We start from the raw sequence: 57,671 nt of genomic DNA, 5'->3' as shown, positions 1-57,671 counted from the left end.
GACGTGCGCAACTACGGTGCCCCGCTCGGCCTGCGCGAACTGCGCGAGATCTTCAGCCCGTTCCTGCGCGTCCCCGTCGACCAGCTGCTCGCCGTCGGCAACTCCAGCCTGGAGCTCATGCACGACACCGTCGTCCACGCCTACCTCGGCACGACCGTCCCGCTGCCCGGCTCCCCGCGTCGCTGGGCCGACGAGGAGCGCGTCGCGTTCCTGTGCCCCGTGCCCGGGTACGACCGCCACTTCGGCGTCTGCGAGCGCTTCGGCATCGAGATGATCCCCGTCCCGCTCACCCCCGACGGCCCAGACATGGACGTCGTCGAGGAGCTGGTGCGCACGGACGCGGGCATCAAGGGCATGTGGTGCGTCCCCAAGTACAGCAACCCCGACGGCACCACCTACAGCGACGAGACCGTCCGCCGCCTCGCCGCCATGCCCACCGCCGCCCCCGACTTCCGCCTCTTCTGGGACGACGCGTACTCCGTGCACCACCTCACCGACGAGGAGGTACAGGTCGCCGACGTCCTCACAGCGTGCGCCGAGGCCGGCCACCCGGACCGGGCCTTCGTCTTCGGCTCCACCTCGAAGATCACCCACGCGGGCGCGGGCGTCGCCTTCTTCGGCGGCTCGCCCGCCAACGTCGCCTGGCTGCGCCACTACAGCGGCAAGCGCTCCATCGGCCCGGACAAGGTCAACCAGCTCCGGCACGTGCTGTTCCTGGAGGACGCCGACGGCCTGCGCGCGCACATGCGCGCCCACCGGGACATCCTGCGCCCGAAGTTCGACGCGGTGCGCCGCGTCTTCGACGACCAGCTCGGCGGTACGGGCCTGGCCGCGTGGACGGACCCCAAGGGCGGCTACTTCATCTCCCTCGACGTCCTGGAGGGCTGCGCCCGCGAAGTCGTACGCCTCGCGGGAGAGGCGGGCATCGCGCTCACCCCCGCCGGCGCCACGCACCCGTACGGCGACGACCCGACCGACAGCGTCATCCGCATCGCGCCGTCGTACCCGGACCTGGAGGACCTCCTGCGCACGGCCCACGGCGTCACCGTCTGTGTACGCCTCGCGGGGTACGAGAAGCTGGTGGCCGACCGGGCGGCGTGACGGCGGGGCCGTTCCGGGCCTCTGCCACTGCCCACGGCCCGGGGCCCCCGCTCACAGAACCCTTGGGTGCTTCTTACCCGCCTTTGTCATTGCCCTGCCGTTCCTCTGAAACGCACCCGCCACTGTGGTGATCGCAGCGGGGGACACCCCGCACAGCGGCAACAGCGAGGGGCCCAGCGGGCTCGGGGTGGAGGGCAGGGCGATGACGTACACGGGTGCGGGTGCGGGTGCGAGTTCGGGTTCGGGTTCGGCCGAGAGTGCGGTGGCGGGGACGGGCAGGGCGCGGCGTGCCGGGCTCGCCGTCGGTCTGATGGCGGTCCTCGCCACCGCCCTCCCCGCCGGCGCCACCGCGAACGCCGCCACCGGAGCCGCACCGCACGCGCGCACCTCCTCCGCCGCCCCCGCCTGGTGCGCGGTGGAGGGCCACCGGACCGACTGCGGCAGCGTCGACCGCCCCCTGGTGAAGGGCAGACCCGGACTCGGCACCGTCAAGGTCAGCTACCTCGTCATCCGCCACACCGCCCCAGGACCCGCCAAGGGCACCGTCCTCTTCAACCCCGGCGGCCCCGGCGAGACCCCGATCGACAAGGCGCAGCTCTGGGCCTGGGGGTACGAGGACCTGCTCAAGGACCACGACCTGCTGCTCGTCGACCCGCGCGGCACCGGCGAGTCCGGGCGCCTCACCTGCGGGGTCACCGACGCCGAGTACCGCTTCGGCACCCGCGCCCAGCAGCGCGCCGCCGTCGAGAAGTGCGGCAGGAACCTCGGCCCCAGGGCCGCCGGCCTCACCTCCGCCGCCACCGCCGACGACTTCGACGCGGTGCGGGCCAAGCTCGGCGTCGACAAGCTCAGCCTGTACGGGCTCTCGTACGGCACCTACCTCATGCCCGTGTACGCCTCCCGGCACCCGGAGCACGTCCGCGACATCGTGCTCTCCGGCGCCTACCCGCTGAAGTTCGACCCCCTGGCGCGCCCCAGCGCGCAGGCCGTGTCGCTCACCCTCAAGCGGATCTGCGCGCGCAGCGGCTCCTGCGACGGCGAGCGGACCGTGAACGACCTGGCCACCACCGCCCGCATGCTGCGAGCCGAGCCCATGAACGTCACGATCAAGACCGTGGAGGGCACCACCTACAAGAAGCGCTTCGACGAGGCCAAGCTCGCCAACCTCCTCTTCGAGGCCGCCAGCGGCGGCATCGGACTCGGCGGCGAGGACGAGGCGCTGATCCGGGAACTCCCGTACGCCCTGCACCAGTTCGTCGCGAAGGACCCCGCCCCGCTGCGGAAGCTCGTCGAGGACGAGGGCGCGTCGGGCAGCAAGGCGGACCAGGCGCCGTACATCGCGGTCGTCTGCAACGACTACCGCAGGCCCTGGTCGAAGCACGCGTCGATCGCCGAGCGCTGGAAGCAGTACGGCCGGGCGCTGGCGTCCGTACGCCCCGGCGAGCACGGCGCGTTCAGCGCGAAGGGCTTCACCGAGGGCACCACGGACGGCGGTGACGTCTGCATCGGCTGGCCGCGCGAGAACACCCCCGAGCCGCAGAAGACCGACCCGAAGCTGCCGCGCGTCCCGGTCCTCGTGGTCTCGGGCGACCTCGACTCCAACACCCCGGACTCCAGCGGGCGCAAGGCCGCCGAGCAGTTCCGCGGCGCCCGGTTCTTCTCCGTGCCGAACGTCGGCCACGTCCCCGAGCTGGAGCTCAGCCGCTGCGTGACCGGCTTCACCTCGCAGTTCGTCCGCACGGGCAAGCCGGGTGACCCGAGCTGCCTGAACCAGCTGCCGGCGGTCGCGGTGCGCCCCGTCGCGAGCTGACCACCTGGCGCGGCACCCCTCCCCCGAGGTGCCGCGCCAGGCCCTTTCCGCGTGGGCAGGGAGTCGTCGCCATCGGGAGTGCCGGGCCCGGTGCGGCCGAGTACGCGGGACAGGTCTCAGGCTGCCCGGTCGAGCCGGGGGAAGCCCACCGCCGCCATGACATCGGCGCCGGCCGTGTTCGTGGCCACCGGGATGTTGTGCAGTGTGGCGATGCGGAGCAGCGCGTGCACGTCGGCGGCGTGAGGGGCTGCCCACAACGGGTCCCAGAAGAAGACCAACGCTGACACTTCCCCGGTGGTGATCAGGGCTCCGATCTGTTGGTCCCCTCCCTCCGGACCGGAGGCCACTGCCGTCACTTGTAGGCCTAATCGCTCCCGCAAGAGGCGTGCGGTCGTCCCCGTGGCCACGACCTTTTCGCGCTTCAGAGCGAGCCGATGCTCTTCCGCCCATTCCAGCAAGGCCGTCTTCCGCTCATCATGAGCCACTAGAGCAATCATGATCATTACGCTAATGGATCACTCCAGCGCACGTCAGCGGCGCGTCGTAGCGAACAACATCCGCGCCTCTGCGGGCGAGTGAGCCTCTTTCACCCGGATTTGCGCCGGACCTCGTTGCGTGGTGATCGAACCGTGGCGATTGATCCGTGGCGGTCGATCCGTGGCGATCGTTCCGTAGTGGTCGTTCCCTAGTGGTCGTTCCCTAGTGGTCGTTCCGTAGTGGTGGTCAGACGGGATCCGGGTCCGGCTCCCGCGTCTGCGGCGGTTCGGCCGGAGCCGTGGCTGGTGGTGCGCTCGGGGGCGTGTGGGGAGGCGTGTACGGGGGAGTCTGCTGCGCCAGCGCGCGGGCGGTCGCGAACTCCTCCTGGTACGCCTCCTCGTCCGCCTCCAGATAGGCGTACGCGTCGTCCCCGACGGGGATGCGCAACGGCAGCGGGCCCTCGGTGGCGACGATGGCGAGGACGCGGGGCGCGAAGTCCTCCGCCTGGCCGCAGTCGGGGTTGTCGGCCATGCCCCGGATGCCTTCGAGGCACTCGAGGTTGGTCGCGTCGTAGGCGGGGACGCGGGCCCGGGTCCGGGTGGTGGAACTGCTGTAGCGGGTCGCGTACATGCCCGGCTGGATGACCGTGACGCGGATGTTGTGCGGCGCGGCCTCGATGGCGAGGGCCTGGCTCATGCCCTCCAGCGCGTGCTTGCCCGCCACGTAGGCGCCGAGGCCGGGGAGGGCCATGCGGCCCACGATGGACGAGACGTTGAGCACGTGCCCGTGGCCCTGCGCGCGCATCACCGGCAGGACCAGGCGGATCAGCCGCCAGGGGCCCGTGACCAGGGTGTCCAGCTGGTCGCGCAGCTCGTCGTCGGCGACCTCCTCGACCGCGCCGAAGAGCCCGACCGCCGCGTTGTTGACCAGTACGTCGATGCCGCCGAGCGTTTGGACCGCAGTGCGCACCGCCTCCTCACAGGAGTCCGGGTCGCGCAGCTCGAGCGCTACGGGAGTGATCCGGCCGGGCCACTCGGCGGCCAGGTCGGCGAGGTCGGCGGTCTTGCGCGCGGTGACCACGAGGTCGTCCCCGGCGGCTGCGGCGGCCCGGGCGAGTGCCTGCCCGAGGCCCGACGAACATCCCGTGATCAGCCAGCGTCTGCCCATGCGGTGCCCCCATATCGGTACGGCGGATGTCGGTACGGCGGTTGGCGGTACGGCGGTTGGCGGTACGTGAGGGTTTTTCCCTGCGGTCGTGCCGTGCGGGTTGATCCGTGCGGGTTGTTCCGTGCGGTGGTGGTGACGTGGACCGGGCGCCGCCGGCCTGTCGTCGATGCGGCGACGAGCTGACAACGACGCGGTGGCGCACGGCAGTTCATGGTCGGGGTGCCGACGCCCCGCGGTCATCCCCGGGGAGGGGGCGTGCGGAGGCGTGGGGGGCGCTCGAACGGCGGGCCCGGGCGCCACCCACCCCCGCTGGTGCCGGACTCAGGCCGAGGTGGCCGGGTCACCGGCGAGGGCCGCGCCCAGCAGGGCGTGCAGGTGGTTGGCCTCGGGGACCAGCACGGCCTCGATCTCGTCGTCGGTGTGCCCGGCGAGGGTGAGCTCCTGGACGCGGCGGTACACCAGGCGGTCCGCGCCGGCGATGAGGGCGGCGGCGGCCCGGGGCGCGATGGCGGGCGCGGTGTCGGGGGCGAGCGCGGCGAGGGCGTCGGCGAGGGCTTCCTCGCGCTGTTCGTGCAGTTCGCGCACGCGGGCGATGAGGGTGGGGCTGTCCGCGGCCATGCGGGCGAAGGCGGGGCCGGTGAAGCCCACGACCGGGTCGTGGGCGAGGAGCGCGGCACGGAAGGTGCGGCTGAGGGCGCTGAACGGGTCCTCGCCCGGGGCGCGTTCGGCGACGGCGCGGGCCAGGCCCCCGGTGAACGCCTCGTGGCGGTCGAGGGCCAGGTCCTCCTTGCGCGGGAAGTAGTTGGTGACCGTCTTCTTGGAGACGCGGGCGGCCGTGGCGACGTCGGCGATGGTGGTCTGCTCGAAGCCGCGCTCCAGGAAGAGCCTGGTCGCGTGGTCGGAGATGAGCTGCCGCGTCTCCATCTTCTTCGTCTCGCGCAGGCCCAGTTCGGCGATGACGGTGGCGGCCGAGGCGTCGGCGGCGTCGGCGGCGCCGGCGTAAGCGGCGGAGTCCGCTGAGCCTGCGGAGTCATGGCGGTGAACACTCATGGGTGAATCTTACCCTCGACGTAAAAATACTCTTGACCGACTCTACGGGGGATTCGTAAAGTTACCACCGTCGTAAAAATACCTCGGACCTAGACCTGGGAGTCGCTCTGAACGTCACCACCTCCACCGTGTCCCTCACGGTCGACGACCTCGAAGCCTCGCTGGACTTCTTCCGCACGTACCTCGGCTACCGCACGGTCGTGGCAGCGGACGGGTTCGTATTCCTCGAGCGGGAGGACGCGGCCGTCGACATCGTCCTTCTGCGGCGCGGCATCGAGCTGCTCCCGCCCGAGCAGCGCGACCGGACGGCCGCCGGGCTGATACTGGCGCTGACCGTCACCGGGATAGAGGCGGTGGAGAAGCGGCTGCGCGAGGCCGGGGCTCCGGTCACGATGGCGCTGCGCGAAGAGCCCTGGGGCGAGCGGCTGTTCCAGTTGACCGATCCCAACGGGATCGTCGTCCAACTCGTCGAGTGGATCGACCAGCCGGGAGCCGAGCCCGAGCCCGCTGGCACGCTGTTGGACGCACCGGGGGACGCACCGGTGGACGCACTTGCGGACGTTGCGGCCGACGGACCGGTCGGCTGGCCGGCGGACGTCCCCGCACCGCGGGTCATCACCACGTCCGACGAGCACGTCACCGAGACGCCGAACGCCCGGATGACCGGCCTCGCCGCACCCAGCCGCGGCAGTACGGAGCTGAGCACCTGGACCGTGGCCATGCGCGAGGGCCAGACCGGCCCCGAGCACGCGATCAGCCGCGAGCAGGTCTGGACGGTGACCGTCGGCGCGCTGGAGGTGACCTGCGGAGGTCGTACGGAGCTGGTCGCCGCGGGCCGGACCCTGGTCCTGCCGCCCGACCTGGTCCGCCGCATCCACGCACCGCAGGACGCCGAGGCACATGTGGCGATGCGCGCGGACGGGGTCGCCTCGGTCCCTGGTGCGGAGGGCACGCGTGTGATCCCCTGGGCCCGGTAACCGCACCACCCGGCACCTTCACACCGCGTGCAACTCCCTAGCCGAGCAACTCACTTGACGAGAACGCCCTGACGAACCTCGTAACGAGAACCCCCTTGACCGATGGAGACAGCTTGTCCGTACGCATCACAGCCCTGACCGACCCCGAGCAGAGCGCGTCCGCTCGTCGTCTGGCCTGGCTGGCCACCGCCCCCGACGGGACCACCGTCGGCCACGCCTTCTTGCGCCTCTTCGACAAGGAGGGCCAGCAGCACCTCTCCGAGCTTGACGTCCAGGTCCACCCGGCCGAGCGCCGACGAGGCGCAGGGAAGGCGCTCCTCGACGCGGCCGTGGAGGCGGCCCGCCAGGACGGTCGTACGAGCCTCATAGCCCAGGCGAGTGCCGACTCACCCGGCTCCGCGTTCCTTGAGGCGTCCGGCTTCGAGGTGGCGCTGACGCTCACGTACACCCGCCTGGCCCTGGCGGACGCGGACGTCGAGGCGCTCGCGGCGCTGGTCCGAAGCACCCACGAGGGCTATGAGTTGAGGTCGTGGGTCGGGACGGTCCCCGATGGACTCGCGGACACCTTCGTGGCCTCGCGCCGGGCGATGGACGACATGCCGATGGGGGCGGTCGACTGGGGCACGGTGGTGTGGGACCTGAACCGGGTGCGGGCGGCGGCCTCCGCGGTGGCGGCGCGGGGCGAGGTCCTGCGTACCGTCGCCGCCGTCGACCGCACCGACGGCACCATCGTGGGCTTCACCGAACTGGTGGTCCCGGGCGACGGCAAGGGCGACGCCCAGCACTACGGGACGGCGGTCCTGCCGTCCCACCGGGGCAGGGGCCTGGCGCTCTGGATGAAGGCCGCGTCGATCGTCGAGGCGCGTGAACAACACCCGGAGCTCGCCGGACTGCTCACGGACACGGCGGACAACAACCCGCACATGCGCCGGGTCAACGACGACCTCGGTTACCGGCCGACCCACACGTCGTACGAGTACCAGCGGACGCTCACGGGTCCGGAAGAACCGGGATTTAACAACGGGTCATAGGGGCGGATAGGGCGGCAAGCGGAACGGCGTCGGTCGTTTTGAGGCAGTGGCTGAACAACCTCTTCTCGATCTTGGTCATCTCCCTCCACAAGCTTCGCGCCACGCAGGTGCGGGACGGTGAAACAGGAGCAGGAGCATGGCCCCCCGACATCGCGAACGCCCCGAGAGAAACGAGCGAGAGGAGAACTCCGAGCAGGCGGAGCCGGCGGAGAAGGCGGAGAAGAGAGAAGAGACGGAGCCGGCCGAGCGCGCGGAGAAGCGTGCGGAGAAGCCCGATCAGTCCCTGCCTTCCAGGCGCCGGAGCGTGCTCCGGCCCGACTACCCGCGTCGTGGCCGGACGCGTTGGCGGCGGTGGGTGCCGTCCTGGCGGCAGGTGCTCGGGCTGCACCTGGTCGGGTTCGGTGCGCTCGCGGGGACGTTCGTCGCCGTGTACGTCTCCGTGGACATCCCCGACGCGAACGCCGACGCCCAGCGCCAGGGCACCGTCTACTACTGGGCCGACGGCACCCAGATGGTCAGCGTCGGGGCGGTGAACCGGCAGGACGTCACGCTCGACGACGTGCCCGACTCCATGGAACGCGCGGTCATCGCCGCCGAGAACGAGACCTTCTACACCGACCACGGCGTCTCGCCCAAGGGCATCGCCCGGGCGCTGGTGAGCGTGGTCAAGGGAGGGGAGACGCAGGGCGGTTCGACGATCACCCAGCAGTACGTGAAGAACACCTACCTCAGCCAGGAGCAGTCGGCCGAGCGCAAGGTGAAGGAGTTCTTCATCGCCCTGAAGCTGGACAGCCGGGCCACCAAGCAGGACATCCTCGAGGGGTACCTCAACACCAGTTGGTTCGGCCGGGGCGCGTACGGGATCCAGGCCGCTGCCCAGGCGTACTACGGCATCCCCGCCAAGGACCTCGACCCCAGTCGGGCCGCGGTGCTCGCGGCGCTGCTCAAGGGCGCGGAGCAGTACGACCCGGCGGGCGGCGGGGGCAACCACGACCGTGCCGTCGAGCGGTGGAAGTGGATCCTGGACCGGCAGGTCGAGACGGGCACGATGTCGAAGGTGGAGCGGGCGGAGTACACGAGGTTCCCCGAGCCCAGGAAGGCCGTGAAGCCGACCAGCCTGGGTGGCCAGACGGGCTATCTGGTGGACATAGCGAACAAGTACATCAAGAAGCGTTCGGGCCTCACCGACAAGGACCTGGCGCGGGGCGGGTACAAGGTCCACACCACCTTCGACAAGGCCGGGGTGCGGCGGCTGGAGCAGGCGGTACTGGCCGTGCGGAAGCGGGACCTCGACCCGAAGAAGCGGGCGGAGGACCGCTACGTGGAGGTCGGGGCGGCGTCGGTGCGCTCGGACGGCGCGGTGGTCGCGGTGTACGGCGGGGCGGACGCGATCACCCACTTCAGCAACAACGCGGACACCGCGGGCGTGCCCGTCGGCTCGGCGTTCAAGCCCTTCGTACTGGCGGCGGGGCTGCAGCACGGCGACGGGCTGATCACCCTCAACAGCGGTTACGACAGCCGGGGCAACCTGCTCGCCGACGGCAGCCGGGCGGTCGACGTGAAGCCGTCGGTCGGGGGCGGCGCCACGCCCTTCGCCGCGCCGAGCACCCTGCAATCGGCGCTGGTCAGGTCGGCCAACGCCACGTTCGTCCGGCTCGCCCAGCACGTCGGCCTGGACAAGGTGAAGGCCCTGGCGGTCGCGTCCGGACTGCACGCCGACAGCCTGGCCCGCCTGGACAAGTCGTTCCCGCTGGGCACGTCCACGCCGAGCGCGGTGCGGATGGCGGACGCGTACACCGCGTTCACCAACGAGGGGATGCGGTCGGACCCGTACTCGGTCACGAAGGTGACGAGGACGGAGGAGGGGGAGACGGAGGAGGTCGAGGGCTTCGCGAAGCCCGGGCCGGAGCGCGCGATGGACGCCCGGGTGGCGAACGACGTGAACAGCGCCCTGGGCGAGCTCGCCTGGACGGAGTTGCAACGGGACGGGAAGCTCGACGAGCTCGCCCGGTCGACGCCGCTCAAGGACCTCATGGCGGGGGCGACGGGCGAGGACGACCGGATGAGGTCGGCCTGGTACGTGGGCCACATGGACGACCTGACGACGGCCGTCACGGTGTTCCGCACCAAGCCGGGGACGCCGCAACTGCTCGGCATGCAGGGGGTCGGCGGCCGCAAGGACGACCGGGGGAACGTGTTCCCGCTGCGGATCTGGGCCGAGTACGCACGGGGGAAGTAGGTCGAGGGGGAAGTAGGCGGGGCGGGCGCGTCAGTTGGCCTGGCGCGCCCTGCGGGCCGTGCCCGCACCCTCGTCAGGGGTGGCCAGATGTCCCTGCACCAGCAGGTTCAGTACCCGCAGCAGCGCCTCGCGCTCGGCCTCGGGGAGCGAGCCGAGGGCGCTCTCGTGCACGCCGTCCACGATCTTCTGGCTCTGTCGGGCGACCTTGGCACCCTCCTCGGTGACCGCGATGATCCGGGCCCGGCGGTCGTGGGTGGCGGGCCGCCGTTCGGCGAGGCCGGCCTTCTCCAGGGCGTCGACGGTGACGACCATCGTGGTCTTGTCCATGTCCCCGATCTCGGCGAGCTGTGCCTGCGTCCGCTCCTGCTCCAGCGCGTGCACCAGGACGCAGTGCATGCGCGCGGTGAGGCCGATCCGGGCGAGGGCGGCGGCCATCTGCGTCCGCAGGACGTGGCTGGTGTGGTCGAGCAGGAAGGAGAGGTCGGGCTCGGTGCGCGCGGGGGCCATGGCTGTCATGGGACCAGGGTAGCGAATCGATCCGTAGCGGATTATCCGGAAGGGGATGGTTTTGCGTGGCGCACTCTCCGGTCGCCTTCGCGACCGGATCCGAGATAGATAGTCTGCAACAGAACTATCTGCTACGGTCTCACTCGTCGCCCGGCGCACCCCGCACCGGCAACGAGCCCCCAGGAGCGCCCAGATGTCCTCCACCACGACGTCCACAGGACCGGATTCCGGGTCCGGTTCCGGATTCCTCTCCCGGTTCCGCTCCCGCTGGACCGCGCTCGCGGTGCTCGCCACCGGCACGCTGATGGTCATCCTGGACGGCAGCATCGTGACCGTGGCGATGCCCGCGATCCAGTCCGACCTGGGGTTCACGCCGGCGGGCCTGAGCTGGGTGGTCAACGCGTACCTGATCGCCTTCGGGAGCCTGTTGCTCCTGGCGGGCCGGCTGGGGGACCTGCTGGGCCGCAAGCGGATGTTCCTGGCGGGCACCGGGATCTTCACCGCGGCCTCCCTCCTCGCGGCCGCGGCCGGCACCCCGGCGGTGCTGATCGCGGCGCGCTTCCTGCAGGGCGTGGGCAGTGCGCTGGCGGCCTCCGTCAGCCTCGGCATCCTGGTCACGCTGTTCAGGGAGCCGGGCGAACGGGCCAAGGCCATCGCGGTGTTCAGCTTCACCGGGGCGGCGGGGGCGTCACTGGGGCAGGTGCTCGGCGGCGTACTGACCGACGCGCTGGACTGGCACTGGATCTTCTTCATCAACCTGCCGATCGGCCTGGCGGCCCTGCTGCTCGCGGTTCCGGCGCTGCCGGCCGACCGGGGGCAGGGCCTGCGGGCGGGGGCGGACGCGCCGGGCGCGCTGCTGATCACGGCGGGCCTGATGCTCGGGATCTACACGGTGGTCAAGGTCGAGGAGCACGGCTGGACCTCGGCGCACACGCTGGGTCTCGGCGGGGCGGCGGCGGTGCTGATCGCGGCGTTCTTCGTGCGCCAGGGCAGGGCCCGCACCCCGCTGATGCCGCTGCGGATCCTGCGCTCGCGGACGGTGGTCGGGGCGAACGTGGTGCAGATGCTGATGGTGGCCGCGCTGTTCTCCTTCCAGGTGCTGGTGGCCCTGTACCTGCAGAAGGTCCAGGGGTACGGGGCGGCGGCCACCGGTCTTGCGATGCTCCCGGCGGCCGTGGTGATCGGCGCGGTGTCGCTGGGCGTCTCGGCCCGGCTGAACGCCCGCTTCGGCGAGCGCAACGTCCTGCTGACGGGCCTGGTCCTGCTGATCGGCGTACTGGGCCTGCTCACCCGGGTCCCGGTGCACGCGGACTACGCCGTGGACCTGCTTCCGGTGATGCTGCTCGCGGCGGGCTTCGGCCTGGCACTGCCGGCCCTGACGACGCTCGGGATGTCGGGAGCGAAGGAGGAGGACGCGGGCCTGGCGTCGGGCCTGTTCAACACGACGCAGCAGATCGGCATGGCCCTCGGGGTGGCGGTCCTGTCCACTCTGGCGGCCTCCCGCACCGACGCCCTCACCGCAGCGGGCCGCACCCGGCCGGAGGCCCTGACGGAGGGCTACCACCTGGCCTTCGCCACGGGCACGGCCCTGCTGGTGGCGGCGCTGGTGACGGCGGCCCTGCTGCTGCGCCGCACGAGCACCGGACGGGACGCCGACCGGCGCGAGTCGCGGGGGTCGCAGGAGGAGTACGCGAAGACGGTGTGAGCGGGTGAACCACGGTGCACAGGAGGGCCCTTGACGAGAGGGCCCTCCTTCCGCCGATCGTGAACACCGGCCCGACCTGGCCGGACGGTCACTACGGTCGGGCTGCATGACGATCACAACACGTACGGTCGAATATCCGGCCGATGGTCTCGGGATGATCGGACACCTCGCGCTCCCCGCGGGCGATGAGCGTCGGCCCGCGGTCCTGGTCGGGCCCGAGGGGACGGGGCTCAGCGACGTCGAACGCCGCCGGGCGGACGCCCTGGCCGAGCTGGGGTACGTGGCGCTGGCCTTCGACCTGCACGGCGGTCGCTATCTGGACGACCCCGAGGAGATGCTGGCCCGTTGCATGCCGCTGCTCGCGGACCCGGACCGGATGCGGGACATCGGCCATGCCGCGCTCGGGGTGCTGCGCGCCGAACCGCGGGCCGACCTCGACCGGGTCGCCGCGATCGGCTACGGCACCGGGGGAGCGATCGCGCTGGAACTCGGCCGCGACGGGGTCGACTTGCGCGCGATCGGCACGGTCAACGCACTGACCACGGGCCGACCGGGCGAGGCGACCCGCATCCGCTGCCCCGTGTGGGCGGGTGTCGGATCGGAGGACCCGATCATGCCGCCCGCGCAACGAGAGGCGTTCGCGGCCGAGATGCGGGACGCGGGCGTCGACTGGCGGTGCGTGGTCTACGGCGGGGCCCTGCACGCCTTCCACCACCCGACGGTCGACCACACCACACGCCCGGGCGTCGGCTACCACCCACGACACGCACAGCGGGCGTGGCGCGACATCGTCGGTCTGCTCGACGAATGCCTGCCCCTACCCGTTGCCGTCCGCTCCGGTCGCCCCGCTGAGTAGGGCGGCGAGACGGGCCGCGGTCTTCTCCCCGGCCCGCTGTCTGATCAGCCCCTCCTTGGCGGCGGCACGCAGCCAGATCCGTGAGCTGTCCTCGTCGACCCGCAGCACGCGCGCGGTCACCACGACGGGGTTCAGGCCACCGGCACCACCGCCGACGACGACACGGAGCGCACTGCTCCCGCCGGTGCCGACCGGGCCGGTCCCGGCCGCCCCGGTGCCGACCGGGCGGCCGGCGTTCCTGAGCACGCCGGACACGCGTCGCACTGCGTCGTCGTACGGCAGGGGGACGAGCTGTTCGACCTCGTGGACGTTCTTCTTCATCAGCCTGGCCACCACCCGGACCAGACCGCCGCCCCCGCTCGGTGCCCCGAGGGCGGCAAGCGCGTCGGCCAGGATCTGGTCCTCGCTCCGCTGTCCGTCCTGCTCCTCTTGCTGCTCGTCCCGCTCCACCGCTCCCCGTCCTGATCGCCGACTCGCCGACTCGTCCTGCCGGGACGGCGCGTGGTGCTCCGCCCGGCAGACCATGGTGGCGCATGCCGGTCGAAGTGCCGTCACGGAGAGCCCCGTTGGCCCTGGCGCGACGCAGCGGCATGCGGAGGGAGGCTTTCCGTGCCCTCGGGGACGGCTGTCGGACGGCGCCGCTACGCTGTCCCCGGCGGCGGCCCCACCTGCTGGGCGGCCGTTCGGGGGCGGTCAGGGGGGACACGTACGTGACACTGCTGGAAGGCGATCCGCGCACCATCGGCGGCTATCGGCTGCGCGGCCGGCTCGGCGCCGGGGGCATGGGTGTGGTCTACCGCGCCCAGTCCGTCTCCGGGCGGCACGTCGCCGTCAAGGTGATCCGGCCCGACCTCGCCGACGACCCGCAGTTCCGCGACCGGTTCCGGCGCGAGGTGGCGGCGGCGCGGCGGGTGAGCGGGGCGTTCACCGCCCCGGTCGTCGACGCCGACCCCGAAGCCCCTTCCCCCTGGCTCGCCACCCTCTTCATCCCCGGCCCCTCCCTCGCCGAGCGGGTCCAGCGCCAGGGCAACCTGACGCCCCCGGAAGTGCGCCGCCTCGCCGCCGGACTCGTCGAGGCCCTCCGTGACATCCACGGCGCCGGCCTCGTGCACCGCGACCTGAAGCCCGGGAACGTGCTGCTGGCCGACGACGGCCCGCGCGTCATCGACTTCGGCATCGCCCGCGCGAGCGCGGCGACCGCGCTGACGAGCACCGGGATGGTGGTCGGTACGCCGCCGTTCATGGCGCCCGAACAGTTCCAGCGGGGTGAGGTGGGCCCAGCCTCGGACGTCTTCGCGCTGGGGTCGGTCCTGGTGTACGCGGCGACGGGGCACGGCCCGTTCGACGGGGATTCGATGCACGCGATCGGCTTCCGCGTGGTCTACGAGGAGCCGGACCTGACGGGCCTCCCCGACTCGTTGCGCCCCCTGGTCCTGTCCTGCCTCGCCAAGGACCAGGCGGGGCGCGCGACGGTGCCGGAGCTGCTCGCGCTGCTGGGCGAGGCGGAGGAGGACGCGGGGTACGAGGAGGACGCGGGGGCGGGCTGGGGGCCCGGCACGCCAGCCCCGCAGGATCCCCGTACGCCTGCGCCGACCCCGACCACCCCCGTTCCCACACCCACACCGAGCCCCACCCCCACGCCGACCGCGGTGGACGGCGGTTCCGCGTCCGGCTCCCGCACGTCCGCCGCCCCCACCGCCCCCGCCATGCCCTCCGCGCCTCCGGCGCCCCCGGCCGCGGACGTCGGGCCGGGGCGACCGCGCCGTACGTCACGTCAGTTCGCGGTGGCGGCGGCCGCCGTTGTCGCCTTGGGCGTGGCGGCAGCCTTCACCGTTCCGGCGCTGATGGGTTCGGACGACGACAAGTTGGGTGGCAGGGGCGGTGGTTCGTCCACCGGCGGGGCGCCGGACGTCGTCTCCTGCCCCGAGGGGGGAGGCGCCGCCTCGCTCAAGTCGGCCGGGGCGCCCGCCCAGGCCGCCGCGATGCAGCGCTGGACGTCGGGCTTCACCGCGGCCTGCCCGTCCACGAGCGTCGCGTACACACCGATGGGCAGCGGGGCCGGTCTCGCGGCGTTCCGGTCCGGGCAGACGGACCTGGCCGTCGTCGACGCACCGCTGTCGGGGGACGAGGCGGGCCGGACGGCGGCGCGGTGCGGCGGTCAGACGGCGGCCCAACTCCCGCTGGACGTGGTGTCGCTGGCCGTCGTCTACAACGTCGCCGGGGTGAAGGGCCTCGCGCTCGACGCGGAGGCGCTGGCGGGGATCTTCGACGGCCGCATCACCCGGTGGAACGACGACCGGATCCGCCGCAGCAACCCCACCATGGTGCTGCCCGACCAGCCGATCACGGCCGTGGTCCCGGCCCAGCAGTCGTCCAGCACGCTGCTGCTCACCGAGTACCTGTCGGCGGCCGTGCCGAGCGCGTGGACGCACGCGCCGGCCCTGACGATGCCGAAGGGCAAGGGGACGACCGCCGCGTCGACGACGGACCTGGTGGCCCGGGTCGGGCAGACGCAGGGGGCGGTCTCCTTCGTACCGCTGGGTGCCCAGGGCTCCCTCGACCGGGCCAGTCTGGCGACGGGAGCCAAGGCGGCCGTGGAGCCGACCACCCAGGCGGCGGCCAAGGGGGTGGCGTCGGGCCGCCTGGACGGTACGGACACGACCATGTCGGTGGAGGTCGACTACACGACGAAGGCCGAGGGCGCGTACCCGATCGTGCGCGTGGACTACGCGCTGGTCTGCGCGAAGGGCAACAACAAGGACGTCCTGCCGTCGCTGCGGTCGTTCCTCGACTACGCGGTCGGCGCCACGGGCCAGCAGGCGATCACCCCCGACGGCTACGCCCCGCTCCCGAAGGACCTGGCCCAGAAGGTGAAGGCGGCGGTGAAGGGCCTGAGCTGAGGGCCCGGGACCTTCACGACACGCCCTGGGGTCCGGTCGGGCGGCCCGGAGGGCGCGGGCCCGGTGTCAGGTCAGGGAGTCGATCCACTCCACGACCGTACGGACGTAGAGCTCCGGGTCCGCGTCGTGCAGGCCGTGCGCGGCGTCGGGCAGGTCGGCGTACGTCACGGGCTGACCCGCCGCCTCCATCAGACGGCACGCGTGGCGCGCCTGGACGTCGGTGCAGGCGCCGATCAGGTGGCCGGTCTCCGGGTCCGTCGTGCGGAAGTGGTGCGTGAACAGCACCGGCACCCGGACCTGGGAGAGCAGGTCGGCGTGGTCGCAGGCGGCGTTGGCCAGGCCCGAGACGAACGAGCGGCCCCACTCGGGGTCGTACTCCCTGAGGTGTTGCGGCACCTCCTTGGCGGCGAGGCCCCCGTCGTCACCGCCGAGCGCGGCGACGAACCGGCCCAGGGCGTCCGGCAGTTCGTTCCGCAGGGCCCGTGTCAGGCCCTCCCAGTCCCCGATCGACCACTGGTCACCGAGCCACTTGGAGCGCGCCGCGAACAGCGGCCCGATCGACTGATGGATGGCGGGCCCCACCGGGGGCGCGACCTCGGCGGAGAAGACCGGCGGGTCCTCGAGGACGGCGGCCCGGACCTGCCCCGGCTTGGCGCGGGCGGCGAGCCAGGCGCTGATGAGGCCGCCGGAGGAGTTGCCCGCGACGTAGGCGGGGCGCCGCACGACCAGGTCGAGGAAGCGGACCAGGTCGTTGCCGAGGTTGTCGAGGGTGTAGCGGCCGGGGGTCCAGGTGGAGCGGCCCTGGCCGCGCAGGTCGACGGCGTACACCCGGAAGCGGTCGGTCAGCAGCGGGAGCGCCTTCTCGTACCCCCACCAGGACTCGCTCTGGGCGGGCACGAGGAGCAGGGGAGGGGCGTCGGGGTCGCCCTCGGCGACGTAGTTCATGCGGATCTCGCCCAGGTCCACGGTGCGTTCCTCGAACGCGTGCGGGACGAAGGCGTCGGTCCGCTCCGAGGCTTCGGACTGGGTCATCGGGTGCCCCTTGTCGTCGTGTCGGCGTATCGTCATCGACCTCTGTTTACACCTGTAAGCGCTGTTGTGGCGACCCTCCGGAACGAGGAAGGTGCCCGTCGAAGGTGCCTGTGGGCGGGGTCCGTCGCGGCGCCGACGGCGGTATACCTTTCCGTATGACACGCGTCCTCGCGGCCGGCTACCTCGGTGCGACGACGGTCACGCCGTGGGCCGCGCTGGTCCCGCTGATCGCGCTCGTACCGGCGGTCCTCTGCATGCTCGACGTCACCCGCCATCCGAGGACCCGGACGCTCACGCCCCAGCTGTGGCTGCTGATCTGCGCCTTCGGGAACGTGGTCGGACTGGTGGCGTACGTCAAGTACGGCCGCGGCGAGGACCGCTGACCCGCACCCACCACGGTGCATCTCAAGGGCCGCTCACCCTTCCTCCGTACGATGGGCCCATGGGCCATGCACACGACGCCGTCACCACCTCCAGCCGCTCCAGCAGCGCTGCCACGTCCGACCGCCTCGACGCCGTCGGCGTCCCCCGCGTCGACGTGCGTCCCGCCCGTGTCGGCGATCTGCCCCGGATTGTCGAACTCGCCCGCGAGCACGCCGAGTTCGAGAAGGCCCCGCCCCTCTCGTCCGGGTTGGAGGGGCGCCTGGAGAAGCTGCTCTTCGGCGCGGCGCACCCGCGGTTGCGGTGTTTCGTGGCCGATCTGGAGGGCGTCGGGCCCATCGGCTACGCCACGTGCTCCGCCGAGGTCTCCACCTGGGACGGTGCGGAGTACCTGCACATGGACTGCCTCTTCCTGCGCGACGGCCACCGGGGCCTGCGGCTCGGGCCGCGCCTGGTGGAGGCGGTGGTCGCGGAGGCGCGGGCGCTCGGGCTCGACCACGTCCAGTGGCAGACGCCGCCGTGGAACCAGGACGCCGTCCGCTTCTACGACCGGCTCGGCGCCCGCTCCAAGGAGAAGCTCCGCTTCCGGCTGGCAGTGGAGCCGGGGGACCGGTAGCTCCGGAGCCACCGGTCCCCCAGAGCCGGCCACCGCTGACCTCCCCGCCCCCGGCGTCCCCGCGGCCGGCCCCCTGCTACGCCCCCAACGCGTCCACCACCCGCATCCGCCGCACCCTGCGCGCCGGTCCCACCGACGCGGCCGCGCCCACCAGGACCGTCGCTGCGAGGATCGCCGTCAGGGCGCCCCAGGGCAGGCCCAGGAGCGTGGCGCCTTCGGTGGCCACCGAGCGGGCTGCGAGCCAGCCGTACGTGATCCCCAGCGCCGTACCCGCCACCCCGCCGGTCAGTGCGAGCAGCAGCGACTCCAGGGTGAGCAGCGAGCGCAGTTGACCGCCCGTCAGGCCGATCGCGCGCAGCATCCCGATCTCCCGGGTCCGCTCGTCCACCGACAGCATCAGCGTCGCGGCGACGCCCAGTGCGGCGATGGCCATCGAGAAGCCGAGCAGGACGGTGACCACCAGCATCATGCGGTCCATCAGGGTCCGGAGGTAGGCGGCGTCCGACGCCGAGTCCTTGACCCGCACCGTCGGGTGGTCCGCCAGCGCCCGGTCGATCGCGCGGCGCGCTTCCAGGTGGCTGACGCCTTCCGCCGGGCTGATCCACGCCGTCGGCGTGGCCGTGCGCGGCGCGAGCCGGTCCAGGGTGCCGGGGGTGACGTACGCGGTCGCCTCCGGCAGGAGGGAGGACGGGAGCGGGGAGAAGCCCCGGTCCCTCGTCAGCTTGCCGAGGCCGTCGCCCAGCGACTCCCCGTCGCGCAGCGCGCGCGCCTGGTCGACGCCCTCCGTCGTGGAGTTGAGCCGCGCCGGGTCCGTCGAGACGACGGTGACGGACTTGCCGCCGACGGACACGTTCGCCGACCGCACGGGCGTGACCTTGAGCTTGTCACTCGCCTTGAGGTCGGCCAGGGCGCGCGGGGGCAGGCCCCGCGCGTCCGCCTCCAGCGAGAACGCCGCCGGCTGCCCGCTGACCAGCGTCGACTCCAGACCGCCGCGCACGATCCCGATGGCGCTCGCGGCGGCCACGGCGACGGTGACGCCGACGAGGAGCGCGGAGGCGGCGGAGCTGGTGCGGCCCGGGTTGCTGCGCAGCTGCTGTCCGGCCAGCCGCCCCGTCGTGCCGAACAGGCGCCTCGCGGGGGCCGCGAGGGCCGCGACGACCGGCGGCAGCACCCACTGGGCCAGGCGCAGCACCCCGAAGAAGGACAGGATCGCGCCCGCCGTGATCGTCAGCAGGGACAGCGGCGGGGCGGAGGCCGCGCCGGAGATCAGCAGCAGGACGCCGAGGCCGAGGAGCGCGAGGGAGAAGACGTCGCGCACGGCGCGGTTGCCGACGGTGGGCAGGGTGGCGTTGCCGGTGCCGAGCGCGGCGACCGGGGCGACGCGGGAGGCGAGCTTGGCGGGCCCGCGCACGGCGGCCAGGGTCAGCAGGACGCCGAAGACCCCGGCGAGCAGGAAGGTGGGCCAGCCGGGCAGCAGGTCCACCCGCACCGGGCCGAGGTCCATGGCGCCCAGGAGCGCGTTCCCGGCCAGGGCGGTGGCGGCGCCCGCGGCGAGCCCGGCGGCGGAGGCGAGGACGCCGAGGAGCAGGCCCTGCAGGAGGATGACCTGCCGCACCTGGCGGCTGCTCGCGCCGACGCAGCGCATCAGCGCCAGCTGCCGGGCGCGCTGGGCGAGGACGACCGAGAAGGTGTTGGCCACCACCATGCGCGCGACGGCGAGGGCGATGAGGACGAAGGAGAGGGCGGCGGCGAGCACGATCCCGTACAGCGTGCTGGAGCTGTCACGCGCGTCCGCCACCGCGGTGGCGTGCGTCTTGACCTCGGCGCCTCCGCCGATCGCGGCCTTGACGCGGTCGGCGACGGCCCCCGCGTCCGCGCCGCTCGCGGTGCTGAGGTCGAGGCTGGTGGCGCGGGCTTCGGTGGCGTAGGCGCGCATCTGCGCCTGCGGTACGGCGATGACGGGCTGCCCGGACAGCGCGGCGGAGCTGCCGCTGTCGAGGATGCCGGTGAGCCGGGCCGTTCCGGTGGTGCCGTCGGCCTTGAGCACGCGTACGGAGTCGCCGGGGCGGACGCCCAGGAGCGAGGCGGTCCCCTGGTCGAGCGCGACCTCTCCGGCGCGCTCGGGCCAGGCCCCCGAGGCGAGCCGCTGCCAGCGGAGTTCGGGGTCGGCGGCCACCGAGGTGACCAGGGCGCGCGAGTCCAGGGGGCGGCCGGAGGCGTTGATGACGTTGCCCTGGCCGGACAGGCGCTCGGAGACGGCGGTGACGCCGGGGACCTTCGCGGCGCGGGCGGCGGCGCCGGGTGGCAGCGCGAGGGCCCGGCCGCCCGGTTCGGCCCGCAGGTCGGCCCGGCCGACGTCGGACGCGGCGCTCTGGCCGTACGCGTCGACCAGCGCGCCGCTGCCGCCGACGGACAGCACCAGGAAGGCCACGCCGACGGCCACGGCGGCTCCGGTCAGGGCCAGTTGCCGCAGCCGTCCGCGGAATTCCTTGAGGGTGTACTTGAACAGGGCCATGGGGCGGTCCTCTCTCGCTCCCCGACCACGCTAGGGCGCAGGTCAGGGGGCGGTCGCCGCCATCAGGCATGAACCGGCGTCATACCGGAGGCTGACATTCCGGGCGGTGCGCGTACCTCCCAGGTCGCTCCGGCGGCCGGTGGTGCCGCGCCCTCGCGACCCGTGGCTTTTGTTTCCAAGAGGACCGTCCGGGACTTTGGTCCCTTCTGTTAGGGACCTTCGCTTGCGTCCTTCCATGTCCGCTTGATGCATGATCATCAATGTTCATGATCGTCTTGCGTGGCGTCAGAAGTCCTGCCGGACAGTCCAGTTGACCCCGCGGAGAGCGCAGGGAGCAGCAGCCGTGCCGCAGCCGGATCCGGATCCTGAGAACGACGAGCCCCAGCGCGGGGAGGCCGAAGCCGACCTCGCGGGAGAGGACGGGCGGGCCCCGGCGACGCTCGTCGTACGCGGTGCGCCCCCGGCCCTGTCGATGGAGCACCTGTACCGCGACCAGGAGGAGACCGCCCCCTCGTACGTCAAGAGCGCTGACCTGAAGCGCGCCGACACCAAGACGCCCCCCGCCCCGCCCGCGCAGGGCCAGGAGGGCGCCGCGTCCCCCGTCCGCGGTGCCCCTCGCCCGGTCCCGCCGCCACGGGCGGAGGGAGGGCTCAACGAGCGCCCGGGCGCGGCCTGTTCGGGCTGGTGGGCGATGCTCGTCGTCCTCCTCGCCCTCGTCGGCGCGGGCGCCGTCCTGTGGACCGTGCACCGCGTCCCGCTGCACTGGCTCGGGCACCGCGCCACCACGCCCCGGCCCCTGGCCGCCTGGCACGGGGCCGCCCTGGCCGGCTGCGCCGCGCTCGCCGCCCTCGCCCTCTCCGGGCTCGCCCGGGGCCGCGCGGGCAGCGCCTGGGTGCTCTCGCTGTTCGGGCGCTACCGGGGCACCGTACGGCGCACCGGCCTGGTCTGGATGAACCCGCTCGCGCGGCGCCGACGGGTCGACGTCCGCCTCAACCACTGGCGCAGCGAACCCCTCCCCGGCGTCGACGCCGACGGCGTCTCCCTGCGCGTGGTGGTCCTGGTCGTGTGGCGGGTCAGGGACACCGCCCGGGCCGCCTTCGCGGTCGACGACTGCGCCGCGTACCTGCGCGAGCAGATCGAGGAGGTCAGCGCCCGCACCGTCTCCCGCATGCCCGCCGACCAGTTCGCCGGTCCCGGGCGCGACGGGGACCCGGACGCCCGGGAACCCGACGCCCTGCGCTCCCTGGCCGCGGTCGGCGACGAGCTCAGCCGCACCCTGGCCGCCGAGTGCGCGGCCGTGGGCGTCCAGGTCTTCTCCGCCCGCCCCGTCCGCGTCGAGTACGCCCCCGACGTGGCGGCCGCGATGCGCCGCCGCCAGATCGCCGCCCTGGACGCCCGGCACCGCGACCGGGTCCTGACCTCGGCGCTCGACACCGTCGAGGACGCCGTCACCCGGCTCGCCGCGCGCGGCCTCGTCACCCTCGACGACTACGAGCGCAAGGCGCTCGTCAAGGACCTGACCGTCGCCCTGTGCGCGGCACCGGGCGCGGCGACCACCCCGGAGCCCCGGTGAGACCCGCACCGCGCGGCCCGAACAGGACCCCCGTGAACCGACACCCGCGCACCGCGCGCGCCTTACCCCGAGGAGAGAAGTAGACGTGCACGCCCCCGAGTACGTGGAAGCGACCCCCGCCGACTGCACCTGCCCGGACTGCCGCGAGCAGCCGTCCGCCGCCGCCCCGGCGCGCCGCTGCGGAGTCCGTACGGCCGTCGCGGCGGCCCTCGGGGCCGCGGCCCTGGTCGGCACGGCCGCCGGTCCCGCCGTCGCCGAGCCGGCGCCGAAGAGGGCGGGCTGGGACGGCTCGCGCTACTGGTACAAGGACGCCACCGGCTGGTGGCGCTGGACCTCGCACCAGGACAAGTACCTGCGCCACGCCCAGGGTCCGCGACCGGCGGGGAGCGCCGCGGTGAACACCCGGGGCCGCGCCTCCGAGCCCGTCTTCCGCGGCAGCGCGGGCTGGGACCCGAAGGACCGCGTGTACTGGTACCGGAAGAACGGGCACTGGTACTGGACCAGCCACCAGAGCACGTACGCGAGCAGGACGGGCGGCTCCGGCACGGGCAAGCCGTCCAAGCCCACCGCCACCCGGCCCGGCACCTCGGCCGGGCACTCCGCCAACCCCACCTTCCGCGGCCGCGCCGGCTGGGACGCGACCGACCGCGTCTACTGGTACCAGCGGGGCGGCGGCTGGTGGTGGACCAGCCACCAGGACAAGTACGAGCGGTACGCGGGCACCGCCACCCCCACCCCGAAGCCGGGCGGCGGCTCGTCCTCGAACGGTGGCGGGGGCGGCACCGGCACCCCCGCCCGCTACGGCACCGAGCGCGCCATCCAGTTCGCCATGTCCCACCTGGGCGACCCCTACGTCTGGGGCGGCAACGGCCCGCACGGCTGGGACTGCTCCGGCCTGGTCAAGGCCGCCTACCAGCGGGCGGGCATCACCCTGCCCCGGGTCGCCGACGACCAGTACCGGGCCACCACCCCGATCACCCGCGACCGGCTCCGGCGCGGCGACCTGGTGTTCTGGAGCAGCAACGGCCGGGCGAGCGGGGTGCACCACGTGGCGGTCTACCTCGGCGGGGGCCAGTACCTGGAGGCCCCGAGGCCGGGCAGGAACGTGCGCGTCTCCTCGTTCAGCGCGTACGACCCGAACTTGTACGGGCGCGTGCGCTGATTCAACAGCCGGGTGCTGAAAGATGGTCGACGGTACGTGTCACGGCGACGGCAGGACGACTGCCGGTGACCCGAGCGCCGCGACCACTGTCTGGACGTCCGACCGCTGGGGCACCGCGAGGCGCAGCCCCTCGCCCGGGTACACGCGCGCCCGCACCCGGGCGGCGGCCAGACGGCGGTGGGCGTCCTCGGCGGCCTCCGGGTGGTCCAGCCAGAGGAAGTTGGCGTGGCTGCGCGGGACCCGCCAGCCCGCCGCCACCAGCTCGGCGGCCAGCTCGTCGCGGGTGCGGGTGAGCGTGCGGATCCGGGTGCGCAGCTCGGGCTCGGCCCGCAGGCTGGCGTGCACGGCCGCGGTCGCCTGCTCCGAGATGCCGTACGGGAGCTGGTGGACGCGGGCGCCCGCCACGAGGCCGGAGCTCCCGACGCCGTACCCCACCCGCATCCCCGCCAGGCCGTACGCCTTGGAGAAGGTGCGCAGGACCACCACGTTGGGGTGGCGGTCGACGAGGGCGAACGGGTCGGCGCGGCCGGGACGGTCCGCGAACTCCGCGTACGCCTCGTCAAGCAGCACCAGCGTGCTCGCGGGCACCCGCTCCAGGAAGTCCGCGACCGCCGCGTCCTCGACCAGGGTGCCCGTCGGGTTGTGCGGGTTGCACAGGACGAGCGCGCCCGCCCCGGCGACGGCGGCGTCCGCGAGCGCGTCGAGGTCCTGGTGGCCGCCGGGCAGCAGCGGCACCGGCACGGCCTCGGCGCCGACCATGTGCGCGACCATCGGGTACGCGTCGAAGTTGCGCCACCCGTAGGCGAGCCGGCCGCCGGGCGGCATCGCGGCGCGCAGGAACTGCAGGGCCACGCCCACCGCGCCGTTCCCCACCACCATGCGGTCGGCGGGGACGCCGCACCAGTGCGCGAGCACGGCGGCCAGGGAATCCGGGTGGAAGTCCGGGTACCGGTGGGCCCGGGCCCCGGCCTCCGCGATGGCACGGGCCACGGAGGGCAGCGGGGGCAGCGGGAACTCGTTGAGGTGCAGCGGGACCGGGCCGGGATCGGCCGTGCCGGTCAGGCGGGCCGAAGGGAGTGCCTGAAGGGTCATGGGGTTACCTCGTCCGTCAGGGGTGGGCGGGTGTGGTGCGGCGGGTGCGGGTGCGGGTGCGGTTGTCGAGTGCGGTGCGTGCACCGGATGTGGGCGGGTGTCGTGTGCGGTGCGGGCCTCGGGTGCGGGTGTCGAGGCCGCGCGGCGACGTGGACGCGGAGGGCGGGTGCGGACCGCGGGTGCGGACCGCGCGTGCGGAGGGACGCGCGTAGTGTGCCCGCGTCCCGCCGCTGTCCGCCGGTGCACGCGGCCGAGCCCGGATTAGGTCTCGTGTTCTCCGGTACGGGGCTGCCAGCGGGTTCGTAGCACCGCTTGAGCAAGGGTGTGATCACGGTTCTGAGCAGCGCGGACGACGGGCCCGTCACCAGGGGTGACGGATACGGCACGGCGCCGCCGCGCGATCGCGGGGAAGTCGCACGGCGGCCGTTACACGATCGACGGCCCGCCTCGCGGCGGGCTCCCTATGGTGGGCCGCACCCCACCGGCTCCGGCCCTCCGCCGGACCGAGGAGCAGGAGGTCACGATGGAGCAGTACTCCGTACGCCGCGCCCTCGCCGTCAGCGCCGCGGCCGCCGCCCTCCTGACCACCCCCCTGGCCGCCGCGAGTCCCGCCTCCGCCGTCACCCGGGCTCCCGTGTCCGTCACCGCCCCGGGGCACCTCCAGCCGGAGCGCGGGGCGCCGGAGCGGGCCGCCGGGCAGGAAGCGCTGTCGCCCGCCGAGGAGAACCACACTTGCTGGTACGTCGCCGGAGGCATCGCCCTCGCCCTGGCGGCCGCCGGGTGGGTCGCCCGGGAGCTGGTGCGCCGCAACCGGTGACGGGGGACGGGGACCCCGGGCGTGCCCGCGCGGGACGGGGCGCGCTCGCGCGGGATGGGAACTGGCGCCCGAGCGTCAACCGCACCCCCGGGACTTCACCCCCAGGAGATCCACATCTGGTCTCCCGTGCCGCCGGGACGCTGCGAGGATCTTGCCTCGCCCCCCTCTGCTGAATCGGTCCTGCACTGCGCGGACCGGTCAGTACGCGGCGCCCTCGCGCCCCGGGGTCGCCCCTCGCCCGGTCCCCGCAAGGAGCACCCTTGAGCCTCGACACGACAGCCCCGCACGCCCCTCCCGTCCCGGTCCAGCCCGCCGCGCGCCCGTACCCCCACACCGGCGTCACGCCGAGCGGACCCGGCGGGCTGCGGCGGTCGGTGGTGGCCGACCCCGGGATGTGCGGGCCGCTCGCCTCGTTCGTCGCCCGGGTCGGCGACTGGACCTGGGACGCGGTCGGCCGCGCCGCCGACCTCGACGTCTGCGGGGCGCGGGGCGCCGACGGGGACCCCTGCTACCTCTCGTTCCACCACCTGCGGCTGCGCACGGGAGGGGTCGGCCGGGACCGCGCCGAACCCCGCCGCGTCACCTTCGGCGACCGCCTCGACCTGCGCTCGCGGTGCTACGACGCGGGACGGCTCTCCGTCCTCACCAGCCACCGCCTCGCCTTCGCGACCGGAGCGGACGGGGCGGACGGAACGGACGGAGCGGACAGGGCGGACGGGGCGGACGGGGCAGTGGGGGACCCGGACGACGAGACCCGCGCGCCCCACCCCGGCTCCCTCCGGGTCGACGTCCTCAACACCTGGGTCACGCGCGGCGAGCACGGCGGCAACGCCGGACTGCTGCGCCGCCCGCCCGTCGGCTACGACCGCACCCTGCTGCCGTCCCGTCCCGACGCCCTCGACCCCACCCTCGACTGCCGCGCCGCCCGTACCGCGCTGGCCTTCCCCGACCCGGCCCGCGCGCACTGGCCCGTCGCGCCCGGCCCCGCCGCGGCCGTCGACCACGAGATCGACCCGGTCTCGGACGTCAACGGCGCGGGCCTGCTCTACTTCGCCACGTACGTCACCCTCGCCGAGCGCGCGCTCTACCGCCAGTGGCGCGAACGCGGCGGCTCCCGCGGTGACTTCGCGGCCCGCGCGCTCTGCGAGGCGCGGATCTCCTACTTCGGCAATGCCGACCCGGACACCGTGCTGCGGCTGGTACCGGTCACCCGCACCGACCCCGCCGAGCCCGGCTACGAGAAGACGGACGTCACGATCCGCGACGTCACCGACGGCCGCCTCCTGGCGGTGGCCCTGTTCCGCCACCGCTTCCCGCCGGCGTGACCGCCGCGCCACCACCCCACCCCCACCGCCACCCCCACAGAACCGTTTCGCCGCACCGCACCCCGGCCTCATTCCTCACCGCCCTTCCCCTCCCCGCCGAAAGGACGCCTCCGTGCGTACGTACATCAACTCCCTCCTCACCGGCCCGTACCAGGTCCCCCCGCCCGTCGCCGAGGACGCCTCGCTGACCCAGCTCGGACTGGACTCGCTCGCGCTGGCCGAGCTGGCCGCCGAGCTCCAGGACGTGCTGCGCGTCCCGGTCACCGGGGACGACGTCACCCCCCACACCACCGTCACCGAACTGGCCACCTCCCTGGAGGCCAAGGGCGCGACGGTGCCCCGGTGAGCGAAGGCCCCTCGCGGGGCGGCCGTGCGGCGCGGGTGACCGGCATCGGCCTGGTCACCCCCGCCGGGGCGGACGCCCCCACCTCCTGGAAGACCGTGCTCAGCGGCGCGACGGCCGCCGCGCCGCTGCCGGCCGGCTTCGAGGGGACGGACGTACGGGTCGGCTGCCCGGTCCCCGAGGGCGCCGACCCGGCACTCCGCCTCGGGCCCCGGGCCCGCCGCCTCGACCGCTTCACGCAGTTCGCGCTGGCCGCCGCCCTGGAGGCGGTCGCCGACAGCGGCCTGGACCCGGCGGCCCTGGACGGCGACCGCGTCGCGGTGGTGCTGGGCACGGCGCTTGCGGGCGTACGGACCTGGGAGGAGCAGCACGGTCGCTTCACCGCCGACGGGCCGGCCTACGTCTCCCCGCTGACCGTGCCGCGTGCCATCCCGAACATGGCCGCCGCGGTGCTTTCGATGGAGTTCGGCGCGCACGGCCCGAGCCTGGCGGTCTCCACCGCGTGCGCCGCGGGCACGACGGCCGTGGGCCTGGCGCTGGACCTGCTGCGCTCCGGGCGGTACGACGTGGTGATCGCGGGCGGCGCGGAGGCGGCCCTCACCCCACCGACGGTGGCCGCCTTCGACCGGCTCGGCGCCCTGTCGCGCAGCGCCGAACCGGCGGGCGCCTCACGGCCGTTCGACCGCGACCGCTCGGGTTTCGTGCTCGGCGAGGGGGCCGGGGTCCTGGTCCTGGAGATCGCCGCGCACGCGGAGGCGCGGGGCGCGCGCTCGTACGCGACCGTGCTCGGCCACGGCGCGACCTGCGACGCCCACCACCCGACCGCCCCCGACCCGGCGGGCCGCGCGGCGGAACGGGCGCTGCGGCTCGCGCTCGACGACGCGGGCGTGGCGCCGGCCGACATCGCCCACGTGAACGCCCACGCCACCGGCACCCCGCAGGGCGACGCGGTGGAGGCGGCGACCCTGCACCGGGTGTTCGGCCCGGGCGGTCCGGCCGTCAGCTCCACGAAGGGCGTCACCGGCCACCTCCTGGGAGCGGCCGGCGCGGTCGAGGCGGCGTTCACGGCCCTGGCGATCGCGGAGGGGGTGGTCCCGCCGACCGCCAACCTGACGGCCCTGGACGCCACCACGGACCTGGGCCTCGACCTCCCGACGACGGCGCGTCCCGGACCGGTCCCGCTGGCCCTGACCCAGTCGTTCGGCTTCGGCGGGCACAACGCGGCGCTGGTGCTGGGGGCGGTGTAGCGGGCCGCCCAGGCGGGAGGCGCGGGACCGGGGACCCCGGGGCTCGGGAGGCACGGGACCGGGTACGCCGGGGAGCGACGCATCGGGCACGGCACCCGAGCTCACGGCCCCCCGCGCTCACCGCCCCCCGGCCCCCGCGCTCACCGCCCCGGCGGTGCCTCCGCCACCCGCCGGGCCGCCTCCGCGTACGCCCGGACCAGCGGGCGGTCGTCGGCGGCCCGCCAGGCCAGGGCGAAGCGGCTCGGGGTGACGCCGGTGACCGGGCGGGCCACCACGCCCTCGCGGGCCAGGAGCGGTACGTTGCCCGCGGCCACCAGGCACACGCCGAGGCCGTCGACCAGTGCCTCGTACGTCTCGTCCGTGCTCGCGATCTCGGCGCCGATCCGCGGCGGGCCCGCGCCGAGCGCGGCGCGGGCGTCCAACGCCAGCCAGTAGTCCCGCAGTTCGGGCACCCGGTCGGGCAGCGCCAGGAACGGTTCGTCGACCAGCTCCGCGAAGTCCACGCCCTCCCGGCCCGCGAGGCGGTGGTCCTCGGGCAGGGCGACCAGGCGCGGCTCCGTGGCCATCACGACATACCGGAAGTCCGCCGCGTCCGCCAGCGGGAGCCAGACGAACGCCACGTCGCTGGCCTCGTCCCCGAGCCCCGCCGTGGCGTCCTGCCACCCGACCTGGCGCAGCTTCACGCGCGCGCCGGGGTGCTCCTCCGTGAAGCGCGAGCGGATCGCGGGCAGCAGTCCGCCGCGCCCCGGGCTGGTGCTCATCCCCACGGTCAGCTCGGCCCGCTGGGCGGCCCTGGCGCGCCGGACGGCCGCCTCCGCCTCGTCCCAGGCGGCCAGCGTCCGCAGGGCGTGCGGGAGGAGTTCCGTACCGACGGCCGTGAGGCGCACCCCCTGGCGGTCGCGGACGAACAGCTCCACGCCCAACTGCCGCTCCAGGGCGCGGATCTGCTTGCTGAGCGCGGGCTGCGAGACGAAGAGGCGCTCGGCGGCCCGGGTGAAGTGAAGCTCCTCGGCGACAGTGGCGAAGTAGCGCAGGTCGCGCCCGTGTACGTCCATAACCATGGGTTATCACGTCAGGTCTTGGACGGGCAACGGGCCGCCGCCGCATGCTCGTCGTGCGGCCGGGAAGTCCGGCGGCGTACGGACGAGGGGACGGTTCCATGAACAAGGTCTGGCTGGTCACCGGGGCGAACAGCGGCTTCGGGCGCGCCTTCACCGAGGCGGCGGTCGGCGCGGGCGACGTCGTGGTCGCCGCCGCCCGCCGGGTGGAGGCGCTGGACGACCTGGTCGCCGCGCACCCGGACCAGGTGGAGGCGGTCGCGCTGGACGTCACCGACGCCGGGGCCGTGGAGTCGGTGGTGGCGGACGTCGCCGCGCGGCACGGGCGCATCGACGTCCTGGTCAACAACGCGGGCCGTACGCACGTCGGCTCGGTCGAGGAGACGGGCGACGCGGAACTGCGCTCCCTGTTCGACGTGCACGTCTTCGGCCCGGCCGCGCTCACCCGCGCCGTCCTGCCGCACATGCGGGCCCGCCGCTCGGGCGCGGTGGTGCAGCTGAGCAGTGTGGGAGGGCAGATGTCGATGGCGGGCTTCGGGGCCTACAGCGCGACGAAGTTCGCCCTGGAGGGCCTGTCGGAGGCGCTGGCGGCGGAGGTGGGTCCGCTCGGGATCAAGGTGCTGATCGTCGAGCCGGGTGCCTTCCGCACCTCGCTGTTCGGCAACCACAGCCTGAGCGCGGACGGGATCGCGGACTACGCGGACACGGTCGGGGCGACGCGGTCGTACGTGGAGACGGGCGGCGGCACCCAGCAGGGCGACCCGGCGAAGGCCGCGGCGGCGGTGCTCGCCGCGCTCGACGCGGAGGACACCCCGCTCCGGCTGGCGCTCGGCGACGACTCCATCGACACGATCCAGGCACATCTGGAGCAGGTGCGGGGGGACCTGGCGGCGTGGGAGAAGGTGGGCCGGGACACCAAGCTGGACCAGGCGTGACGTAGATCGGTCGGGTCAGGGCGCGGGCCTGCGGAAAGCGGTCGGGCGGGGCGAAGTGTGTTGCTACGCTTCACACTTCGTACACAACTGAGGGGGGAACCTCATGACGCGGATCAGCCGTGCCTCGACCGCCGCAGCCGCCACCGCCGCGATAGCCGTCCTGGGCCTCGCCACGGCCCTTCCGGCGCACGCCGCCGAGTACTCGTCGCCCTTGAAGATCAAGGGCGTCCAGTACGACGCTCCGGGGGCCGACTCCAACAAGTGCTCCGGCGGCAACGCCAAGAACGAGTACCTGACGATCAAGAACTACTCGCGCTCCAAGGTGAACCTCAAGGGGTACGCCGTGAAGGACGCGACCGGCAACACCTTCGTCTTCCGGGCGAGCCACGTGCTGGAGCCCGGCGACTACGTGAACCTGCGCGGGGGCCGCGGCACCGACTCGGACGCGGGGAACGTCGTGTACCGCCAGAACTGCAACTTCATCTGGAACAACGACAAGGACACGATCGTCCTCAACAAGCCCGGTGGGGCCCACGCGGACGTCCACGCGTACACCAAGAAGGCGAACGACCGGGACGGCGACGGCTACATCAAGTACCACGGCTGACGCCGTCGGGGGGGGGGCGCCCCGACCCCGCGGCGCCGCCGGCGCCCGGGCCCCGGCCGCGCCCCGCCGCCCCCCTGCGCGCCGCGCGGCTCGCCGCCGAGGAGGAGGAGCGCTCCGCCACCCTCCAGGAGGCCGGCGAGGCCGCCCACCGCGACGCCACCGCCGCCGCCACCGAGGCCCAGCGCGCCCGCAGTGAGGCCGGCCACCTGCGCCAGCGCCTGGCCGAGGTCGAACAGGAGACCGCCGAGGCCGTCCGGGCCGGCTGGCTCGACGACAGCGCGCCCGACGCCGACCCCGCCCGCGCCGCGCTCGCCGCCTCCGACGCAGAGAAGAGCGCCGTCGCCGCCTGGGACACCGCACGCGACGCCGCGCGCGGCGCCACCGAGCGCGCCCGCGAGGCCGCCGCCGGCGAGGCCCGCGCCGAACTGGCCGCCGCCCGCGCCCTGGACGCCGCCACGGCCGCCGGACACGCCCACGACGCCGAGCGCCGCGCCGCCGAGTCCCTGGCCGCGGACCCGCGCCTGGGCGAACTGCTCAGCCTCCCCACCGGCCGCACCGGTCCCGTGCCCGGCCAGCGCAAGGACACCCCCGGTGACGGCGCGCTGCCCGAAGGCGCCCTCAGCGCCGACGAGTTCGACCGCTGCGCCGACGAACTGCGCGAACTGCTCGACCAGAACATCGTCTCCGCCGAGCGCAGCCTCTTCGACCTGCGCACCGCCGCCGCCGACGACGCCCGCATCCTCGGCGCCCTCGGCGACGGCGGCCTGCTGCCCCCGGGCCCGGACGTGCTCGCCACCGTCGAGCTCCTCGGCGAGCACGGCGTACCGGCCCTGCCCGGCTGGCGCTACCTCGCCCAGGCCGTCGACCCGGCCGACCACGCGGCCGTCCTCGCCGCCCGCCCCGAGCTCGTCGACGGCGTCGTCATCACCGACCCCGTCTCGTACGGCCGCGCCCGCGAAGCCCTCGCCACCGCCGCCCTGCTGCCCCGCTCGGCCGTCGCCGTGGGCACCGCGGCCGCCCTGCTCGCCCCGGTGCCGAGCGCCGGGAGCGGCGGCGACATCGACGTGTTCCTGGTCCCGCCGAACCCGGCCATGCACGACGAGTTCGCCGCCGACGAGGAGCGCCAGGCCCTGCGCACCCGCGCCACCGCGCGCGACGAGGAGATCCGCGCCCTGGCCGCCCGGCTCGCCGGGGACCGCGCCCTGGCCGCCCGCATCGGCTCCTGGCGCGCCGACTGCCCGCCCGGCATGCTCGCCGAACTGCGCACCGCCGCCGCCACCGCGCGCGAGGCCGCCGAGACCGCCGAGGCCGTGCTCGCCGAGGCCCGCACGGTGCGTGCCGAGGCCGACGAGACCGCCGCCGAGACCACCCGGGTGCGCGAGGAGCGCCAGGACACCGCCCAGCGGGCCCGCCGCGCCGCCGACGCCCTCGCCGGACTCGCCTACCGGCTGCGCGAGCGCGCGGGCTGGCAGGCCAAGCTGCGCGAACTGGCCGACGACGCGGCCGAGTCCGAGGCCCACGCCCAGACCTTCCTGGAGCGCGCCCGCGCCGCTGACCAGGACCGCCGCGCCGCCCAGCGCGCCGCCGACGACGCCCACCGCACCGCCCGCGCCCTCAAGGCCGAGCGCGCCGAGATCGCCGGGGCCCCCGACCAGCTGCCCGAAGGCGACGACACCCCGCGCACCGCCCTGCCCACCCTGCGCGAGGCCTACCGCGCCGCCTCCCGGCTGTACGAGAAGGTGGGCGTCGGCGCCGACCTGCGCGCCGAACAGGCCCGCGCCGAGAGCGACGAGTCCGCCGCCCTCGCCGAGCTCGACCGGCTCACCAACAAGGTCCGCACCCGCGCCGAGCAGCTCCTGGAGTCCACCGACGGCGCCGACGGACCCTCCCGCCAGGCCGCGGCCGCCCGCGCCGAGTCACTCGTACAGATGCTGGAGACCCGCGCGTCCGAGGCCAGCGAGAAGCTCGGCCGGCTGCGCGGCGAGGCCGAGCGCCTGGCCCCCGCCGACGAGGCCGGGGCGCACACCGAGCTGCCCGAGGACCTGGTCCCCGCCGACGCCGAGCAGGCCCAGGCCCTGCTGCGCACCGCCACCACCGAACTGGCCGCGCGCACCGACGCCCTGGACTCCGCCCGGGCCGCCCACGCCGAGCTGCTCCAGGCCCACCGCGCCGCCGAGGACGCGGCCGGCGGCTTCGACGAGAGCGCCGCGCTCCTGCGCGACCTGCTGCGCGACCACGCCGAGGAGGAGCAGGAGGAGCCCGAGCCCTACCCGGGCGACCTGGAGGAGGCCCGCCGGGCCGCCGCCGAGGCCCGCCGCTCGCTGCGCGGCTGCTCGGCCGACCTCTCGGCCGCCGACGCGGCCGTCCGCGAGGCCTGCGACGTCCTCGTGCGCCACGCCAACTCCACCCGCTACGAACAGGTCCGCACCCCGGCCCGCCAGCAGATCCGCGAACTGCCCGCCGCCGCGCTGCCGGAGCACGCCGCCAAGTGGGCCGAGGCGTTCGCGCCCCGGCTGCGGGTCCTCACCGACGAACTGGTGCAGCTGGAGCGCAACCGCGACTCGATCGTGGACCGGTTGCGCGGCCTGGTGGAGTCCGCGCTCGCCACCCTGCGCTCGGCGCAGCGGCTGTCCCGGCTGCCGGAGGGCCTGGGGGAGTGGTCCGGACAGGAGTTCCTGCGGATCCGCTTCGAGGAGCCCGACCAGGCCACGCTGACCGAGCGGCTCGGCGAGGTCATCGACGAGGCCACCCGGGCCGCCGTGCGCAAGAACTCCGACCTGCGCAGGGACGGCATGTCGCTGCTGCTGCGCGGCGTCCAGGCGGCGCTGGAGCCCAAGGGCATCGCGGTCGAGATCCTCAAGCCCGACGCGGTGCTGCGCGCCGAGCGGGTGCCCGTCGGGCAGATGGGCGACGTCTTCTCCGGCGGACAGCTGCTGACCGCGGCGATCGCCCTGTACTGCACGATGGCGGCGCTGCGCTCCAACGACCGGGGCCGCGACAAGCACCGGCACGCGGGCACGCTGTTCCTGGACAACCCGATCGGCCGCGCCAACGCCACGTACCTGCTGGAGCTCCAGCGGGCCGTGTCGGACGCGCTCGGCGTCCAGCTGCTCTACACCACGGGCCTGTTCGACACGACCGCCCTGGCGGAGTTCCCGCTGGTCATCCGGATGCGCAACGACGCGGACCTGAGGGCGGGGCTGAAGTACATCAGCGTCGAGGAGCACCTGCGCCCGGGCCTGCCGCAGCGCGACCCGGAGGCCGAGGCGGTGCACGGCGAGATCACCGCGACCAGGATGTTCCGCCGCACCCCGGCGGAGGCGACCACCGCACGGTGAGGACCGCACGGTCACGGTGAGGTGAGGGGAAGCCGGGGCCCCTCACCCGCCTGGGCTCCTCGCCTGCCGGGGCCTCTTACCTGCCGGGCCTCTCACCTGCCGGGCCCCTCACCCGAGGGCCCCGGCTCAGCTGACTCCGCCGACAACCCCGGCCCAGAACAGGGCCGTCACGAGGCGCCTCACACCCCCGACAAACTCCGGCTCTCGCGCGAGCCCTTGTTCTCGCGGCGGCGTATCCGCGATTCCTCGCGCGCCTCGGCCTTCTCCACGCGCCGCGCGAGGCGTCGCTCGCGGCGCAACTGCCGGGCGGTGCTGCTGGGTGCCGACACCACCCCGTTGCGCTGGTTCCACACCTGCCGGGTCACCCACACGTCCAGCACCGCCCAGGTCGCCACGACCGTCGACGCGACACTGCTGACCACCATCGGGAACGCCAGCCAGGACCCCGCGAGCGTGCCGAAGAACGCCACCATGGCCTGGATCAGCGTCACCGAGAGGACCAGCACGGCCCGCACCGCCGAGCTGCGCACCGGGTCCGGCATCCGGCGGCGTGTCGCCGGCTCGTCCACCCACAACTCACGCCTGACTTCCGCCTCGCGCGCCACCATCGACCGACACTCCCCACCGCTTGCGACTTCTTGGGTGGCTGCCCGCCAAGAGCCTCTTTACGCACACAGGCCCGGCACTTCGCGACAACCTCCACGTTCCCCGTACAGAAAGACGATTCACGGGTGCGGAAGATTCCCGGTCAGGGCACATGCACGGAATAAATCCAGCCAACCGGGTCGGGTGGGAAAGTGCCGGTTCGCCAGGGGTCATTGGCGAGCGTCGGAATCGGCAACTCCGTGAATACCAGGACATCTCATGATCAACGCTTCAGGCCAAGGCCGAAAATCGTCCGGACGTGCCTTCGAGTTGTTCGTGTGACAGTAGTAGGCTCACGCCGTTTGTTGGCGCGGGCGTCGCGCGAGCGCGCCACGGTGCTTGTCAACACGCGTCAACAGCAAGCCGGTTGTGCGGTCCAGGTAGGTCCTCCCCGTAGGCCCTCCCGGTAGGTCCGCGGCCAACCGGTCGTGCAGTCCGTCAGACCGGAACAGACGACCAAGAGCCCCCGCTCCGGCCGGGGTCGAGCTGGGGGAGGCCATGCGCTTTCGCGGGAAGTCCATCCGCAGGAAGATCGTGGCGTTGCTCCTGGTGCCGCTCGTCTCCCTCAGCTGCCTGTGGGGCTTCGCCACGTACCTCACGGGGCGCGAGGCCAACCAGCTCCTCGAGGTGTCCCACATCCTCGACAAGGTCGGCTACCCCCTCGAAGAGGCCGTCCGGGTCGTGCAGAAGGAACGCCGCCAGTCGCTCGTCTACCTCGCCGACCCGCGCGAGTCCGAGGCCCTGAGCGCCCTCAAGCGCCAGCGCACCGAGACCGACCGGGTGATCGCCACGGTGCGCGCCAGCGCCCACGCGGACGGCGTGCGCGACGACCTCGACGCGCAGGCCGCCCGGCGCCTGGACTCCATCCTCGAACGGCTCGACGGGCTCAGCGCCCTGCGCCGCTCGGTGGAGGACCGCTCGGTCGGACGTTCCCAGGCGCTCGACTTCTACAACCGGCTGGTCGACCCGGTCTACACGTTCCTCATGGGCCTGCACGCCCTGGAGAACATCGACATGGACAAGCAGGCCCGCGCCCTCATCGGCGTCGTCAAGGCCCGCGAACTCCTCTCCCGCGAGGACGCCGTGATCGCCTCCTCGCTCGTCGCCAAGCGCTTCACCTCCGACGAGATCCGCACCGTCTCCGAGCTGATCGCCTCCCGCAAGCTGCTGTACGAGATCAACCTGGAGGTCCTGCCCGCCTCCGAGCGCGACGTCTTCGAGCAGTACTGGCGCAGCCCCGACACCGAGCCGCTGCGCACCGCGGAGGAGGCCGTCGTCGCCGCGGGCGCCACCAGTTCACCGCGCGCGGTGACGGCCGAGCGCTGGCAGCAGGCCGTCGGCAGCGTCATCGAGGGCCTGGAGAGCGAGGGCACCGCCTCCGGCAAGCGCTACGAGGCGCGCGTGAAGCCCGTCGCGTACAACGTCCTGATCAAGGCGGGCGTCGCAGGCATCCTCGGCTTCGTCGCGCTGCTGCTGTCCGTGGTCATCTCCGTACGCATCGGCCGCGACCTGGTCCGCGACCTCACCCGGCTGCGCAAGGAGGCCCACGAGGTCTCCGGCGTGCGGCTGCCCAGCGTGATGCGCCGGCTGGCCGCGGGCGAACAGGTCGACGTCGAGACCGAGGCACCGCACCTGGAGTACGAGCGCGACGAGATAGGCCAGGTCGGCCAGGCGCTCAACACTCTGCAGCGCGCCGCCGTCGAGGCCGCGGTCAAGCAGGCCGACATGCGCCGCGGCGTCTCCGAGGTGTTCGTCAACCTCGCCCGCCGCAACCAGGTGCTGCTGCACCGCCAGCTGACCCTCCTGGACACCATGGAGCGGCGCACGGAGGACACCGAGGAACTCGCCGACCTGTTCCGGCTCGACCACCTCACCACCCGCATGCGCCGCCACGCCGAGGGCCTCGTCATCCTCTCCGGCGCCGCACCCTCCCGGCAGTGGCGCAAGCCCGTGCAGCTCATGGACGTGGTGCGCGCGGCCGTCGCCGAGGTCGAGGACTACGAGCGCATCGAGGTGCGCCGGCTGCCGCGCATCGGCGTCGGCGGCCCCGCCGTCGCCGACCTCACCCACCTCATCGCCGAACTCCTGGAGAACGCGACGGTGTTCTCGCCCCCGCACACCGCGGTGCAGGTGCACGGCGAGCGGGTCGCCAACGGCTTCACCCTGGAGATCCACGACCGGGGCCTCGGCATCGCGCCCGAGGCGCTCCTGGAGGCCAACCTGCGGCTCGCGGAGACGCCGGAGTTCGAGCTCTCGGACACCGACCGGCTCGGCCTGTTCGTCGTCAGCCGCCTGGCCCAGCGCCAGAACGTCCGGGTCTCCCTCCAGCCCTCCCCGTACGGAGGCACCACCGCGGTCGTCTTCATCCCCGCGGGCCTGCTGACCGACGCCCCCGACACCCAGGGCACCGGCATCCGTCTGGACGCCCCGGAGGAGCGCCGGACGCCCGGCCCCGGCCCGCGGCGCGCCGCCCTCGCCCAGGTCCCGCCCTCCGGCCTCGCCGACCCGTCCGTCCTGGACGGTCCGGTCGAACTGGAGGCCGCCGGGCCCCTCGGTCCGGAGCGCGGCACGGAACTCCCGGTACGCGGCCCGCTGGGCCTGGAGCCCGCCGAAGCGAAGCCCGTGCGGGGTCCGCTGGGCCTGGAGCGCGGCACCGAGCCTCCCGTACGCGGACCGCTGGGCATCGAGGACGGCCAAGAGACGCCCGTGCGCAACCCGCTGGCCGACATCGAGGCCACCGAGAGCGAGCGCGGCGGCATCTTCCGCGCCCGGGGCAGCGGCCGTGCCCACCTGGCCCCGGCCGGGAGCGAGCAGCACCAGCAGGCCGACGACGCGCGGACCGGCGCCGACGGTGCCGTACCGCTGCCGCGGCGCAGGCCGCCCACGCTGGTCGCCGACCACGGCCGGCGCGTCGACGAGCCGGGCCGCTCCCACCCCGAGCCCGAGCGCACGGGACCACGGCCGGCCGGCGACGCGCGCGGTGGCGGCATGTTCCCGTCCGCACTGGTCCCCGAAGGGCTGATACCGCCCGGCCGTGAACCCGAGGCGCCCGTCCGTGACGGCGAGGGCCCCCAGGGCGGGTCGGCACGCGGTACGGAGAGTCTCATCCAGGGCGGCAGGGTGCACGAGATCCGCGAGGGCTGGACGGGCAACCGCCGTACGGTCGACGACTGGCCCACCGGTACGCGCACGGGCACTGCCGAAGGCGCCCCGGGGGGCACGCCCACGGACCGTACGGACACACGGGCACCGTCCGGGGACCGTACGGACACGTCCCCCGCCGCACCGTCGACCGCCCCCACCAGCCCTGCGGGCGCCCCCGCCTGGGACGCGCACGCGGCAGCCGGGCAGAACGCACTGCCCCCCGCCCGCACCGGGTCCCCGGCCTGGCCGGTCCCGGCGACCGGCGGCCCCGGAGCCGTACCGCACAGGGGCTCGCGCACCGGGCGCCCGGAGGGCGATGGCACGGACGCGCCCGGCGGCCCGCCCGACTTCGGCGGGCTGCCCCGGCGGGTGCGCCAGGCCAGCCTCGCGCCGCAGCTGCGACAGGCGGCCGCCGAAGAGGCGCGCGCCGCCGTCCGGCCCGGGCCCGACCGGGCCGACCAGGACCTGGAGCGCGACGCCGACGAGGTGCGCGACCGCATGGCCTCGCTCCAGCGCGGCTGGCAGCGCGGCCGCCGGCAGAACGCCGCCGACAACGGCAAGGCGAGCGCCGACGACACCGCGACCGCCGGCCCCGGCGAGAGCGCCACAGCACGAGGAACCACTCCGGAGGGGAACGGTCGATGACCGCACCGAACGCCGCAGCATCCAACGCCGCCGGGAACACGGGCGAGCTGAACTGGCTCCTCGACGAGCTCGTCCAGCGCGTCGGCAGCATCCGCAAGGCGCTGGTGCTCTCCAGCGACGGACTCCCCACCGGCGCGTCCAAGGACCTCACCCGCGAGGACGGCGAGCACCTGGCCGCGGTCGCCTCCGGCTTCCACAGCCTCGCCAAGGGCGTGGGGCGGCACTTCGAGGCGGGCCGGGTCCGCCAGACCGTCGTCGAGCTGGACGACGCCTTCCTCTTCGTCACGGCGGCGGGCGACGGCAGCTGCCTCGCCGTCCTGTCGGACGCCGACTCCGACGTCGGTCAGGTGGCCTACGAGATGACGCTCATGGTCAAGAGGGTGGGTGCCCACCTCGCGACCGCACCGCGCACGGGCCTGCCCGCTGGAGGGTGATCGGGGGATGAGATGAGCGACGCAACGGAAGAGGACCGGCAGGGCGGCGCCGCGCACCACTGGTACGACGACGACGCGGGCCCCGTGGTCCGTCCGTACGCCATGACGCGCGGGCGGACCAGCACGGCGTCACGGCACCGTCTCGACCTGATCGCGGTGGTGGTCCCCGAACCGGCGGCCGACGACCCCGGCCGGGACCAGACGCTGTCCCCGGAGCACGTGGAGATCGTCGAACGCTGCAGCGACCTCCCCCAGTCCATCGCCGAGCTCTCCGCGAGCCTGGACCTGCCCGTCGGGGTGGTCCGGGTCCTCGTCGGCGACCTCGTCGAGGACGAACTCGTCCACGTAACCCGTCCCGTTCCGCCGGCCGAACTGCCGGACGTGAGCATTCTGCGCGAGGTGATCAATGGCCTTCGGGCGCTCTAGGCGCAACAAGCCGCCGGTCGAGCCGGTGACGCTGAAGATCCTGGTCGCGGGGGGCTTCGGGGTCGGCAAGACGACCCTGGTGGGCGCGGTCAGCGAGATCCGGCCGCTGCGCACGGAGGAGACGCTCAGCGAGGCGGGCCGCCCGGTCGACGACCTGCACGGCGTCGAGACGAAGACGACGACCACGGTCGCCATGGACTTCGGGCGGATCACGCTGCGCGAGGACCTGGTCCTGTACCTGTTCGGCACGCCCGGACAGGACCGCTTCTGGTTCCTGTGGGACGAGCTGGCCACCGGGGCGCTCGGCGCGGTGGTCCTCGCCGACACGCGCCGGCTTCAGGACTGCTTCGCCGCCGTGGACTACTTCGAGCGCCGGGGCATCCCGTTCACCGTCGCCGTCAACTGCTTCGAGGACGCGGACCGCTTCCCGGTCGAGTCGGTGCGCGGCGCCCTGGATCTGGACCCCGACGTCCCGCTGCTGCTGTGCGACGCGCGCGACCGGGAGTCCGTCAAGGAGGTCCTGGTGGCGGTCGTGGAGCACGCCCTGACGCTGTCGGAGCGCCTGCGCGAGCCGGCGGCCACCTGAGGGCCCGGCGGCCGCCTGTGCCCCGCACAGGGCCGCCGCGGGACGCTGGCGAGGGCCACGGCCCGTACCCCCGCCGACAGGGGTACGGGCCGTGAGTCGTCCGGAGCGCTCCCGCGCGCTCCGTCCCGCCGGGCGGGAACGCGCGTACGGGGCCTGTCAGTCGTCCTCCTCCTGCCAGCCGAAGCTGCGCTCCACCGCCTTGCGCCAGCGCGCGTACTCGCGCTCGCGCTCCTCGGCGCCCATCCGCGGCGCCCACTCCTCGTCCCGCTTCCAGTGGGTCTTCAGCTCGTCGGTGCCGGACCACACCCCGGTGGCGAGCCCGGCCGCGTACGCGGCGCCCAGGCACGTCGTCTCCGCGACCTGGGGCCGGATCACCGGCACCCCGAGCACGTCCGCCTGGTGCTGCATCAGCAGTCCGTTGGCGGTCATCCCGCCGTCCACCTTCAGGGTGGTGATCCGCACGCCCGAGTCCTGGTACATGGCGTCCACCACCTCGCGGGTCTGCCAGCTGGTGGCCTCCAGGACCGCGCGGGCCAGGTGCGCCTTGGTCACGTACCGGGTCAGGCCCGTGATCACACCGCGCGCGTCGGAGCGCCAGTAGGGGGCGAACAGGCCGGAGAAGGCGGGCACGATGTACGCGCCGCCGTTGTCGTCCACGCTCGCCGCCAGCGCCTCGATCTCGGACGCGTCGCGGATGATGCCCAGCTGGTCGCGGAACCACTGCACCAGCGCCCCGGTGATCGCGATCGAACCCTCCAGGCAGTACACCGGGTCCTGGTCACCGATCTTGTAGCCCATGGTGGTCAGCAGTCCGCTCTTGGACGGCACCGGACGGTTGCCGGTGTTCAGGAGCAGGAAACTGCCGGTGCCGTACGTGTTCTTGGCGGTGCCCGTGTCGTAGCAGGCCTGGCCGAACACGGCGGCCTGCTGGTCGCCCAGCGCGGACGCCACCGGTACGCCGCGCAGCTGTCCGACGGCCGTTCCGTACACCTCGGACGAGGAGCGGATCTCGGGCAGCACCGCCGCGGGCACGCGCAGCGCGTCGAGGATCTCCCGGTCCCACTCCAGGCGTTCGAGGTCCATCAGCAGGGTGCGCGAGGCGTTGGTGACGTCGGTGACGTGCACGCCGCCCTCGGTGCCTCCGGTGAGGTTCCAGATGAGCCAGGAGTCGATGGTGCCGAAGGCGATGTCGCCGCGCTCGGCGCGGGCGCGCAGTCCGGGCACGTTGTCCAGCAGCCAGGCCGCCTTGGGGCCGGAGAAGTAGCTGGCCAGCGGGAGCCCGGTGGTGTCGCGGAAGCGGTCGGGGCCGTCGCTGCCGCCCAGTTCGCGGCAGAGCGCGGAGGTGCGGGTGTCCTGCCAGACGATCGCGTTGTGCACCGGCTTGCCGGTCGAGCGGTCCCACAGGACCGTCGTCTCGCGCTGGTTGGTGATGCCGAGGGCGCTCAGCTGGTCGGGGCGCAGCCCGGCCTTGGCGAGCGCGCCCGCGACGACGGCCTGGACCTTGGACCAGATCTCGGCGGCGTCGTGCTCCACCCAGCCGGGCTTGGGGAAGATCTGGCGGTGCTCGCGCTGGTCGACGGCGACGGCGCCGCCGTCCTGGTCGAAGATGATGCAGCGGCTGGACGTGGTGCCCTGGTCGATCGCCGCGACGTAGGTGCGGGAGGTGTCCGTCATGACGGCTCCTTGGCTCCGCGGGAGGCGGAAGGGGGAGGGGAGTCTGCGGGGGCGGGGCGCCGGTTGTGGCCGGGAGGGTGGGTCGGTACGGGCTCTCGGGACGGAGGGGCGGTTCGGGGAGTACGCGGATCGGGCTCTGTACGGACCGTGGGCGGGCTCCGTACGCGCGGTTCGCGGGCTCTGTACGTGTCACCCGGTACGGGGCGTTGAACACGTGCCTCAGTACAGGGCGTTGAAGACCAGTCCGGCCAGCAGCCCGCCGATCAGCGGGCCCGCCACCGGGATCCAGGCGTAGCCCCAGTCCGACGTCCCCTTGTTGGGGATCGGCAGCAGCGCGTGTGCGATGCGCGGGCCGAGGTCGCGCGCGGGATTGATGGCGTAGCCCGTGGGCCCGCCGAGCGACAGGCCGATGCCGACGACGAGCAGCGAGACGAGCAGGATCGAGATGCCGGAGCCGTAGATGCCGGCGTCCTGGCCGGGGATCTGCCCGATGCCGATTCCGTCGTTGCGGCCGAAGGCCAGGATGGGCAGGACGAGCGCGATGGTCGCGATGACCTCGGTGATCAGGTTGGCGACCGGCTTGCGGATCTCGGGGGACGTGGAGAAGATCCCCAGCGTGGGCAGCGCCGCCGACTCCTCGGCGTTGGCCTGGAACTGCGCGAAGTAGACCAGCCAGGTCAGCACGGCGCCCGCGATCGCGCCGACCATCTGCCCGAGCAGGTAGAGCGGTACCTTGCCCCACTCTCCGGTGTCCACGGCCAGGCCCAGCGTGACCGCCGGGTTCAGGTGCCCGCCGGACAGCGGGGCCGCGGTGTACGCGCCGGCCAGTACGCCGAAGCCCCAGCCGAAGGCGATCACCACCCACCCGGCGGCTCTCGCCTTGGAGTGGTGCAGTGTGACGGCGGCGCAGACGCCCGCGCCGAACAGGATGAGGATCGCCGTGCCGATGGCCTCGCCGACGAAGATGTCCCCGTTGCTCATGGCGGCTCCTGACGTGGGTGCTTTCCCAGGGCGACGGAGCCGGGGCAGGGGAGGGCCCGTGTCCGCTCGGCGTCCGTGACGAGCGTGGTGAGCGTGCCGACGTGCGGCGATGCCGACGAAGAGGCAGTTTTCACCGGCGGTGACGGGCCGTCAAGGTCGCGGACAGCAAGCCCAGTTCACGGGGTCGGCTGGACACCCGGGACGAGAACGCCAACCCGTTTCGTACGGGGATGGGGCCCGGCGTGCGTAGGGGGGCGGGGCTTCCGGGCGTACGGAACCGGGGCGGCGACGACCCGGAGGAGCACGCCCCGGGCCCCGGCCTCTCCGGGCCCCGGCCTCTCCGGGCCCCGGCCTCTCCGGCTTCCCCGGACCCCGGCCCTTCAGCCTTCCGCCCTCCCCGCCCCTGCCTCAGCGCACCACCACCACGGCCGACCCGTGCCCGAACAGCCCCTGGTTCGCGGTGATCCCGGCCCGTGCGCCCGTCACCTGGCGCTCCCCGGCCGTGCCGCGCAGCTGCCAGGTCAGTTCGCAGACCTGGGCGATCGCCTGCGCGGGCACTGCCTCGCCGAAGGACGCCAGGCCCCCGCTGGGGTTCACCGGCACCCGTCCGCCGAGCGCGGTGATGCCCTCTCGGACCAGCTTAGCCCCTTCCCCGGCGCCGCACAGTCCGATGTCCTCGTACCACTCCAGCTCCAGCGCCGTGGACAGGTCGTACACCTCGGCGAGCGACAGGTCCTCGGGCCCGATGCCCGCCTCCTCGTACGCGGCCCGCGCGATCGAGGCCCGGAAGCCCTGCTCCGGGGCCGCGACGGCCGTCGTGGAGTCCGTGGCGACGTCGGGCAGGTCGAGGACCGTGCGCGGGTAGACCGGCGTCACAGTGGACACGGCCCGCACCCGCACCGGGTCGGTGACCCCGCGCCGTCGCGCGAACTCCATCGACGACAGCACCAGCGCCGCGCCGCCGTCCGAGGTGGCGCAGATGTCCAGCAGCCGCAGCGGGTCGGCGACGACCGCGGAGGCCGCGACCTCCTCGGCGCTCACGGCCTTGCGGTAGCGCGCGTGCGGATTGAGCGCGCCGGCCGCCGAGTTCTTCACCTTGACCTGTGCGAAGTCCTCGACGGTGTCGCCGTACAGGGCCATCCGGCGGCGCGCGTAGAGGCCGAAGTACGCCGGGTTGGTCGCGCCGAGCACCCGGAAGCGCAGCCAGTCGGGGTCGTCCGGCCGCTCCCCGCCCGCGGGGGCGAAGAACCCCTTGGGCGCCGCGTCCGCGCCGACCACCAGCACCACGTCAGCCAGTCCCGCCAGGATCTGCGCCCGGGCCGTCGCGATGGCCTGCGCCCCGGACGCGCACGCCGCGTAGACGCTGGTCACCCGCGCGCCCTGCCAGCCCAGGGCGCGCGCGAAGGTCGCGCCCGCCACGTAGCCCGGGTAGCCACCGCGCACCGTGTCGGCACCGACGATGGACCCGACGTCCCGCCAGTCGACGCCCGCGTCGGCGAGCGCCGTACGGGCGGCGGCCGTTCCGTACGTGGTGAAGCCGTGGCCCCACTTGCCCCAGGGGTGCATCCCGGCACCGAGCACCGCGACGTCCCCGCTCACGCGGTCACCCCCGCGGGCCGCCAGTGCCAGGTGGTCCAGACGGTGTCGGCGTCCTCGTTGAGCACTCCGGGCACCAGCTCGACCTCCATGCCCACGGCCAGGTCCGCCACCGCGACTCCGGGCGCGGCCTGCCCGAGGACGACCATGCCCTCGTCGGCCAGCTCGACCGCGACCAGCGTGTAGGGCTCCCAGGCGGCGTCGGGGTCCGAGACGTACGGGGCGGGCGGCCGGTAGCGCCCGTCGGTGTACGACCAGACCCGGCCCCGCCGGGACAGCGGGACCTCGGTGAGGTCGCCGCCCGGGCACCCGGGATTGCGGCAGTACGCGTCCTCGCGCGGGAAGTACACCGCCGAGCAGGCCGAGCAGCGGGTGCCGAGGAGCCGGAATTCCTCCCCGTCGCCGTCCGGTGTGAACCACCCGTCCACCACGGGTTTGCGTGTGCGTGTCACAGCCCCTCCCCGGCACGACATCTGACGGAACGTCAGAAGACTGCCACGCGGGCACGCCGAGCACCACCCCCGAACTGACGCTCAATCAGACGCTCCGGCTCGCCGCCGGGCGGCGCGGTCAGGCGTTCTCGGCCAGCCACTTCTGGGCTATCTCCGCCAGCTCCGCGTCCCGTCCCGCCAGCATCATCCGGATCATCTGCGCGTCCCCGCGCAGCGACCAGGCCGGGTGCCCGAAGGTGGCCGGGTTGTTCCCCTCGATCAGGAAGTGCGCGGGCCAGGCGGTCCCGTACCCGATCAGCGGGAGCGCCAGCGCGTACCGCGGGCGGCCCCGGACCAGTCCGTAGGCGCTGATGGCCAGGCCCGTCAGGGTCCCGGTGAGGTGCACCCAGCGGGTGGCCGCCTTCGAGTGCATCGCGACGTAGTAGGGCCAGAAATCCTCGTACGAATCGAACGTGCGCTGCTCTTTCCGCTCCATGTACGCCACGGTAACCGCCCCGCGGGAAACCGGTCAGGGCCTGTGGAAAACTCCGAGGAAGCAGTGCCCTGTGGGGGAGAACCGGGACGGCCCCCGCCGCGTCCGTTAGGAGTGGACGGGCGGCCGGGGCCCACGGGGGTGGTTCCGGCCGCCCGCCGCCGTCCTCAGCGCCGTCCGGTGAGCGAGCTCCAGGCGACGGGGAAGTCGAAGTAGGTGTCCGGGAAGGGCTCGGGCTTGAACGTGTAGTGCCACCACTCCTCGGCCAGGTTCACGAACCCCAGGCCCGTCAGCGTCGACTTCAGCAGCTGCCGGTTGGCGCGCTGGACCCCCTGGACCCGCGGGTCGTCGGTGTGCGCGAGCGTGTCGAAGCAGTCGAATCCGGTGCCCATGTCCACGGAGTTGTCGGGGAAGCGCTCCGAGCGCGGCGCGTAGCACGGCACCAGGGTCTCGCCGGGACGGTACGGCCGCGTCGGCTTCGCGGGCAGCCGCACGATGGTCAGGTCGACGGTCGAGCCCCGGCTGTGCCCCGACTTCTCGGCGATGTAACCGTCCTCGAACAGCCGGGACTTGTCGACCCGCGGATAGAACTCCGCCTTCATCCGCTCGTCCGCGAGGTCCTTGGCCCAGCGCACGAAGTGGTCCACGGCCCGCTGCGGGCGGTAGCAGTCGTACACCTTCAGCGAGTAGCCCCGGCGCAGGAGTTCCGACTGGGCCCGGTGCAGGGCCCGGGCCGCGGGGCGCGTCACGATGCACACCGGCGCGCGGTAGCCGTCCACCGGCTCGCCCATGAAGTCGTGGGCCGTGGTGTAGCGCATCTCCTGGATGATCGTCGGGTCCACCGCGGCCAGCGCCACGAACTCCCGGGGCGCCTTCGGTTCGGGCCCGGCCTGCGCGGCGGGCACGGTGGCCGTGGACAGCAGGGCGGCGGCCGCGGTCACGGCCAGGACGCGGAAAGCGGAAGCGAGTCGTGTCATGCGCACCCAGATACCAGGTGCGCGGGTGACGGCGAAAGACGATCGCCCCCGCGCGCGCCCGCGTGCGCAAGGCCCGCACGGGTCCGCACCGGACGGACAGCGCCGTCGCGAGCCTCTCGCCGACGGACCACGAGCCCCTGGCACACGCGCCACGAGCCTCACGCGCACGCACACGAAGGCATCCGAAAGCCCCCTGGAACCCCGCCCGGTGCACTACAGTCCGCGCCCGTGAGGAACTCCCACTGCTCCACCTGCGGCGCGCCCTACCCCCGGCCCCTCGACGGCTGGCCCCGCACCTGTGCCGCCTGCGGGGACACCGCCTACCGCAATCCGCTGCCCGTCGCCCTCGCCCTGCTGCCCGTGACGGACGAGCGGGGCACGTCACTCGTGGCCATCACCCGCGGCATCGAGCCGCACGTGGGCCGTGCCGCGCTGCCCGGAGGGTTCATCGACGACGGCGAGGACTGGCGGGACGCTGTCGTACGGGAACTGCGCGAGGAGACCGGGATCGAGGCGATCCCCGGCACCGTCCGGCTCGCCGACGCCATGAGCGCGCCCAGCGGCCATCTGCTGGTGTTCGGCCTGCTGCCGCCCCGCCCCGCCGCCGAACTCCCTCCCCCCGCCGCGACGGACGAGACCGAGGGGTGGCACCTGCTGCGCGCCCCCGAGGAGTTGGCGTTCGATCTGCACACCGCGGCCGTCCGGAACTGGTTCGCCGGCCGCTACGCCTGACGCGCCCCGCCGTACACCCCGCCCCTCAGGCACCCTGCCCCTCACACACCCCACCCGTCACAGCCCCCGCACCCGCACCCGGCGCTCCACGCCCCGCTCCGACCCCAGCCGCTCCACCACGACCTCCCCGTCCACCAGACGCGTCGCGTACCGCTCCACCTCCGACGGCTCCCACCCGTCCCCCGCGTCCGCGACCACCAAACCACCGCCGGTACGACCCGCCGCCGGGGCCCACACCTCCAGCTCCGTCCCCCCGTCCGCGCCCCGCACCGGCACCACCGAGCCCGCGCGTGCGAGCACCGGGATCCGCGAGTCCGCCGCGTCCGGCAGCGGCGCACTCAGGAGCACCTGACCCGGCCCCTCGTACGCCTCGCCCGTCACCGTGTCGTACCAGAGCCCCCGCGGCAGCCGCACCGCCCGCCGGTCCGTGCCCCGCTCGAACACCGGCGCCACCAGCAGCGCGTCACCCAGCAGGAACGCGTCCTCGCAGTCCCGCAGCGCCCGGTCCTCCGGCGCGCCCCACCACAGGGGCCGCACGTACGGCGCTCCGGTCAGCCGCGCCAGGTGCGCCAGGGTCACGAAGTACGGCCGCATCCGCTCCCGCTCGGCCAGCGCCACGCGCGCGTGCTCCAGGACCCGGGGCCCGAACTCCCACGGCTCCCTGCGGCCCGCGTCGATCGCCGCGTGGGTCCGGAACAGCGGCAGCCACGCCCCCAGCTGGAACCAGCGCAGGTACAGCTCCGGCGACGGATCGCCGTCGAAGCCGCCGACGTCAGGACCCGAGTACGGCACCCCGCTCAGCCCCGCCCCGAGCACCAGCGCCAGCGAGGCCCGCAGCCCCGGCCAGGAACTGCTCACGTCACCGGACCAGGTGCCGCCGTAGCGCTGCATCCCCGCCCAGCCCGAGCGCGAGAACAGGAACGGCCGCTCCTCGGGCCGCAGCCGCCGCAGCCCCTCGTAGCCCGCCCGCGCCATCGCCAGGCCGTACACGTTGTGCGCCTCGCGGTGGTCGCCGCCCCGGCCCTCCAGCGCGTGCCGCGCCGACCGGGGGAGCGTCATGTCGCCGAACGGCGTGAACGACACCGGCTCGTTCATATCGTGCCACACCCCGGCGAAGCCCTGGGCCAGCCGCTCCTCGTACAGACCGCCCCACCACGCGCGCACCGCCGGATCCGTGAAGTCCGGGTACACGCACTCGCCCGGCCACACCACGCCCCGCACCTCACGCCCGCGCGCGTCCCGCACGAACGCCCCCTCGGTCCCGACAGCCGCACCGCCTTCGTGCAGCGGCCCCTGCGCCTTGACCGCCGGATCCACGATCGACACCAGCCGTACGCCCTGTCCGGCCAGGTCCTTGGCCAGCCCCGGCAGATCGGGGAAGCGCTCCCGGTCGACGGTGAACACCTGGTGCCCGTCGTAGTGGTCGATGTCCAGGTGCAGCACGGACAGCGGCAGTTCGCGCCGCCGGTAGCCGTCGACCACCCGGCGCACCTCCGCCTCGCTGCCGAACCCCCAGCGCGCGTGCTGCGGCCCCAGCGCCCACGACGGCGGCAGCGCGGGCGCGCCCGTCAGCTGCGCCCAGCCGTGCAGCACGCGCGCGGGAGTACCCACCAGCACCCAGCACCGCAGCGGCCCGCCGCTCATCCGCACCTCGCTGCTGCCCGGCCGGTCGTGCCCCGATCCGGCGCCCTCCTCGCCCTCGCGCAGCAGCACCCGCCCGTCCCACGTGCTGTCGTGGAACGCCAGGTGCGTCCCCGCGTCGGAGACCACCAGCTGCAGCGGCATCGTGATGTACAGCGGATCGTCGTCCGGGCCGAAGCTGCCGCGCGGATCGGTGTTCCACAGCCGGTAGGAGCCGTCCCGCAGCCGGGGCCCCGCGGCCCGGCCGCCCAGGCCGAAGAACCGCGCGTCCGCCGGCACCTCGCTGCGCTGCACCCAGCGCGCCGGCCCGCCCCGCACCGGCTCCCACCACCTCGGCGGCAGGTCCCTGCGCAGCACCACGCCGCCCGGCGTGCGCACCTCCACCGCCCCGTGCCGCGACACGGTCACCGTGACCCGCTCGGACACCACCCGCCAGCCACCGTCCTTGTCGGGCTCCAGGACGGCCCGCGGGTCCGGCTCCGGCGCCTCCCCGGCCAGCGCGTACGACGGCAGCGGCAGCGCGCCGTCCCAGCCGTAGAACACCGCGCCGCCGCTCGCCACGACCACCCGCAGCTCGGAGCGCGCGAACCGGACGACCCCGCCCCCCGGCACCACCTCCGTCCCCGTGACGGCGCCGGGCACGCGCGCGCGTTCGGGGCCGCGCGGCGGCAGCCCGGCCGCGTCCGCCCGCCGCTGCCGCCAGGTGGAGCGCAGCGCCCGCAGCCCCTGCGACGTACCGAACATCCTCACCGCGCGTACCGAACGCGCCAGCTCACGACCGTCCATGCAGCTCACCCTGCCACTGACCGGGGCGTTCCCGGGGTCCGTTCAACTTCCGTTCACCCGTCCCGGGACTCCGCACGTACATGGTGCGCCGACACATGCCGCACCCCTTCGGCATGTGCGGGCAACCCTGGTGCGAAAGACGATCACGTGGCATCGTCCGTGTCAGCCACGCGTCCGCGCACACCCCTGCACGTGCGCGGGACGCACGCCCACCCTCGTGTAGAGCCAGGAAGCCGGGAGCCGCCCCATGACCTCGTCCCCTGCCACCCCCGCACCGGAGCCGGCAGCCCTGTGGCAGCCGGACGAGGCCCGTGTCGACGCGGCGGCCGTGACCCGCTTCCAGGCCTGGGCGGCCGAGCGGTACGGAGCCCCGGCCGAGGGCGGCTACCCCGCACTGCACCGCTGGTCGGTGGAGCACCTGGACACGTTCTGGGAGGCCGTCGCCGTCTGGTTCGACGTCCGCTTCTCCACGCCCTACGCGCGCGTGCTCGGCGAACGGACCATGCCCGGCGCCCAGTGGTTCCCCGGCGCCACCCTCAACTACGCCGAGCACGCCCTGCGCGCCGCCGCCGACCGCCCCGACGAGCCCGCCCTGCTGCACGTCGACGAGTCGCACGAACCCGTCCCCGTCAGCTGGGCCGAACTGCGCCGCCAGGTCGGCTCCCTGGCCGCCAGGCTGCGCGCCCTGGGCGTACGCCCGGGCGACCGGGTCAGCGGCTACCTTCCCAACGTCCCGCAAGCCGTCACCGCCCTGCTCGCCACCGCCGCCGTCGGCGCCGTGTGGACCTCCTGCGCCCCCGACTTCGGCGCCCGCAGCGTCCTGGACCGCTTCCAGCAGGTCGAGCCGGTGGTCCTGTTCACCGTCGACGGCTACCGCTACGGCGGCAAGGAGCACGACCGCCGCGACACCGTCGCCGAACTGCGCCGCGAGCTGCCCGGCCTGCGCGCGGTGGTGCACATCCCGCTCCTGGGCACCCCGGCGCCCGAAGGCGCGCTGGACTGGGACGAGGTCACCGCCGGGGACACGGAGCCGGTCTTCGAGCCGGTCGCCTTCGACCACCCCCTGTGGGTCCTGTACTCCTCCGGAACGACCGGCCTGCCCAAGGCCATCGTCCAGTCCCAGGGCGGCATCCTCCTGGAGCACTTCAAGCAGATCGGCCTGCACTGCGACCTGGGCCCCGAGGACCGCTTCTTCTGGTACACCTCCACCGGCTGGATGATGTGGAACTTCCTCGTCTCCGGCCTGCTGACCGGCACCACGGTCGTCCTGTACGACGGCAGCCCCGGCTACCCCGACACCGGCGCCCAGTGGCGCGTCGCCGAGCGCACCGGCGCCACCCTGTACGGCACCTCCGCCGCGTACGTCATGGCCTGCCGCAAGGCCGGGGTGCACCCCACGCGCGCGTACGACCTGTCCAGGATCAAGTGCGTCGCCACCACCGGATCGCCCCTCCCTCCGGACGGCTTCCGCTGGCTGCACGACGAGTTCGCGGACAGCGGCGAGGACCTGTGGATCGCCTCCGTCAGCGGCGGCACGGACGTGTGCAGCTGCTTCGCCGGCGCCGTCCCCACCCTGCCGGTGCACATCGGCGAGCTCCAGGCGGCCGGCCTCGGCACGGACCTCCAGGCGTGGGACCCCGCGGGCAAGCCGCTGACGGGCGAGGTCGGCGAGCTGGTGGTCGCCGCCCCGATGCCGTCGATGCCGGTGTACTTCTGGAACGACCCGCACGGCAGCCGCTACCACGACAGCTACTTCGACATGTTCCCCGGAGCGTGGCGGCACGGCGACTGGATCACGATCACGGAGCGCGGCTCGGTCGTCATCCACGGACGCTCCGACTCCACGCTCAACCGCCAGGGCGTGCGCATGGGTTCGGCCGACATCTACGAGGTCGTGGAACGCCTCCCCGAGGTCCGGGAGTCGCTCGTGATCGGCCTCGAGGAACCCGACGGCGGCTACTGGATGCCGCTCTTCGTCCACCTCGCCGAGGGCGCGACGCTCGACGACGGGCTGCGCGAACGCATCCGGGCCGCGATCCGCGCGAACCTGTCGCCGCGCCACGTCCCCGACGACATCATCGAGGTCCCCGGCGTCCCGCACACCCTCACCGGCAAGCGCATCGAGGTCCCCGTCAAGCGCCTCCTGCAGGGCACCCCGCTCGCCAGGGCCGTGAACGCGGGCTCGGTGGACGACGTGTCCCTGCTGGGCTTCTACGAGGAACTGGCCCGCACCAGGAAGTGACCGCGAACCGTCGCGCCCCGGGCCGCACCCGGGGCGCGCGGCTCAACCGCCGTACAACGCCTCCGAATCGCCGAGCACGGAGGCGAAGTCGCCGGCCAGCCGCCGTGCGTCCGCCACGTCGAGCCCCGCGGTCGTGATCCGTACCGCAGTGGGGGACGCGATCCGGAACCGGGCTCCCGCGGCCACCCACCATCCGTGCGAGCGCAGCCCGTTCACCACGGCGGACTCGTCGCGCACCGGTACCCACACGCTCAGCCCGCTCGCGCCGTGCGCGGCGATCCCGCGCGCGCCCAGCTCCCGTACCAGCGCCTCGCGCCGCTCGGTGTAGGCGCTCCCGGCGGACGCCACCACCGCGCGCGTGGCCGGGTCGTCCATCGCCCGGGCCGCCGTCTCCTGGAGCACGTGGCTGACCCACCCGGACGTCATCAGCATCCGTCCGTCGTGTCGCGCCAGTGTCGCCGCGTCACAGGCCACACCCGCCCACCGCAGATCGATGCCCAGGTGCTTGGAGACCGTCCGCACCTGCGCCCAGCGGGGGAGCCCGGCCGCGGCGAGGGAGTACGCGGGCACCCCGGAGATCTCCGCGTTGTGGTCGTCCTCCACCACCAGGACGTCGGGGGAGGCCGTGAGGATCCGGGCCAGGTCGTCCCGCCGTCCGGGCGAGAAGCACCCTCCCATCGGGCTCTGCCCGCGCGGGCTGCACACCAGTGCCCGTACCCCCGACCGCAGTGCGGAGCGCAGCGCCTCGGGAGTGATCCCCTCGTCGTCGACCGCGACGGGCACGGTGCGCAGCCCCAGCGCGGCCACCAGGTCCAGCAGGTGGTGGAAACCGGGGTCCTCCACGGCCACTGCGTCGCCGGGCCGCAGTTCGGTGGAGAGCAGCCGTGCGATGCAGTCCAGCGCCCCGTGGGCGAACGTCACGTGCTCGGCGGGGACCCCGTCGCGCGCGAACCACGCGCGCGTGAGCCCTTCGAGCCCGGCCAGCCGGGGCGCCGCGCGATGGGAGCCCGGCACGGGCAGGACCTCGGCGGGCGGGTGCAGGACCGGCAGGAACGCCGGGTCGGGATGGCCGCCGGCCAGGTCGCGCAGTCCCTCGGGAACCCGGGGCGGGCGGCGGGAGGCGACCGCGGGGGCGTGTGCCACGACGGTCCCGCCGCGCCCGCGCGTGACGACGACGCCGCGCTGGCGCAGCTCCTTGTAGGCGGTCGCGACGGTCCCGGGGCTGACCCCCAGCTCGTCCGCCAGCCTGCGCACCGGGGGGAGGGCGGCGCCGGGCCCGAGCCCGCCGGCCGCCACCGCGCGCTCGACGGACGCGGCGATCCCCTTGGCCGTGGACCCCGTGATCGAATATTGTGCTGCCACGTTCCAAATAATGTATCAATACAAAGGCGTGGTCAAGTGCGACGTGCGCGAGGCCGCGTGTGGGGGAAATAACGTGAACATGCTCGATCGAGCCCGCACCGCCGTGCGGGACGTACCCGGCGGCCGCGACGGCCGCCGCATGCTCCTCGTCCAGTTCATCGACAAGATCGGCACCGGCCTCTGGGCCGCCGCCGTCGCGCTCTACTTCACGTACGTGACCCACCTCGGCGTCGGACAGATCGGCATCCTCGTCGGCGTCTCCGGCGCCCTCGGCATCGCCGGAGCCCCCCTCGCGGGCCGCCTCGCCGACCGCTTCCCGGTCACCCACGTCCTCATCGGCTCCCAACTCCTGCGCGCCGCCGCCCTGCTGGCCCTGCTCACCACCCACGACTACGCCCTGCTCCTGGTCCTCTCCGCGATCGGCGCCCTGCCAGACCGGGCGAGCAGCGTCCTCAACAAGCTCTACGCCGCCCGCGCCGCCGGCCCCGACCGCGTCCGCTACCAGGCCGTACAGCGCACCATCGGCAACCTCGGCTGGGCCGTCGGCGGCCTCGGCGCCGCGGCCGCGCTCTCCTTCGCCACCGCCGCCGCCTACCAGGCCCTGCTCATCGCCAACGTCCTCTCGTACGTCCTGATGGCGGCCCTCACCGCCCGCTGCGCCGAACCCCAGGCACCCACCCGGGTCGTGCGCACCCACGACCCGAAGTCCACCGGCGCCCCCGACACCCGGCCGCCCCGCCCGTGGCGCGACCGGACCTTCCTCCTCTACACCGCCACCGAAGCCGTGCTCTTCCTCGACGACGCGATCCTCCAGGTCGGCATGCCGCTGTGGATCGTCCACGCCACCGACGCCCCCGTCGGCCTCGCCCCGCTGATCCTGGTCCTCAACAGCGTCCTCGTCGTCCTCTTCCAAGTCCCCTTCTCCCGCTTCGGCACCACCCCCGCCGCGGCCCGCCGCCTGCTCGCCCCGCTCGCCGGCGCCTACGCCCTCGGCTGCCTCGCCCTCTCCGCCTCCACCACCGACGGCCGCTGGACCGCCACCGCGGCCGTCCTCCTCGCCGCCGTCGCCCTCACCTTCGCCGAGATCATCCACGCCACGGTCTCCTGGGAACTCTCCGTGCACCTCGCCCCCGCCGAGGCCCAGGGCGCCTACCTCGGCGTCCACGGCCTCGCCCCCTCGGTCCAGCGCAGCGCCGGACCCCTGATCGTCACCACCGTCATCGCCGTCGGCGCCCCCGCCTGGCCCGTCCTCGCCGCCGTCCTCGCCGCCACCTGCCTCGCCCAGAACGCCCTCGTGCGCCGCCACGAGACCGCCACCACGACGCCGTTGTCAGTCCCCCCGGTTACGGTGAGTGAGCACTGATCGACAGACTCAGGGGGAAGTCATGGCACAACCGAAGAACACGACATCCATGCGGCGCGCCCTGCGCCGCGACGTACCCAGCGCCGTCGGCCTGCTCGCCGACCCGCACGACTTCACGGCCATGGGCCGCTACCGCACCTTCGCCTTCGACGACCACGACACGTATCTGCGCCAGGTCGACGGCCTCCTCAGAAGCCTCGCCACCGAAGGCGGCCACACCGCCGTCGCCCTCTTCGACCCCGAGGAGTACGAGGAGTACTGTGCCGGGGCCGGACTCGACCCCGACACCCCCGACAGCCGGAGCCGCTTCACCGCCGAGGTCGCCGCCAGCGGCGCCTGCGTCACCTACCGCGGCCAGCCCATCGACCACCTGGTGCCCCAGGTCGTCAACCAGGCGGTCCGCCACGCGACATGGGAGTACGCGACCGTACTGCTCTCCGGCGTGGGGGAGTGCGCCGAATGCGGCGAGGACATCGGCCGCGCCGCCTTCGACCAGGCCTCCCACCTGATGGTCGCCCTCCTCGAAGGCGCCGGGCCCGGCATCCACCACGTGGTGTGCAGCGTCCCCGCCGACGACGAACACCTCATCGCCGTCCTGCACGCCGAGACCGACGCCTCGGGGCCCGCCCGCCTCGACACCTCCGAGGGCGCCGAGTTCGCCACCGTCCTCGCCGCGGGCATCGCGCTGCGCAGCCCCGGCGGAGTCGTCCTGCGCACCAGCACCCCCGAAGCACCCGACGTGCTCCGCGGATGGCGCCTGGCGCACGGCCGGCTCGAACCGCTCAGCGAGGCCGAGGTGTTCAACGCGTACTGCACCGACGCCACCACCGGCGACCCGCTCTCACCCGAACCCGGCGTCGAGTACCGCGCGGGCTACCCCGTCGACCCCGGGACCCACTGGCCGCGCCACCACTGAGGCCGGACACGCGAAAGGGGCTCCCCGCCTCGACGGCGGGAAGCCCCTCCACGACCTGCTCGGGAACGACTACTCCCCGGACAGCACCGCCTGCGCCGCCACGCGGGCGTCCTCGGCCGTGTCCGCCGCACGCGCGGCGGCGGCGGCCCGCTCGCACTGAGCCAGCGTGTGCTTGGCCAGCGTCGCGCGCACATAAGGAATCGACGCCGCGCCCATGGAGAGGGAGGTGACGCCCAGACCGGTCAGCACGCACGCGAGCAGCGGGTCGGACGCCGCCTCACCGCAGACGCCACAGCTCTTGCCCTCGGCCTTGGCGGCCTCGGCCGACATCGCGACCAGGTCGAGCAGCGCGGGCTGCCACGGGTCCTGCAGGCGCGACACCGCACCGACCTGACGGTCGGCGGCGAAGGTGTACTGCGCCAGGTCGTTGGTGCCCAGCGACAGGAACTCCACCTCCTGCAGGATCGAGCGGGCGCGCAGCGCGGCGGAGGGAATCTCCACCATCGCGCCGAACTTCGCCTGCAGACCGGCCTCGCGGCACGCGTCCGCGAACGCCTTGGCGTCCTGGCGGTCGGCCACCATCGGGGCCATGACCTCGAGGTAGACCGGCAGGCCCTCGACGGCCTTGGCCAGCGCGGTCAGCTGGGTGCGCAGGACCTCGGGGTGGTCGAGGAGGCTGCGCAGACCACGCACGCCCAGCGCCGGGTTGGGCTCGTCGGCCGGCGTGAGGAAGTCCAGCGGCTTGTCGGCGCCGGCGTCCAGGACGCGCACGACGACACGACCCTCGGGGAACGCCTCCAGGACCTGGCGGTACGCCTCGACCTGCTTCTCCTCGGACGGCGCCTGCTTGCTGTCGTCCAGGAAGAGGAACTCGGTGCGGAACAGGCCCACACCCTCGGCCCCGGCCTCCACGGCCGCCGGGACGTCGGCGGGACCGCCGACGTTGGCCAGCAGCGGCACCTTGTGGCCGTCCGACGTCGCGCCCGGGCCGGTGGAAGCGGAGAGCGCGGCCTTGCGCTCGGCGGCGGCGCTCTCCAGCGCGGCCCGCTTCTCCTCGCTCGGGTCCACGAAGATCTCGCCCGTGCTGCCGTCCACCGCGATCACGGTGCCCTCGGCCAGCTCACCGGCGCCCGGCAGGGCGACGACGGCCGGCACGCCCAGGGCGCGCGCCAGGATGGCGCTGTGGCTGGTCGGCCCGCCCTCCTCGGTCACGAACCCGAGCACCAGGGCCGGGTCGAGCAGCGCGGTGTCGGCCGGGGCCAGGTCGCGCGCGATCAGTACGTAAGGCTCGTCGCTGTCCGGTACACCGGGCATCGGCACGCCCAAGAGGCGGGCCACGATGCGGTTGCGGACGTCGTCGAGGTCCGCGACGCGGCCGGCCATGTACTCACCGGCACCGGCCAGCAGTTCGCGGTAGTGCGAGAAAGCGTCGTACACGCCGCGCTCGGCGGTGCTGCCGACCGCGATGCGCCGGTCGACGTCGGCCATGAGCTCGGGATCCTGGGCGATCATCGCCTGGGCCTCGAGGACGGCCTGGGCCTCGCCGCCCGCCAGATTGCCACGCGCATTCAGGTCGGCTGCCACAGCCTCGACGGCCTGACGGGCGCGCCCCTGTTCGCGCTCCGCCTCCTCCGCCGGGATCTGCTTCGCCGGCGGCTCGAGGACCGCCGTTCCCATGTGCCGAACCTCGCCGATGGCCACACCGTGGCTCACGCCGACGCCTCGCAGCGTTGTCTCCATCTCACCGTCTCCGATAGGGCGGCGGCTGTCCGCCGCCACGTTGAATGCTCTCTGTTACTCGGTCCGTCCCGAGTAGACGTCTACTGCCAGCCGAACAGCGCGTCACCGGTGGTGACGTCGCCGGTCTCGATGACGTCGGAGAGGGAGTCGGCAGTGGCCTCGAGGGCGACGACGGGGCACACGGGGGACTTCCCGGCGGCCTCGACGTCTGCGGGGTTCCAGCGGACCACGGCCTGGCCGCGGGTCACGGTGTCACCCTTGCTGACGAGGAGCTCGAAGCCCTCGCCGTTGAGCTGCACGGTGTCGATGCCCAGGTGCGTCAGCACGCCGTGGCCCTCGGAGTCGACGACGACGAAGGCGTGCGGGTGCAGGGAGACAACGATGCCGTCGACGGGAGCGACGGCCTCCGAGGGCTCACGCACGGGGTCAATAGCGGTACCCGGACCGACCATCGCTCCGGAGAACACCGGGTCGGGTACAGCAACGAGTCCGATGGCGCGGCCAGCGAGCGGCGACGTCACGGTAGTCATGGGAGCCTCCCAGGGGGCGGAGAATCTGGCGCCGTCACTACCTGTCCTGGACGGCGCACTCTTTGAAGAGGGTAAGTCATAAGAAGTCCCAGTTCCGCACGAGAGGTGGCGGTTGGCGGAGCTAGGGACGGCCGCTAGCGATTTGCCTCATGTACTCGCGGCATGTACTGTCGTACTCCTGCCTGACCCCAACGCGACTTTGAGTCGAAGGTCGGCAGCACTTGTCTAGTCCAATCCTCTCCCGGATGGCAATTTCGCGTGCCCTTAGGGCGGCGGTCAGAGGGACTGAAAAAGACTGATAGAGTGTGAATCGCCGGAAAGGGAAACGCGAAAGCGAAGAACGGCCCGGCAGCCCGCTCCAGCGGGTGGCAGAAACGGAAATCGGATCTGCTAAGCTGGAAACACGAAAGACCGAAGGGAAGCGCCCGGAGGAAAGCCCGAGAGGGTGAGTACAAAGGAAGCGTCC

Annotated in this window: 46 protein-coding genes and 1 pseudogene (1 of these 47 running past the window's edge); 27 read left to right on the top strand and 20 right to left on the bottom strand. The window is 73.8% G+C overall.

The genetic code is table 11. The features are described from left to right. On the top strand, positions 1-1,101 hold the 3' portion of the coding sequence (locus ABT160_RS16350; protein WP_351648017.1) for an aspartate aminotransferase type Ic. The gene continues 189 nt to the left of window position 1, outside the view; 1,101 of the gene's 1,290 nt are visible here — the last part of the coding sequence; the start codon falls outside the window, past its left edge; its stop codon occupies positions 1,099-1,101. A gap of 127 nt (positions 1,102-1,228) precedes the next feature. After that, on the top strand, positions 1,229-2,911 hold the full coding sequence (locus ABT160_RS16345; protein ID WP_351648016.1) for an alpha/beta fold hydrolase: 1,683 nt from the start codon (positions 1,229-1,231) through the stop codon (positions 2,909-2,911). Positions 2,912-3,027: 116 nt separating this feature from the next. On the opposite strand, the gene ABT160_RS16340 is transcribed toward ABT160_RS16345, so the two are convergent. The 3 genes from ABT160_RS16340 to ABT160_RS16330 form a co-directional block, all read right to left on the bottom strand. Next, positions 3,028-3,414: a methylglyoxal synthase gene (locus ABT160_RS16340; protein WP_351648014.1), complete on the bottom strand. Its 387-nt coding sequence runs from the start codon at positions 3,412-3,414 to the stop codon at positions 3,028-3,030. A 220-nt stretch (positions 3,415-3,634) separates the two neighbouring features. Continuing rightward, entirely contained in the window at positions 3,635-4,555 is a 921-nt protein-coding gene (locus ABT160_RS16335; RefSeq protein ID WP_351648012.1) for an SDR family oxidoreductase, read from the bottom strand. Between the two features lie 321 nt (positions 4,556-4,876). Then, on the bottom strand, positions 4,877-5,503 hold the full coding sequence (locus ABT160_RS16330) for a TetR/AcrR family transcriptional regulator (protein ID WP_351648115.1): 627 nt from the start codon (positions 5,501-5,503) through the stop codon (positions 4,877-4,879). A gap of 230 nt (positions 5,504-5,733) precedes the next feature. Between ABT160_RS16330 and ABT160_RS16325 the strand changes: the two genes are divergently transcribed. The 3 genes from ABT160_RS16325 to ABT160_RS16315 all read left to right on the top strand — a co-directional run bounded on the left by ABT160_RS16325 (position 5,734) and on the right by ABT160_RS16315 (position 9,852). Beyond that, a complete protein-coding gene (locus tag ABT160_RS16325; RefSeq protein ID WP_351648010.1) occupies positions 5,734-6,582 on the top strand; it encodes a VOC family protein in 849 nt (282 codons plus the stop codon). 113 nt (positions 6,583-6,695) lie between these two features. Next, a complete protein-coding gene (locus tag ABT160_RS16320) occupies positions 6,696-7,613 on the top strand; it encodes a GNAT family N-acetyltransferase (protein ID WP_351648008.1) in 918 nt (305 codons plus the stop codon). Between the two features lie 136 nt (positions 7,614-7,749). Next, complete coding sequence (locus ABT160_RS16315; RefSeq protein ID WP_351648006.1) at positions 7,750-9,852, top strand: transglycosylase domain-containing protein; 2,103 nt, start codon at positions 7,750-7,752, stop codon at positions 9,850-9,852. A 30-nt stretch (positions 9,853-9,882) separates the two neighbouring features. Here ABT160_RS16315 and ABT160_RS16310 read toward each other — a convergent pair whose 3' ends face one another. After that, entirely contained in the window at positions 9,883-10,368 is a 486-nt protein-coding gene (locus ABT160_RS16310; RefSeq protein WP_351648005.1) for a MarR family winged helix-turn-helix transcriptional regulator, read from the bottom strand. Positions 10,369-10,663: 295 nt separating this feature from the next. Here ABT160_RS16310 and ABT160_RS16305 point away from each other — a divergent pair, with 295 nt between their 5' ends. Continuing rightward, on the top strand, positions 10,664-12,064 hold the full coding sequence (locus tag ABT160_RS16305) for an MFS transporter (protein WP_502984237.1): 1,401 nt from the start codon (positions 10,664-10,666) through the stop codon (positions 12,062-12,064). 106 nt (positions 12,065-12,170) lie between these two features. Further along, positions 12,171-12,920, top strand: a complete 750-nt coding sequence (locus tag ABT160_RS16300; protein WP_351648001.1) for a dienelactone hydrolase family protein — start codon at positions 12,171-12,173, stop codon at positions 12,918-12,920. Here ABT160_RS16300 and ABT160_RS16295 read toward each other — a convergent pair. Next, entirely contained in the window at positions 12,882-13,370 is a 489-nt protein-coding gene (locus ABT160_RS16295; RefSeq protein WP_351647999.1) for a hypothetical protein, read from the bottom strand. The two genes, ABT160_RS16300 and ABT160_RS16295, sit on opposite strands and share 39 nt — an antisense overlap. A gap of 260 nt (positions 13,371-13,630) precedes the next feature. On the opposite strand from ABT160_RS16295, the gene ABT160_RS16290 reads away from it, so the two are divergent. Then, positions 13,631-15,820, top strand: coding sequence for a substrate-binding domain-containing protein (locus ABT160_RS16290; protein WP_351647997.1), 2,190 nt, complete (start codon positions 13,631-13,633; stop codon positions 15,818-15,820). 66 nt (positions 15,821-15,886) lie between these two features. Here ABT160_RS16290 and ABT160_RS16285 read toward each other — a convergent pair whose 3' ends face one another. Beyond that, complete coding sequence (locus tag ABT160_RS16285; RefSeq protein ID WP_351647995.1) at positions 15,887-16,888, bottom strand: alpha/beta fold hydrolase; 1,002 nt, start codon at positions 16,886-16,888, stop codon at positions 15,887-15,889. Positions 16,889-17,007: 119 nt separating this feature from the next. Between ABT160_RS16285 and ABT160_RS16280 the strand changes: the two genes are divergently transcribed. Continuing rightward, positions 17,008-17,235 carry a hypothetical protein gene (locus tag ABT160_RS16280; protein WP_351647994.1) on the top strand — a complete coding sequence of 76 codons (228 nt, stop codon included), beginning with the start codon at positions 17,008-17,010 and terminating at the stop codon, positions 17,233-17,235. A gap of 59 nt (positions 17,236-17,294) precedes the next feature. Continuing rightward, a complete protein-coding gene (locus ABT160_RS16275; RefSeq protein WP_351647992.1) occupies positions 17,295-17,849 on the top strand; it encodes a GNAT family N-acetyltransferase in 555 nt (184 codons plus the stop codon). Positions 17,850-17,925: 76 nt separating this feature from the next. On the opposite strand, the gene ABT160_RS16270 is transcribed toward ABT160_RS16275, so the two are convergent. Then, positions 17,926-20,364, bottom strand: a complete 2,439-nt coding sequence (locus tag ABT160_RS16270) for an FtsX-like permease family protein (RefSeq protein ID WP_351647990.1) — start codon at positions 20,362-20,364, stop codon at positions 17,926-17,928. Between the two features lie 343 nt (positions 20,365-20,707). On the opposite strand from ABT160_RS16270, the gene ABT160_RS16265 reads away from it, so the two are divergent. Both ABT160_RS16265 and ABT160_RS16260 read left to right on the top strand, forming a co-directional pair. After that, on the top strand, positions 20,708-21,937 hold the full coding sequence (locus ABT160_RS16265; protein ID WP_351647988.1) for an SPFH domain-containing protein: 1,230 nt from the start codon (positions 20,708-20,710) through the stop codon (positions 21,935-21,937). Between the two features lie 85 nt (positions 21,938-22,022). After that, positions 22,023-23,099, top strand: a complete 1,077-nt coding sequence (locus ABT160_RS16260; RefSeq protein ID WP_351647986.1) for a C40 family peptidase — start codon at positions 22,023-22,025, stop codon at positions 23,097-23,099. Positions 23,100-23,138: 39 nt separating this feature from the next. Here ABT160_RS16260 and ABT160_RS16255 read toward each other — a convergent pair whose 3' ends face one another. After that, complete coding sequence (locus tag ABT160_RS16255) at positions 23,139-24,191, bottom strand: aminotransferase class I/II-fold pyridoxal phosphate-dependent enzyme (RefSeq protein ID WP_351647984.1); 1,053 nt, start codon at positions 24,189-24,191, stop codon at positions 23,139-23,141. Positions 24,192-24,714: 523 nt separating this feature from the next. Between ABT160_RS16255 and ABT160_RS16250 the strand changes: the two genes are divergently transcribed. The 4 genes from ABT160_RS16250 (at position 24,715) to ABT160_RS16235 (ending at position 27,923) form a co-directional block, all read left to right on the top strand. Next, a complete protein-coding gene (locus ABT160_RS16250; RefSeq protein WP_351647982.1) occupies positions 24,715-25,008 on the top strand; it encodes a hypothetical protein in 294 nt (97 codons plus the stop codon). A 260-nt stretch (positions 25,009-25,268) separates the two neighbouring features. Beyond that, positions 25,269-26,333 carry an LnmK family bifunctional acyltransferase/decarboxylase gene (locus ABT160_RS16245; RefSeq protein ID WP_351647980.1) on the top strand — a complete coding sequence of 355 codons (1,065 nt, stop codon included), beginning with the start codon at positions 25,269-25,271 and terminating at the stop codon, positions 26,331-26,333. Positions 26,334-26,445: 112 nt separating this feature from the next. Next, positions 26,446-26,679, top strand: a complete 234-nt coding sequence (locus tag ABT160_RS16240; protein ID WP_351647978.1) for a phosphopantetheine-binding protein — start codon at positions 26,446-26,448, stop codon at positions 26,677-26,679. After that, complete coding sequence (locus tag ABT160_RS16235) at positions 26,676-27,923, top strand: beta-ketoacyl-[acyl-carrier-protein] synthase family protein (RefSeq protein WP_351647976.1); 1,248 nt, start codon at positions 26,676-26,678, stop codon at positions 27,921-27,923. The genes ABT160_RS16240 and ABT160_RS16235 overlap by 4 nt, the downstream gene beginning before the upstream one ends. A gap of 140 nt (positions 27,924-28,063) precedes the next feature. On the opposite strand, the gene ABT160_RS16230 is transcribed toward ABT160_RS16235, so the two are convergent. After that, entirely contained in the window at positions 28,064-28,984 is a 921-nt protein-coding gene (locus ABT160_RS16230) for a LysR family transcriptional regulator (RefSeq protein WP_351647974.1), read from the bottom strand. Between the two features lie 98 nt (positions 28,985-29,082). Between ABT160_RS16230 and ABT160_RS16225 the strand changes: the two genes are divergently transcribed. The 3 genes and pseudogenes from ABT160_RS16225 to ABT160_RS16215 form a co-directional block, all read left to right on the top strand. Continuing rightward, positions 29,083-29,916, top strand: a complete 834-nt coding sequence (locus tag ABT160_RS16225; protein ID WP_351647972.1) for an oxidoreductase — start codon at positions 29,083-29,085, stop codon at positions 29,914-29,916. Positions 29,917-30,019: 103 nt separating this feature from the next. After that, positions 30,020-30,523, top strand: coding sequence for a lamin tail domain-containing protein (locus ABT160_RS16220; protein ID WP_351647970.1), 504 nt, complete (start codon positions 30,020-30,022; stop codon positions 30,521-30,523). A gap of 32 nt (positions 30,524-30,555) precedes the next feature. Beyond that, a pseudogene (locus tag ABT160_RS16215) lies at positions 30,556-33,861 on the top strand (coiled-coil domain-containing protein); the annotation flags it as partial. A 179-nt stretch (positions 33,862-34,040) separates the two neighbouring features. Here ABT160_RS16215 and ABT160_RS16210 read toward each other — a convergent pair. Beyond that, positions 34,041-34,469 (bottom strand): hypothetical protein, encoded by a 429-nt coding sequence (locus ABT160_RS16210; RefSeq protein WP_351647968.1) that lies wholly within the window; start codon positions 34,467-34,469, stop codon positions 34,041-34,043. 535 nt (positions 34,470-35,004) lie between these two features. On the opposite strand from ABT160_RS16210, the gene ABT160_RS16205 reads away from it, so the two are divergent. The 4 genes from ABT160_RS16205 to ABT160_RS16190 are packed head-to-tail and all read left to right on the top strand — an operon-like array spanning position 35,005 to position 39,741. Beyond that, a complete protein-coding gene (locus tag ABT160_RS16205; protein ID WP_351647966.1) occupies positions 35,005-38,295 on the top strand; it encodes a sensor histidine kinase in 3,291 nt (1,096 codons plus the stop codon). Continuing rightward, positions 38,292-38,729 (top strand): roadblock/LC7 domain-containing protein, encoded by a 438-nt coding sequence (locus ABT160_RS16200; protein ID WP_351647963.1) that lies wholly within the window; start codon positions 38,292-38,294, stop codon positions 38,727-38,729. The genes ABT160_RS16205 and ABT160_RS16200 overlap by 4 nt, the downstream gene beginning before the upstream one ends. A 12-nt stretch (positions 38,730-38,741) precedes the next feature. Beyond that, on the top strand, positions 38,742-39,155 hold the full coding sequence (locus tag ABT160_RS16195; RefSeq protein ID WP_351647961.1) for a DUF742 domain-containing protein: 414 nt from the start codon (positions 38,742-38,744) through the stop codon (positions 39,153-39,155). Next, complete coding sequence (locus ABT160_RS16190; protein WP_351647959.1) at positions 39,136-39,741, top strand: GTP-binding protein; 606 nt, start codon at positions 39,136-39,138, stop codon at positions 39,739-39,741. Before ABT160_RS16195 ends, ABT160_RS16190 begins: the two co-directional genes overlap by 20 nt. A 156-nt stretch (positions 39,742-39,897) precedes the next feature. On the opposite strand, the gene glpK is transcribed toward ABT160_RS16190, so the two are convergent. The 6 genes from glpK to ABT160_RS16160 all read right to left on the bottom strand — a co-directional run bounded on the left by glpK (position 39,898) and on the right by ABT160_RS16160 (position 45,893). Next, positions 39,898-41,415 carry a glycerol kinase GlpK gene (gene glpK, locus ABT160_RS16185; protein ID WP_351647957.1) on the bottom strand — a complete coding sequence of 506 codons (1,518 nt, stop codon included), beginning with the start codon at positions 41,413-41,415 and terminating at the stop codon, positions 39,898-39,900. Positions 41,416-41,634: 219 nt separating this feature from the next. Then, complete coding sequence (locus ABT160_RS16180) at positions 41,635-42,396, bottom strand: MIP/aquaporin family protein (protein WP_351647955.1); 762 nt, start codon at positions 42,394-42,396, stop codon at positions 41,635-41,637. A gap of 408 nt (positions 42,397-42,804) precedes the next feature. Next, on the bottom strand, positions 42,805-43,995 hold the full coding sequence (locus ABT160_RS16175; RefSeq protein WP_351647953.1) for a lipid-transfer protein: 1,191 nt from the start codon (positions 43,993-43,995) through the stop codon (positions 42,805-42,807). Next, positions 43,992-44,423: a Zn-ribbon domain-containing OB-fold protein gene (locus ABT160_RS16170; protein WP_351648113.1), complete on the bottom strand. Its 432-nt coding sequence runs from the start codon at positions 44,421-44,423 to the stop codon at positions 43,992-43,994. Before ABT160_RS16170 ends, ABT160_RS16175 begins: the two co-directional genes overlap by 4 nt. Positions 44,424-44,562: 139 nt before the next feature. Further along, entirely contained in the window at positions 44,563-44,919 is a 357-nt protein-coding gene (locus tag ABT160_RS16165) for an Mpo1-like protein (protein ID WP_351647951.1), read from the bottom strand. A 164-nt stretch (positions 44,920-45,083) separates the two neighbouring features. Beyond that, positions 45,084-45,893: a M15 family metallopeptidase gene (locus ABT160_RS16160; RefSeq protein ID WP_351647949.1), complete on the bottom strand. Its 810-nt coding sequence runs from the start codon at positions 45,891-45,893 to the stop codon at positions 45,084-45,086. 180 nt (positions 45,894-46,073) lie between these two features. Between ABT160_RS16160 and ABT160_RS16155 the strand changes: the two genes are divergently transcribed. Beyond that, complete coding sequence (locus ABT160_RS16155) at positions 46,074-46,625, top strand: NUDIX domain-containing protein (protein WP_351648111.1); 552 nt, start codon at positions 46,074-46,076, stop codon at positions 46,623-46,625. Positions 46,626-46,682: 57 nt separating this feature from the next. Here ABT160_RS16155 and ABT160_RS16150 read toward each other — a convergent pair whose 3' ends face one another. Next, entirely contained in the window at positions 46,683-49,052 is a 2,370-nt protein-coding gene (locus ABT160_RS16150) for a glycoside hydrolase family 31 protein (protein WP_351647947.1), read from the bottom strand. 247 nt (positions 49,053-49,299) lie between these two features. Between ABT160_RS16150 and ABT160_RS16145 the strand changes: the two genes are divergently transcribed. Beyond that, positions 49,300-51,294, top strand: coding sequence for an acetoacetate--CoA ligase (locus ABT160_RS16145; RefSeq protein ID WP_351647945.1), 1,995 nt, complete (start codon positions 49,300-49,302; stop codon positions 51,292-51,294). Between the two features lie 42 nt (positions 51,295-51,336). Here ABT160_RS16145 and ABT160_RS16140 read toward each other — a convergent pair whose 3' ends face one another. Next, complete coding sequence (locus ABT160_RS16140; protein ID WP_351647943.1) at positions 51,337-52,656, bottom strand: aminotransferase class I/II-fold pyridoxal phosphate-dependent enzyme; 1,320 nt, start codon at positions 52,654-52,656, stop codon at positions 51,337-51,339. Between the two features lie 79 nt (positions 52,657-52,735). Between ABT160_RS16140 and ABT160_RS16135 the strand changes: the two genes are divergently transcribed. After that, positions 52,736-54,019 (top strand): MFS transporter, encoded by a 1,284-nt coding sequence (locus tag ABT160_RS16135; RefSeq protein WP_351647941.1) that lies wholly within the window; start codon positions 52,736-52,738, stop codon positions 54,017-54,019. 22 nt (positions 54,020-54,041) lie between these two features. Beyond that, positions 54,042-54,935, top strand: a complete 894-nt coding sequence (locus ABT160_RS16130; protein ID WP_351647939.1) for a DUF8829 domain-containing protein — start codon at positions 54,042-54,044, stop codon at positions 54,933-54,935. A 69-nt stretch (positions 54,936-55,004) separates the two neighbouring features. Here ABT160_RS16130 and ptsP read toward each other — a convergent pair whose 3' ends face one another. Together ptsP and ABT160_RS16120 are read right to left on the bottom strand one after the other, a co-directional pair. Further along, positions 55,005-56,675 (bottom strand): phosphoenolpyruvate--protein phosphotransferase, encoded by a 1,671-nt coding sequence (gene ptsP, locus ABT160_RS16125; protein WP_351647937.1) that lies wholly within the window; start codon positions 56,673-56,675, stop codon positions 55,005-55,007. 80 nt (positions 56,676-56,755) lie between these two features. Further along, on the bottom strand, positions 56,756-57,205 hold the full coding sequence (locus ABT160_RS16120) for a PTS sugar transporter subunit IIA (protein WP_351647935.1): 450 nt from the start codon (positions 57,203-57,205) through the stop codon (positions 56,756-56,758). Between the last annotated feature and the right edge of the window lie 466 nt (positions 57,206-57,671).

This window comes from Streptomyces sp. NPDC001941, from assembly GCF_040296945.1.
Lineage (GTDB): Bacteria > Actinomycetota > Actinomycetes > Streptomycetales > Streptomycetaceae > Streptomyces.
The sequence above is the reverse complement of the archived record's forward strand: the minus strand, read 5'-3'. Positions and strand labels throughout refer to the sequence as shown.

Coding starts and splice junctions, on each gene's coding strand:
- ABT160_RS16340 (WP_351648014.1), bottom strand. CDS start 3,414: ATGATCATGATTGCTCTAGTGGCTCATGATGAGCGGAAGACGGCCTTG.
- ABT160_RS16335 (WP_351648012.1), bottom strand. CDS start 4,555: ATGGGCAGACGCTGGCTGATCACGGGATGTTCGTCGGGCCTCGGGCAG.
- ABT160_RS16315 (WP_351648006.1), top strand. CDS start 7,750: ATGGCCCCCCGACATCGCGAACGCCCCGAGAGAAACGAGCGAGAGGAG.
- ABT160_RS16310 (WP_351648005.1), bottom strand. CDS start 10,368: ATGACAGCCATGGCCCCCGCGCGCACCGAGCCCGACCTCTCCTTCCTG.
- ABT160_RS16305 (WP_502984237.1), top strand. CDS start 10,664: ATGGTCATCCTGGACGGCAGCATCGTGACCGTGGCGATGCCCGCGATC.
- ABT160_RS16300 (WP_351648001.1), top strand. CDS start 12,171: ATGACGATCACAACACGTACGGTCGAATATCCGGCCGATGGTCTCGGG.
- ABT160_RS16285 (WP_351647995.1), bottom strand. CDS start 16,888: ATGACGATACGCCGACACGACGACAAGGGGCACCCGATGACCCAGTCC.
- ABT160_RS16280 (WP_351647994.1), top strand. CDS start 17,008: ATGACACGCGTCCTCGCGGCCGGCTACCTCGGTGCGACGACGGTCACG.
- ABT160_RS16275 (WP_351647992.1), top strand. CDS start 17,295: ATGGGCCATGCACACGACGCCGTCACCACCTCCAGCCGCTCCAGCAGC.
- ABT160_RS16270 (WP_351647990.1), bottom strand. CDS start 20,364: ATGGCCCTGTTCAAGTACACCCTCAAGGAATTCCGCGGACGGCTGCGG.
- ABT160_RS16255 (WP_351647984.1), bottom strand. CDS start 24,191: ATGACCCTTCAGGCACTCCCTTCGGCCCGCCTGACCGGCACGGCCGAT.
- ABT160_RS16250 (WP_351647982.1), top strand. CDS start 24,715: ATGGAGCAGTACTCCGTACGCCGCGCCCTCGCCGTCAGCGCCGCGGCC.
- ABT160_RS16230 (WP_351647974.1), bottom strand. CDS start 28,984: ATGGTTATGGACGTACACGGGCGCGACCTGCGCTACTTCGCCACTGTC.
- ABT160_RS16225 (WP_351647972.1), top strand. CDS start 29,083: ATGAACAAGGTCTGGCTGGTCACCGGGGCGAACAGCGGCTTCGGGCGC.
- ABT160_RS16220 (WP_351647970.1), top strand. CDS start 30,020: ATGACGCGGATCAGCCGTGCCTCGACCGCCGCAGCCGCCACCGCCGCG.
- ABT160_RS16210 (WP_351647968.1), bottom strand. CDS start 34,469: ATGGTGGCGCGCGAGGCGGAAGTCAGGCGTGAGTTGTGGGTGGACGAG.
- ABT160_RS16205 (WP_351647966.1), top strand. CDS start 35,005: ATGCGCTTTCGCGGGAAGTCCATCCGCAGGAAGATCGTGGCGTTGCTC.
- ABT160_RS16200 (WP_351647963.1), top strand. CDS start 38,292: ATGACCGCACCGAACGCCGCAGCATCCAACGCCGCCGGGAACACGGGC.
- ABT160_RS16195 (WP_351647961.1), top strand. CDS start 38,742: ATGAGCGACGCAACGGAAGAGGACCGGCAGGGCGGCGCCGCGCACCAC.
- ABT160_RS16190 (WP_351647959.1), top strand. CDS start 39,136: ATGGCCTTCGGGCGCTCTAGGCGCAACAAGCCGCCGGTCGAGCCGGTG.
- glpK (WP_351647957.1), bottom strand. CDS start 41,415: ATGACGGACACCTCCCGCACCTACGTCGCGGCGATCGACCAGGGCACC.
- ABT160_RS16180 (WP_351647955.1), bottom strand. CDS start 42,396: ATGAGCAACGGGGACATCTTCGTCGGCGAGGCCATCGGCACGGCGATC.
- ABT160_RS16165 (WP_351647951.1), bottom strand. CDS start 44,919: ATGGAGCGGAAAGAGCAGCGCACGTTCGATTCGTACGAGGATTTCTGG.
- ABT160_RS16160 (WP_351647949.1), bottom strand. CDS start 45,893: ATGACACGACTCGCTTCCGCTTTCCGCGTCCTGGCCGTGACCGCGGCC.
- ABT160_RS16150 (WP_351647947.1), bottom strand. CDS start 49,052: ATGGACGGTCGTGAGCTGGCGCGTTCGGTACGCGCGGTGAGGATGTTC.
- ABT160_RS16145 (WP_351647945.1), top strand. CDS start 49,300: ATGACCTCGTCCCCTGCCACCCCCGCACCGGAGCCGGCAGCCCTGTGG.
- ABT160_RS16135 (WP_351647941.1), top strand. CDS start 52,736: ATGCTCGATCGAGCCCGCACCGCCGTGCGGGACGTACCCGGCGGCCGC.
- ABT160_RS16130 (WP_351647939.1), top strand. CDS start 54,042: ATGGCACAACCGAAGAACACGACATCCATGCGGCGCGCCCTGCGCCGC.
- ptsP (WP_351647937.1), bottom strand. CDS start 56,675: ATGGAGACAACGCTGCGAGGCGTCGGCGTGAGCCACGGTGTGGCCATC.
- ABT160_RS16120 (WP_351647935.1), bottom strand. CDS start 57,205: ATGACTACCGTGACGTCGCCGCTCGCTGGCCGCGCCATCGGACTCGTT.